Origin of the sequence: Arenimonas soli, from assembly GCF_014643775.1 — a bacterium.
Lineage (GTDB): Bacteria > Pseudomonadota > Gammaproteobacteria > Xanthomonadales > Xanthomonadaceae > Arenimonas > Arenimonas soli.
In genome coordinates this window covers 282,008-338,742 of sequence record NZ_BMKC01000001.1, presented here as the reverse complement: position 1 = coordinate 338,742, position 56,735 = coordinate 282,008, and the positions used below count along the sequence as shown (strand labels likewise).

The window sequence follows — 56,735 nt, the reverse complement described above, 5'->3', positions numbered from 1 at the left end:
TCGATGCCGGTCATGCGCATCCTGGCCGACACCACCAACCAGATCGCCGAAGGCGAGGTGCTGCAGCTGCTGCACGTGCACAACCCCGACACCGACGAAGCGGCCTACCTGCGGGTGATCGAACGCAAGACGGCCGTGCTGTTCGCGGCGGCCACGCGCCTGGGCGCCCTGCTGTCGGGCGCCGACGAGGCCACCCAGCAGGCCATGCACGCCTACGGCATGAACCTGGGCCTGGCCTTCCAGATCGCCGACGACGTGCTCGACTACACCGCCGACGCCGACGCCCTGGGCAAGAACCTGGGCGACGACCTGGCCGAGGGCAAGGCCACCCTGCCCCTGATCCACGCCATGGCCCATGCCGGCGACGAAGTGCGCGCCCGACTGCGGCAGGCCATCGAAACCGGCGACGCCGACGCCATGCCCGAGGTGCTGGCCGCCATCGGCCAGTCCGGCGGCATCGACTACAGCCGGGAGCGCGCGGCCCACTACGCCGACCGCGCCGAAGCTGCCCTGGACGCCCTGCCCGACTCCGAGTGGGCGCGGGCGCTGCGCGGGCTGGCCCGCTACGCCGTCGCCCGCGGGCACTGAATCAGTCGCCGAAGCGTTCGTCGAAGAAGGCTTCCATCATCCCGTAGGCGCGCTTCGCGGCACGGGCGTCGTACGTGCAGCCCGGGCTGTTGGCGTCGGCCTCGGCGAAACAGTGCACCGCGCCGCCGAAGTTCACGAACTGCCAGTCGACCTTCGCGGCCGTCATTTCGTCCTGGAAACCGGCGATCTGCGCCTGCGGCACGTAGGTGTCGGCGGCACCATTGAGCACCAGCACGCTGGCGCCGACCTCGCCCTGCTTCGCCGGCAGGGTTGTTTCCAGGTTGCCGTGGAAGCTGACCACGCCGGCCACGTCGGCACCGCTGCGCGCCAGCTCCAGCACGATGGCGCCGCCGAAACAGAAACCGATGCCGCCGACCTGCGTGGCATCCAGCGGCGCCCTGCCAGCCGAGTCGCGCAGCACGCCCAGCGCGGTTTTGATGCGCCCGCGCAGGGCCTCGCGGTCTGCATACACGGCGCCGGCGGCCTTGCCGGCCTCGTCGGCATTGGCCGGTCGAACGCCGCGGCCGTACATGTCCACCAGCAGGATGACGTAATCGTCGTCGGCCAGGGCCTTGGCCTTTTCGACCGCCACGTCGGTGACGCCCATCCAGTTGGGCACCATCAGCAGGCCCGCTCGCCGGCCGTCCTTGTCGGCGTCGTACACCAGGTAACCGTCGAAGGTGGTGCCGCCGTGTTCCCAGCTCACGGGCTCGGCGACGGCTTTGGCCTGGGCGGTGGCGGCGAGGGCTAACAGCAAGAGCGCGAGCAGGAAACGAGGCATGGCGGAGGGTCCTGGAAAACCGGGGGCAGAGTCGACTTTTCGCGATGCTGTGCCCGTTGCCGTTAAAGCCCGATGAAAAGTCGACTCTGGCCCCGGTTTTCAGGCGACGCCGAGGCCGGGGATGGTGTTGATCAGGTCGGGGTCGAAGCCGGCGGCCTTGGCGAAATGCCGGCCACGGTCGATGTAGTCGCGGTAGCGCGGGAAGCTTGCCGCGCCGGGCGACAGCAGCAGCACGCCGTCGTGACCCAGCGCCTGCAGGCCCAGTTTCACCGCCTCGCTGACCTCCTCGGCCTCGGCCAGGATGAAGCGCCCCCCCTGGGCCAGCGGCTTGAGCTTTTCGTGGATGCGCGGGCCGTTCTGGCCCATGGTCACCACGGCGGTCACCGGTTCGGCGGCAATGCGTTCGACGCACACGCCCCAGTCCAGGCCGCGGTCATAGCCGCCCACCAGCAGGGCGACCCGGCGACCGCGGTAGCAGTCGAGCGCGGCGATGGTGGACTGCGGCGTGGTCGAGATCGAATCGTTGACCGACTCGATGCCGTGGCGCAGGCCCAGCGACTGCAGGCGGTGCGGCAGCGCGCGGAAGCTGGCCGCGGAAGCCGCCAGCGCGACGGCATCCAGGCCCAGGGCTTCGACCGTGGCCAGCGCCGCGCACAGGTTGAGGCGGTTGTGGCGACCGGGCAGCGGCACGTGGCGGGCATCGAGCACCGGTTGTTCGCCGCGGTAGACCATGGCCTCGCGCAGGTGCCAGCCGTCGGCGTGGTTGAACCAGTGCACCTTGGTCGAGGGCGGCACGTCGAGCTCCACCAGGCGGGGATCTCCGGCGTTGAGGACCGCCATCCGGGGCGCCGCGCGGGTGACCAGGGCCAGCTTGTCGGCGTAATAACGCGCCTCGCTGCCGTGCCAGTCCAGGTGTTCCGGGAACAGGTTCAGCACCACCGCCACGTCCACGTCGCTGGCTTCGCCGGTCTGGTAGCTCGACAGTTCGATCGCCCAGTACGCCGGCGGCGGCTGCACGTCCAGCAGTTCAAGCAGCGGCAGGCCGATGTTGCCGGCCAGCGCGGTGCGCGCCCCGGAGGCGCGCAGCAGGTGGGCCAGCAGGGCCGTGGTGGTCGACTTGCCCTTGCTGCCGGTGACGCAGATGCGCTTGCCGGCGGCGGGCTCGGCGAACCACAGGCCGCTTGCGCCGATGAAACGCACGCCATTGAGCGCGGCGTCGGCGGCCGGCGAAGTGTAGGGGCTGATGCCCGGCGACTTAACCACCACCTCGTGTTCGGCCAGCATGTCGGCGTTGACGCTGGTTTCGATGCGCAGGGCCGGGTCCTGCATGTCGCGCAGGGGTTCGGCTTCGTCGTGCGAACAGAACACGGTTACCGGCTGGCTGGGCAGCCGCCAGCGCAGGGCCGCCAGCGCCGAACGGCCCTCGCGGCCATAGCCCCAGATCGCGACCCGTTTTCCTTCAAGCTCCGAAATTCGCACGCAGACGCTCCCACAAGGCGCCGGGGATGCCGTGATCATCCGAGGGTTCGAGCAGCGACGCCAGCCCCCGGTCGGCCGGGTCGAGCTGGGGGCGGATTTCGCGGGAATAGCGCTTCACCAGCGCATCCTCGCGCCAGGCCGCGCTGTTGGCCAGAAGTTCCATGGCCGCGCGTGATTCCCGGCCCTCGCCCACGCACTCGAAGGGCTTGTGGTCGCGGAACTCCATCAGCGCGTCGAAGCCCGGGGCCTGGTCGGCCTCGTCGAGCAGGTTGCGGCCGAAGATACCCATCAGCCGCGGCTTGGGCATGAACGGCGCCAGCGCCAGGAACACGAAGTGGCATTTCGGGCAGACCCCGCACCAGCGCTGCGCCGGGCGTTCACCCAACAGGTGGAAGTTGCGGTTGCAGCTGGAGAAGTACGCGTCGTAGTGGTCGATGCGCGCGAACTGGCGCGCCACCGCCAGCTCCGAGAACGGCCGAAGCAGCGAGTAATAGCGCAGGTCGGCGGCGACGTGGGAGCGCAGGTGGGCGGCGAAGTCGCGCTCGAACTCCCAGCCCTTGGACCACTGGTGGTTCACCTCGCCGGTGCCGGGGATGAGGCTGCCATAGCTGGCCGAGCGTTCATTGGAGAAGACGACCTGGTCGTGGCCGTGCAGCAGCGCGGCCAGGGCCAGGATGGCCGAGTTCACCGCCGTCACCGGGATGTGGCCGTTGAGCGCGCCGCGGCGGTTGAGGTCGAACAGCAGCGGCGACAGCGCCCGCCCGATGTTGAGCGTGGGCAGGCCGGTGCGCGCGGCGCAGGCGGCGATCAGCGGCGAGCCACCGACCCAGGTGACGGTTTGCGCGACGCCGGCGGCGCGCAGGGCTTCTATGCTGACCAGGGAGTCCTTGCCGCCGCCGATGGCGACCACGGCGTGTTCGGAAAGCCCCGCCGGCGGCGCCGGGGCGGCACTGCCCCGGGCCGGGAAAACGATCTTCCCGCGCAGCGACAGCCCGTTGCGGTAGGCGAACTCACCCAGCCCGTTTTCATAGACCGACGTCAGCAGTGCCGCCGTTCCGGCATCGATGTCGTAGGCCTCGATGCGGATTTCCGCCGGCACCGCCGCCTTGTAGTAACTCACGCCCGCCACGAGGTGCAGCAGCCGCAGCGCCCGCTGCACCGCGGCGGCGCGTTCGCCGTCCAGCGCGAACGGCGCACCCGGGAAACGCAGCACCTCGGTCATCACCGGGCCGTCGTCGAAGGCATAGTCCAGGCCCGCCTCGCCGGTGTCGGCATCGAAGCGGCAGTCCAGGAAGCGGAAGGCGCGCACCGCGCCCGGGTCGAAGTCAGTCATCGATCACGTCCTCCTGCGGCAAGGCACGCAGGTTGTAGCGGTTGGCCATCACCGCGCCGTAGGCGCCGGCGTGACCGACCAGCAGCACGTCACCTTCGGCGGTGGCTTCGGGCAGGCGCCGCTGCTTGCCGAGCACGTCGCTCGATTCGCAGACCGGGCCGACCACTTCGCAGGGCGGGCCCGGCGGCGCATCCGGCCGGCTCAGGTTGACGATTTCATGCCAGGCGCCGTAAAGCGCCGGCCGCATCAGGGCGTTCATGCCGCCGTCGGCGCCGACCCGGCGCTGGCCCTGCTTGTCCACCACCTGGGTGACCGACAGCAGCAGCACGCCGGCTTCGGCGACCAGGTAACGGCCCGGCTCCACCCACAGCGCGTAGTGCGGATAGGCCGCCTTGAGTTCGGCCAGGGCGGCGCCGTAGGCGACCAGGTCGAAGGGCGCGGCGTCGGGGTCGTAGGCCACGCCGAGGCCACCGCCGACGTCGATGAAGGACACCGTGCCGATGCCTTCGGCGATCGCCGCCAGGCTGGCGTACACGGTATGCCAGTGCCTGGCGTCGTGGATGCCGCTGCCGATGTGCGCGTGCAGGCCGGTGATGCGGGCACCGGTGGCGCGGGCGGCGGCCGCGAACTGCGGCACCGATTCCGCGGCCAGGCCGAACTTGGCGTCCTTGCCGCCGGTGCGCACCTTTTCGTGGTGGCCCTGGCCAAAGCCCGGGTCCACGCGCAGCACGATGTCACGCCCTTTGAACAGCTGCGGCCACTGCTGCAGCGGCACCAGCGAATCGAGCGTGACGAACACGCCGCGCGCCAGCGCCGCCTCGAACTCGCGCCGCGGCGCGAAGCTGGGCGTGAACAGCACGCGGTCCGGCGCCAGGGTCGGCAGCACGCCGAACAGGTGGTCGAGCTCGCCCTGGGAAACACACTCGAAGCCGAACCCCTCGGCTTCCAGCGTACGCAGGATATCGGGATGCGGATTGGCCTTGAGCGCGTAGAAGCGACGGTCGATCGCCGCCACGTCCATCAGTTCGCGGGCGCGTTCGCGCACCGTCGGCAGGTGGTAGGCGTAGCGCGGCGTGCCGGCCTTCGCTGCGTCCAGCAAGCGTGGCTGCAGGCGTTGCCACCAGGTCTGCGGGCGGCCTTGCGCGGGCTTGTCGAGGCTGCGCCAGCTGGGCCCGAACACGGCCGTCTCGGTCACCGGCATCGCGCCGCACTGGGCCAGCAGCGCGTGCAGGCGCGGCAGCATGTCCTCGTCCAGGTCTTCGTCCAGGACGAAGGTGAGGTTGAGGTCGTTCGATGACTGCGAAATAAGGTGCACGCGCTCGCGGCCGAACTCGGCCCAGACGTCGGACAGCTTGTGCAGCAGCGACCGCATGCCGCGCCCGACCAGGGTGACCGCGGCGCAGGGCGCGATCACCTTCACCCGGCAGACCTGGCCCAGGTCCGCGCACAGCGCGTCGAGCACGTTGGTGCTGACCAGGTTGTCGCTGGGGTCCAGCGACACGGTGACGTTGGCCTCGGACGAACCGATCAGGTCCACCGACAGCCCATGCGCCTTGAAGCGCTCGAACACGTCGGAAAGAAAGCCCACCTGCTGCCACATGCCGATGGTTTCCATCGACACCAGCACGATGCCGCGGCGCGAGCTGATCGCCTTGACGCCGGGCACGGTGGTGGCCGACGCATCGATGACGGTGCCGGGCATGTCCGGCCGGGTGGTGTCGCGGATCCACAGCGGCACGCGCGCCTCGCGGCAAGGGTGGATGCAGCGCGGGTGCAGTACCTTGGCGCCGGTGGTGGCGATTTCCTGGGCCTCGGCGTAGTCCAGGCGCGAAAGCAGGCGCGCCTCGGGCACCTGGCGCGGATTGGCGCTGAACATGCCGGGCACGTCGGTCCATATCTCGACGCGCCGGGCCTTGAGCAACGCGCCCAGGTAGGCCGCCGACGTGTCTGAGCCCCCGCGGCCCAGGATCGCCGTGCCGCCGTCTTCGGCGCGTGCGATGAAACCCTGGGCGATGCGCAGCGCCGGGCCGGCGGCGTCGAAGCGGGCGCGCAGGGCGGCGTCGCCTTCGAAGTCGCAGGACGCCGACAGCCGGCGCGCCCAGTCGTTCTGGTTGGGCAGCGCGCGCGCGGCCAGCCAGTCGCGCGAATCGGTCCAGCCCACGTCCAGGCCCTGCGAACGCAGGTAGGCCACGCCCAGCGTCGAAGACAGCAGTTCGCCCTGGCCCAGCACCTCGGCCTGCCAGGCCAGGTCGCCGCTGGCGCGGCGCGGGTCGGCGGCGAGCGCCTGCAGCGCGGCCAGGCGTTCGCCCAGCACGGCGTCGGGGTCCAGGCCCAGTTCGTCGCGGCAGAAGTCGCGGTGGCGCAAGGCCAGCGCATCGAAACGCGCGGCGGTGCCGGGTGCGTCGGCGTGGCCGTCGCAGATCGCCTGCAGTTCGTTGGTGACACCCGACAGGGCCGACACCACCACCAGCACCTTCGCGCCCTCTTCGGACGCGCGCCGTTTCATCAGCGCGCCAATGGTGTCCCAGCGATGGCGTCGGGACACCGAGGTGCCTCCGAACTTCAGGACGATCCAATCCGGTGCGACGGCACCGGCGGCGGGCGCGGCAGGAGTCATGGTCAGGGTTCTGGCTGGGGGACGCCGGTGCGCGGGGCACGGGCCCGCCGAGTGTAAACCAAGGGCGTGGAGGGGTGATTCACCGGCGGGCTGCTAATCTTCGCCACTCCCCGGGCAGGAAGCCCCCGAATGCTCTACCCGTTCGTACAACTCGACGTTTTCGCCGCCCGGCCGGGCGACGGCAATCCGCTGGCGGTGGTGTTCGACGCCGCTTCGCTGGACGAGGCCGCGATGCAGGCCATCGCCCGCTGGACCCGCCTGCCGGAAACCACCTTCGTGCTGCCGCCTTCGACGCCGGAAGCCAGCTACCGGCTGCGCATCTTCAGCCCGCGCCGGGAGGTGCCCTTCGCCGGCCACCCCAGCATCGGCAGCGCCCACGCCGTGCTTGACGCCGGCCTGGCGGCGCCGCGCGACGGCCTGCTGGTGCAGGAATGCGCCGTCGGCCTGCTGCCGATCCGGGTGCAGGGCGACGGCGGCGAACGCCGCCTGGCGGTGCGGGCGCCGCGCGCCCGGGTGCTCGAAACCGGCCAGGCCAACGACCCGCGCCTGGCGCCGGTGCTGGCCGGCCTGCCCCTGGGCGCGCTGCCGCCGGTGCTGATGGACGGCGGCCGTCGCTGGTGGCTGGCCGAACTGCGCGACGAAGCCTCGCTGCGCGCGCTGACGCCGCCCTGGGCGGAGATCGCCCTGCTGGCCGCGGACACCGAAGCCATGGGGCTGTGTGTCTATGCCCGCTGCACCGGCGGCGACCACGACCTGGCCGTGCGCGCCTTCGTCGGCCAGCCGGCGCAGGTGGAAGACGCCGCCTCCGGCGCCGCCAACGCCACCCTGGCGGCCTGGCTGCACCACGCCGGCGCCCTGCCCCACGCCAACGGCGACTACGTCGTCAGCCAGGGCCGCGAAGTCGGCCACGACGCCCGCCTTTACCTGCAGGTGGACGCCGAAGGCGAAGTCTGGTCGGGCGGGCAGGTGCAGACCGTCGTGCGCGGCACCCTCGACTGGTAGAAGGCGGTTTTCAGTCGGCGGTGTATACGGCCTGGCCGTCCACCCACGTTGAAACCACCTTCAGCGCCGGCAGGCGCGAGGCATCGACGGACAGCGGGTCGGCGTCGAGCACGACGAAGTCGGCGCTCAAACCCGGCGCCAGGCGCCCGATGTTTTCCTCGTCGAACGACGCGAACGCGGCGCCGGCGGTGAAACCCTGCAGCGCCTGGTCCGGTGAAAGCTTCTGGTCGGGCAGCCAGCCGCCCGGCGGCTTGCCGTCGCGGTCCTGGCGGGTCACGGCCGAATACAGGCCCAGGCGTGGGTCCACCGATTCCACCGGGAAATCCGAGCCCAGCGCCAGCGGCACGCCGAGCGCGCGCAGGCGCTGCCAGGCGTAGGCGCCGTACAGGCGTTCGCGGCCAACCCGGGCTTCGGCCCAGGGCATGTCGGACGTGGCGTGCGTGGGCTGCATCGAGGCGATGACCTTGAGGCTGGCGAAACGCGGCAGGTCGTCGCGGTGCACGACCTGGGCGTGTTCGATGCGCCAGCGGTGGTCGCCGTCCGCCTGGTCGCCCAGGACGGCGGCATAGGTGTCGAGCACGATTCGGTTGCCGCGGTCGCCGATGGCGTGGCTGGCCGGCTGGATGCCGCAACCTCGGGCCTTGGCCACGCCCGCCGCATACGCGGCCGGTTCGGTCACCAGCAGGCCACGGTGACCGGGTTCGTCGCTGTAATCCTCGATGAGCGCGGCGCCACGGCTGCCCAGCGCGCCGTCCACGTAGAACTTCACGCCGCGCATGGCCAGGCGGCCGGAAGCGTGTTCGTAGGCACCCATCGCGCACAGCGCGTCCAGGGCGGCGGCGTCGCCGTTGGCGTAGGCGCGGATGCGCAGCGGCAGCTTGCCGGCGTCGGCGAAACCGCGCATCAGCTGCAGGTCGGCCAGGGACACGCCCATGTCGTGCACGCCGGTCAGGCCGTTGGCCACGGCGGCGGCGAGCGCGCGCTCCAGCGCCTCGGCGCGCAGGGCGTCGTCGGGCTGCGACACCACGGCGTCCACGAGCGCGGCGGCGGTGTCGATGAACACGCCGGTGGCGCGTCCGGCGTCGTCGCGCAGGATACGGCCGCCGTCGGGCTGCCAGTCGCCGGCCAGGTCGCGTTCGACGGCGCGCAGCGCGGCGCTGTTGGCCCAGCCGGCGTGGCCGTCCACGCGTTCGAGCCAGACCGGGCGGTCCGGGAAAGCGGAGTCCAGGTCGGCGGCGGTGGGGAACTGCTTGCCCGGCCAGTCGTTCTGGTCCCAGCCGCGGCCCAGCAGCCAGGCGCCTTCGGGCAGCGTGGCCTCGAAGGCCTGCAGGCGCCGGATGACTTCGTCCTTGCTGGCCGCGTCCACCAGGTCGGCGCGAAGCAGGGCGAAGCCCAGGTTCATCAGGTGGGCATGGGCATCCACGAGGCCGGGCACGACGGTGGCGTCACCGGCGTCATGGCGGGTCGCATCCGGGTAGCGATCGTACAGCGCCCGTGCCGACCCGATCGCCAGCAGCCTGCCCTGCGCGTCCCAGGCCATGGCCTCGGCAACGGGCGCGCCTGCATCGCCGGTATGGATGCGCTTGGCGACAAGCAGGTGTTCGCCTTCGGCATGGGCCAGGCCACTGGCCGCAGCCAGGCTGATCAACAGGCAAATCCGGCGCATCGACACCTCCCAGGCAATCCCAAGAATGGGGTCAGAGAACATTAACGTTTCAAACGCTTTTTGAAACGTTAATGTTCTCTGACCCCATTGTCAGGTTTGTGAGCCAGGAGAAGCTGCGTTCGGCCAGGGCCGGCGCGTTGCGGCCCAGCAGGGGGTCGACGTGGCCGCCGGGCACGTGCCAGGCGGTGGCGTCCCAGGCTTTGGCCAGGTCCATCGAAATCTGCGCCGGCACGTCCTGGTCGGCTTCGGAAACGACCACCAGCACCGGAACCGGGGGCCTGGCCAGCGCGACGCCGGCCTGGGCCCGGTTGAGCACGGCGCCGGATTCATCGCGCCAGCGTCGGAAGGCGAACAGCGCCGCGGCGTCCTCCGCGCCCGGCAGGGCACGACGCGTGCCGGCCAGCGAAGCCGAACGGCCCCAGGGCACCACCGCCGGGCGGCACGGCGCATCGGGCAGGCCCCGTGGCGGCATCGGGTTGACCAGCACCAGCGCATCGGCCATGCCTGCGTTCATCGCCGCCAGCAGGCCGCCCAGGCTGGCCCCGACCAGTACCCGCGGCCGCGCGACGGCGTCCAGCCACGCCGCCACCTGGGCGGAATAGTCCGCCAGCGTCGTGGCCGCCAGGCCGGCCGGCGCGGCGCGCAGGTCGGGCGCGACCACCGACAGTCCGGCCGCTTCAAAAACACGTGCCCACGCGGTCCATTCCCAGCCGCCGGCACCGGCGCCGTGAACGAACACCGCGCTGCGGAAGGGTTCAGGCAAGCTTGGCGTCCATCGTGACCGGAATACCCAGCGCCTTGGAGATCACGCAGTTTTCCTTGGCGTTGTCGGCGAAGCCGGCGAACTCATCGGCCGACAGCCCGGGCACCTTCGCCGACACCGTCAGGTGCACGCCGGTGGCATGCGGGCCGGGCGTCATTTCCATCTGCACGTCGGCGCGGGTATCGATGCGTTCGGCGGTGTGGCCGGCGTTTTGCAGAATGAAGCTCAGCGCCATCGAGTAACAGCCGGCATGGGCGGCGGCCAGCAGTTCCTCGGGGTTGCTGCCCTTCTCGTCGCCGAAGCGGGTCTTGAACGAATAGCGGGTGCCGTCGAACAGGCCGCTCTGCGGCGTGCTCATGCGGCCCTGGCCGGTTTCGAGGTTGCCCTCCCAGTGGGCGGTGGCGTGGCGCTTGAATCCCATGGTGCTGCTCCTGTCGGCGGGCCGTGCTGCGGCCGGGGCCCTGCAGTCTACGCCGCCCCGGCGCCCGGCATTGGCCGGTCCGCGGCGTGGCCGGTACCATGGGCCGGACATGAAAATCCAGGTTCCCTTCGTCCAGCTGCCGGTCTCTTTCGACGCCGAAGCGCTGGCCCGTGAAATCGCCCAGGTCGATCAATCGCACTGGCGCCCGCATCCGAACAAACTGCCCGGCAACAGCGCCCTGACGCTGGTCGCCACCGGCGGCGACCCGGACAACGACGACCTGGCCGGCGACATGCGCCCGACCCCCGCGCTCGAGCGCCTGCCCCGGGTGAAGGAAGTGATGGCCGCGCTCGGCGCCACCTGGGGCCGTTCCCGCCTGATGCGGCTTTCCGGCCAGGCCGAAGTCACCGCCCACGTCGACACCAACTATTACTGGCGCGAACGCATGCGCGTGCACGTGCCAATCACCACCACCGCCGATGTGCGGTTCCAGGTCGGCGACGCGGAAACCAACATGAAGGCCGGCGAGTGCTGGATCTTCGACACCTGGTCGCGCCACCGCGTGATCAACGGCAACGACAGCACCCGCATCCACCTGGTCGCCGACACCGTCGGCGGCGCCGGCCTGTGGGACCTGATCTCGCGCGGCCGGCCCGCGGGCCGCAGCATCCCGGGCTGGCAGCCGCGCCCGGTGCCACTGGCCGGCACCGGCGAGGTCGCGATCGACTTCGAATCGGTCAACCTGCCCGTGGTGATGACCCCCTGGGAAATCCGCGAGCACTTCGTGTTCCTGCTCGGCGAAGCCGTGCCGCACCCGCGCCTGGCGGTCGTGCAGCAGGGCCTGCTGGATTTTTCCCGGCGCTGGCACGCGCTTTGGTCGGCCTTCGGCGAGGACAAGGCCGGCTGGCCGCGCTACCGCGAGCTGCTGGAACAGGGCCGTGCCGACGCCCTGGCCCGCGGCGCCGGCGAAGTGGGCCTGCGCAACGAAGTCGGACTGATGTACATGCTCGACATGTACGTCTTCGGCGTCGCCCTGGGCGACCAGGGCGCGCCCAACCAGGTGGCGCGCAAGGACGTGCACGGCGACGCGCCGGCGCTGCCCGGCGCGGCCGCGCCCACCACCGTGCGCCGGCAGGCCGGCGCCGCGCGTTTCGAACGACCGGTCTTCATCGTCAGCCCGCCGCGTTCGGGATCCACGCTGCTGTTCGAAACACTGGTCAAGGCGCCCGGCGTCTTCAGCATCGGCGACGAAAGCCACAGCCTGATCGAAGGCGTGCCCGGCCTGGCGCCCTCGCAGCGCGGCCATGATTCGAACCGGCTGCAGGCGCAGGACGCCACGCCGGAGGTGATTGCCCAGCTGCAGCAGCGTTTCTTCGACGCCCTGCGCGACCGCGACGGCCACGCCCCGGGCGATGCCGCGGTGCGCCTGCTCGAGAAAACCCCGAAAAACGCCCTGCGCATTCCGTTCCTGCGTGCGGTGTTCCCGGACGCCCGTTTCATCTACCTGCACCGCGATCCTCGCCAGGTGCTGGCCAGCATGATCGAAGGCTGGCAGTCCGGGCGCTTCGTCATGTACCCCAACCTGCCCGGCTGGCAGGGCCTGCCCTGGTCCTTCCTGCTGGTGCCCGGCTGGCGCGAGCTGTCCGGCCAGCCCCTGGCCGACATCGTCACCCGGCAGTGGGAAACCGCCACCCGGGTCCTGCTCGACGACCTGCAGGCGCTGGACGGCGCGCACTGGACCGGCGTCGACCACGACCGCTTCCTGGCCGACCCCCAGGGCACCGTCGAGCGCCTGGGCGCCTGGGCCGGCTGGGGCTGGGACCAGGACCTGGGCGGCGTGCTGCCGCTGTCGCGCTATACGCTCACCACCCCGGCGCCGGACAAGTGGCGCAAGCACGCCAGCGATATCGAACCGCGCCTGGCGGCCATCCAGGCCACCGTCGACCGGGCCGCGCGCGCCGCCGGTTGACCCGGGGCGGCCGGAGTGGAAGTCTAGTCGCCCCGGCCCCGGCCGGGCGTCCGCCATGACCGACGCGCGGTCGCGTTCGACGACCGATAAGGCAGCGCCATCGCGCCGCCGACCATGACGGCCCAACCACCCACGCACGGGAGGAACGGCCTCATGTCCTACAGCACTCAGCAGATCCGCAACGTGGCCCTGGCGGGCCACTCAGGCGCCGGCAAAACCACCCTCTTCGAAGCCCTGCTGTTTGCCGGCGGCGCGATTCCCGCGGCAGGCAGCCTCGAACGCGGCAGCACGGTGTCGGACTTCGACCCGATGGAAAAGGCCCGCGGTCATTCGCTCAACACCGCCATCGCCAGCACCGACCACGCCGGCATCCACGTCAATCTGATCGATACGCCCGGCTATCCCGATTTCCGCGGCCCGACCCTGTCGGCGTTTTCGGCGGTGGAAACCGTGGCCGTGGTGGTCAACGCCGCCACCGGCGTCGAATACGGCACGCGGCGCATGATGGAGTACGCCCGGGCGCGCAACCTGTGCCGGGTGCTGGTGGTCAACAAGATGGACGTCGACCCCGGCCACCTGCCGGTGCTGCTTGAAGAACTGCGCGAAGCCTTCGGCCCCGAATGCCTGCCGATCAACCTGCCGGCCGACAAGGGCACGCGCGTGGTCGACTGCTTCTTCAACCCCACCGGCGACTCCGACCTGGGCCCGGTGGCCGACGCGCACCAGCGCATCGTCGACCAGGTGGTCGAGATCAACGAACAGATCATGGAACGCTACCTGGAGGACGGCGAAGAAGGCCTGTCCGGCCAGGCCCTGCACGACGCCTTCGAACAATGCCTGCGCGAAGGCCACCTGGTGCCGGTGTGTTTTGTTTCCGCGCGCAACGGCGTCGGCGTGACGGAGTTGCTGGACCTGGCCGAAAAGCTGTTCCCGAACCCGATGGAGGGCAACCCGCCGCCCTTCGAGAAAAACGGCCAGCCCTTCGAAGCCGCGCCCGATGCCGACGCGCACGTGGTCGCCGATGTGTTCAAGATCGTCAACGACCCCTTCGTCGGCAAGCTCAGCGTGTTCCGCGTTTTCCAGGGCACGGTGCGCAAGGACAGCCAGCTGTTCATCGACGACGGCCGCAAGCCGTTCAAGGCCGGGCATCTTTTCAAGCTGCAGGGCAAGGACCACGTTGAAATCGACCAGGCCATACCCGGCGACATCGCCGCCGTGGCCAAGGTCGAGGACATCCACTTCGACGCCGTGCTGCACGACAGCCACGACGAGGACGACATCCGGCTCAGGCCGCTGGATTTCCCGAAACCCATGTTCGGCCTGGCGGTCGAGGCCAGCACCCGCGGCCAGGAACAGAAGCTCGCCACCGCCCTGCACAAGCTGGCCGAGGAAGACCCGGGTTTCCTGGTCGAACACGACGCCGAGCTCAATGAAACCGTGATCCGCGGGCTGGGCGAACTGCACCTGCGGGTGATGCTTGAACGCATCCGCGAACGCTATGGCGTCGCCGTCGCCACCCGGCCGCCTTCCATCGCCTACCGCGAAACCATCGGCGCGCCCGCCGAGGGCCACTACCGGCACAAGAAGCAGACCGGCGGCGCCGGGCAGTTCGGCGAGGTGTACCTGCGCATCGAACCGCTGGAACGCGGCCGCGGCTTCGAGTTCGTCGATGCCGTCAAGGGCGGCACCATCCCCGGGCAGTTCATCCCGGCGGTGGAGAAAGGCGTGCGCCAGGTGCTCGACGGCGGCGCCATCGCCGGCTACCAGCTGCAGGACGTGCGCGTGACGGTGTACGACGGCAAGTACCACAGCGTCGACTCCAAGGAAGTGGCCTTCGTGGCGGCGGGCAAACGCGCCTTCCTCGACGCCATCCTCAAGGCGCGGCCGCAGGTGCTCGAACCCATCGTCGACCTGGTGGTCAGCGTGCCCGAGGAACACATGGGCGACATCACCGGGCAACTGGCCGGCAAGCGCGCGCGTATCCACGGCACCGACGCCGGCCGCGGCGGCGAAATGCTGGTCAAGGCCCAGGTGCCGCTGTCGGAACTGACCGACTACGCCACCGAGCTCAAGGGCGCCACCGCCGGCCGTGGCCGCTACGAACTGGAGTTCAGCCACTACGAGCCGGTGCCCTTGGGCGTGCAGAGACAGCTGATGGAGGCCTACCGGCCTCGACACGACGACGACTGATGGCGGTTAGACTGCAGGCGCGAGCCCTTTGGTCGCGCCTTGCAGGTGTCGGATGAAACGTGTTGCTCCCCTCTTCGTCGCGCTGGTGCTGAGCGTCGTACTGGCCCTGGTCGCCTACCGCGTGGCGGTGCACTACGCCACGGTGCCCACGGCCGACAACCAGGCCCCGCCTGAGTCCGCGCCCGCGGACCGCCCCGAGCCCCTGCCGATGGACACCACGGCCATCGGGCCGGCGCCGCTGAGCCCGGAACAGGCCCGCGCCGCCGACGCCATCGAACGCGCGCGCCCGATCCAGGCCGCGGTCGACCAGTTCTATGCCGACCAGGGCACCTGGCCGCGCAACCTCGCGCAGCTGGGCCTGGGTTATCCGGATGACTATGAAGGCGGCCCGGTGGCCGCGATCAGCGTGCATCCCTTCGGCGAAGTCGCCGTCGCGATGAAGCCGCACGTGGCGCGCGGCGGCGTCATCCGCCTCAGCCCGACCGTGCAGCCCGACGGCCAGTTGGTGTGGAACTGCCGCGCCAGCAACTACGCCGCCGCGACCCGGCTGCCGAACTGCCGCTGAGCTATCGCGCCTATTCGTAGCTCAGCTCGGTGCTGCGGCCCCAGAACACGCGGTAGGCGAAGATCGTGTAGCCGATGATCATCGGCAGCGTCACCAGCGCGCCGACCAGGATGATCTTGAGCGAGCCCGGCGCGGCGGCGGCGTCCCAGAACTCGATCCGGTCGATCACCAGGTAGGGATAGACGCTGTAGGCCAGGCCGGAGAAGGCCAGCACGAACATGCCGATGGCCGCCGCGAACGGCACCCAGTCGCGGCCCTTGCCGCCGCGGCGGATGCGCCGCAGGTGGCTTTCGCACAGCGCGAACAGGCCGGCGGTGAGCAGCGGCACGGGCATCAGCAGGAAGAAGTTGGGCAGCGCGAACCACTTCTCGAAGATGCGCGGCGAAACGAAGGGCGTGGCCACCGACACCGCGGCGATGCCCAGGCCGGTCAGCCACAGCGCCCACCAGCCCCAGCCGGCCGCCTGCCGGACCAGCGGGCCTTCCATCTTCAGCAGCAGCCAGGTCGCGCCCAGCAGCGTGTAACCGGCGGCCAGGCACAGCCCGATGAAGATCGCGAACAGCGTCGGGCCGACGCCCGTTTCGAAGCCGACGACGTAGCGCCCGACCATGTAGCCCTGCGCCAGCGCCGCCGCCAGCGAGCCGACGCTGAAGGCGGCGTTCCACAGGACCCGGTGTTCGTCGTGTGCCTTGGCCCGGAAGTCGAAGGCGACGCCGCGCAGGATCAGGCCCAGCAGCATCACCAGCACCGGCAGGTACAGCGCGCCCAGGATCACCCCGTGCGCCACCGGGAAAGCCACCAGCAGCAGGCCGACGCCCAGCACCAGCCAGGTTTCGTTGGCGTCCCAGAACGGCCCGATGGACGCGACCATGCGGTCCTTGCCGGGATTGTCGGCGAAGGGCACCAGCATGCCCACGCCCAGGTCGTAGCCGTCGAGCACGACGTAAACAAGCATGGCCAGGGCCATCAGGCCCATGAAGATCAGCGGCAGCCAGGCGTCCATGGGACCTCCGGGTCAGGTTTCATCGGGTTCGCCGCGGGCGGCGGTGATCGGTGGGGCGACGGTCGCGCCGCCCTTGCTGGCCAGGTGGAACAGCACCGACACATAAGCCGCCAGCAGCACCAGGTAGATGATCAGGTAGGCGGTGAGGCTTACGCCCACGATCGGCGCAGGTGTGGCCGACACCGCGTCGGCGGTGCGCAGCACGCCGGTCACCAGCCAGGGCTGGCGGCCGATTTCGGTGACGTACCAGCCGGCCAGGGTCGCCACCCAGCCCGAGAAGCTCATGCCCACCAGCACCCGCGCCAGCCAGGGCGAAGGTTCGCCGCGGCGGCGCAGCTGCCAGGCCGACAGCCAGGACACCAGCAGCATCAGCACGCCGACGCCGACCATCACGCGGAAGCCCCAGAACACCGCCGGCACCGGCGGATGGTCTTCGAAGCTGTCCAGGCCCTTGAGCTCGCCGTCGAGCTCGTGGGTGAGGATCAGCGCGGCCAGGCCGGGGATGCCCAGGGCGTAGTCGTTGCGGCGCTCGGCTTCGTTGGGCCAGCCAAACAGCAGGGCCGGGGCGCCGCGCTGGTCCTCCCAGATGCCTTCCATGGCCGCCACCTTCGCCGGCTGGTGCTCGAGCGTGTTCAGCCCGTGCAGGTCGCCGGCGAAGATCTGCACCGGGATCAGCAGCGCCGCCATCAGCACGCCGGTGCGCAGCGTTGCGGCGACATCGGGCCCGCGGTCCCCGCGCAGCCAGCGGAAGGCCGACAGCCCCGCCACCAGGAAGGCCACCGTCAGCCCGGAAGCCAGCAGCATGTGCGCCAGCCGGTAGGGGAAGGACGGGTTGAAGACGATCGCCCACCAGTCCGTGGGGTGGGCCTGGCCGTTGATCATCTCGAAGCCCACCGGCGTTTGCATCCACGAATTGAGCGCCAGGATCCAGAACGCCGACAGCGTGGTGCCGGCCGCCACCAGCACGGTGGCCAGGGTGTGCACGCCTTCGCCCACGCGCTTGCGCCCGAACAGCATGATGCCCAGGAAGCCCGCTTCCAGGAAAAACGCGGTCAGCACTTCGTAGGCCAGCAGGGGGCCGGCGATGTTGCCCACCGTGTTCATGTAGCCCGGCCAGTTGGTGCCGAACTGGAAGCTCATGGTGACCCCGCTGACCACGCCCATGCCGAAGCTCAGCGCGAACACCTTCACCCAGAAGAAATAGGCCGACAGCCACTTTTCATCCCGGGTGCGCAGGTAGCGCAGCTTGAAGAACAGCAGCACCCAGGCCAGCGCGATCGTGATGGTCGGGAACAGGATGTGGAAACTGATGTTGGCCGCGAACTGCACCCGCGCCAGCATCAGGGCGTCCATGGCGCCGCCGGCGTCCATCAGCGGATCTCCGGCGTCGGGTCGGCGGGCGGCGTCTTGTCGGGGCCGCCGAGCAGGCGTTCCTTCATGTCCAGCAGCTTGGTCGCCGTGGTGCCCAGGGCCATCAGCTTCTCGAGCGTGGCCGGCGACAGCTTGCGCACTTCGGCGAACCAGTCGGTGAGCTGCTCGATCAGGTCGTGCATCTCGCGCATGCGCGCCTGGGCGTGGCGCTCTTCGGCCGAGTCCGGGGCTTCGAGCAACGCGTCGCGCAGCATCGACAGGGTCGGGTCCACTTCGCGCCGCTGGCGCTCTTCGGCCAGGGTCTTGAAGATGGCCCAGACGTCCTCGGGCGCGGCGTAGAAGTCGCGGCGGTCGCCCGGCTGGTGGCTCAGGCGCACCAGGCGCCAGGACGAGAGCTCCTTCAGGCCCATGCTGACGTTCGAGCGGCTGACGCCCAGCCGGTCGGTGATCTCGTCGGCGGTCAGCGGCCGGGCGGAGATGAACAGCAGGGCGTAGATCTGCCCCACGGTCCGGTTGATGCCCCAGCGGCTGCCCATTTCACCGAAATGCAGCACGAAGGCCTGGCTGAGCGGGGGAAGGTCCACGGCGATGCCTCAAGTTTCAGAAATTTCTGAAACATTAGACCCAGATCAAGGCGGCAAGACAAGCCATGTGGCAGGACCGTTCAGCCAACCATCACCGCCTGACACCCAGCCCCCTGATTTCGAGGTTGCTGCGGATGCCCTGCCCTTGCTTGCCTGCCGGTCGCCGAACGCCTTCGAGGAGGTAGCGTGCAGTCGCCCTGGCCGACCTTCGGAGACATGGATGTCGACGAAGAGCCTACAGGGACGTACTTGCGGCGTGTCGGCCAGGGCGACTGCACGCTGCCTCCACCCGCGAACCGATCACGAACCGAGGCGTTGCTTGCCCGCAGGGCAAGGCGGATCAGTTGGCGAAGCGGTAGCTCAGCTTGACCAGCAGCTGTTCGGCATCCCTGAGGCTGGTCGCGTCCCCCAGCAGCTCGGCCAGCGGCCGGCTGCCGTCTTCAAGCAGCGCCCCGCCTCGCCCGTAGACCACGTAGAGGTCGGACAGCGGCGCCAGCTCGTAGCGGTAGCGCACCTGGAAGCCCAGGTTGGCCAGGCTGAAGTCCGGGATCGGATCGCTGGTCGGCACCGGCCGGCCGCCGGGGCCCACCTGCCAGGCCTGGCGCAGGCGGGCGTCGAGCGCGATGGTTTCGAACTTCACCCGCAGTTCCTGGCGATGACCCAGCTGCCACTGCAGGTTCAGGGCCAGGCGCGCGGTGTCGGCGCGGAAGCTGCCCAGGCGGTCGCCGCCGCGCCACAGCAGCCAGTCCGGCGCGTGCTGGTAGGACAGCCGGCCCTGCAGGGACAGGCTGTCGCTCAGGTGCAGGGTCGGCTGGACGGCCAGTTCCAGCCCCAGGCCACTGGCGCCTTCCAGCCCCTCGCCCGCCGCGCGCGCCGATCCGTACAGGCTCCAGGCGCCCTGCCGGGGCCGCGATCGCTCCCAAAACAGGAACAGCTTTTCGGGCACGCGCAGCACGCCGTTGCCGCGCGTGATCAGGTCGTCGTGGCCACTGGACCAGGCCGCGGCTTCCCAGAATTCGGTGCCTCCGTCGCGGCGCTCGGCATAGCGGCTTATCGCCGCCGCTTCCGCGATCACCGTGCCCTGCCCGTTGCGGCGGTTCGACACGGCCCAGCGCGTCTCCCAGGACGCGTATTTCGAATCCTCGGGGAACCCGCTGCGCCGGCGCGCCAGTTCGTAGCGCACGTAGTTGAAGTCGTTGCGGTCGAGGAAGCCAATGTCGTTGAGCTGCAGCTCATCGCCCAGGTGCAGCAGGTACAGCTGCTGCCGCCAGCCGTCGCCCAGCGCGTGGTCGGCGCGAAGCTGCCAGCCGAAGTCACCGGTTTCTTCGCCGGCCTGCTGCACCGAAGAGGCCACTGCCTGGGTGCGCACCACCCAGGCCGGATCCGGCGTCCACAGGTGGTCTGCCGAATAGACCGTGGCCACCCGGTCGAGGAAGGGCCGGTCAACCCGGGTCAGCATCACGCCCAGGTCCTGGTCGCCGAAATCGCGGGTGGCGCGCAGCGCGTGGAAGTCGCGGCCGACCTCGTCGCCTTCGATCGCCGCCAGCAGGCCATAACGCACCTGGCCCAGGCTGCCGTTGAGTTTTACGGCCGCGGTGACGTCGCCAGCGCCGCTGCCGTCGTCGGCCGGGCCGCCGATGCGCCGCGTGTACAGCAGGCGGCTGTTGCCGGCGCCGAAGGGCACGTCGAACAGGCCCTGGTTTTCGGTGAAAAACGGCCGCTTGTCGCCGAAGAAGGTTTCCACCGCGCCGAAGTTCACCACCAGGTCGTCGCTTTCGACCTGGCCGAAGTCGGGGTTGAGGGTGGCCGAAAGCTGGAACTGGCCGTTGGGCTTCCAGAACAGGTCGGCGCCGGCGTCGAAGTCGCTGCCGCCGCCGACGGCGTCGTGCACGCCCACCACGTAGGGCGTCACCGCGATCAGCGACTGTTCGTAGTGCGGCACCCGGACCTTGTGGAATTCGGACAGGAAGGTCGGGTTCTGGAAGCTGATGTAGGGCCAGCCGTAGCGTTCGCCGGTGCTGCCGACCACGCGGTCGAGGTAGATGCCCAGGGTGCGCTCGCCGCCCTCGGGCCGGGCCATGGGCGCCACGTGCCAGGGCACCAGCATTTCGACCGACCAGCCCTGTTCGTCCTGTTGCACGGCGCGGTGCCAGTGGCCGTCCCAGTCGGTGTTGAAGTTGCGCTCGCTGGTGATCACTTCGTCGCTGATGCCGCCGGCCACCGTCACCATGAAGTCGTAGCCGGTGCGGCCATCGCCGTCAAAGTCCACCATCAGGTTCACCCGGTCCAGGGCCCCGCCCTGGTCGCGGCGCGTGCGCTGGGTGGTGCGCGGCACGCCCGGCGGTTGCTCGGCGCGAAAGGCGACGGCCAGGCCCTGGGGCGTGGCCAGCAGCCAGGCTTCGGTGCGCAGCGCGGGTTCGGCGCCGTCAATGGGCTGTACCCGAACGAACTCGGTGACATGGCGTGCCTGCGCCCATTCGGCCGCATCGATCCGGCCGTCAATGGTGACGGCGGCGGCAGGCAGGCTGGCGGCGGCCAGGGCCAGCGCGGGCAGGCAGCGAAACAAGGACATGGGTATTCCGTGGTGGAGGCGCCGCCGGAGCATGGGCGGCTGTAACCGGGGCCGGCAGGCCCATTGGTCATGGAAACGTTTTGGCGCCTTGCTGCATCAGGCCTTTTTCTTGCCCTTCTTCCCGGCCTTCTTCTTGCTGGTCTTGGGCTGCAGCATCGTGCCCGTGCATTTGGCCGAGCCGCAGCGGCAGGCCCAGATCGCCTTCTGTTTGGCGGTATGCGCCTCGGCCAGGGTGATCCCGTAGTTGTAGGTCAGCTCTTCGCCGGCAGCGATATCGCGCATGGCCTCGATGTAGATCCGGTCCTTGCGCTTCTTGCCGGTGTCGCTTTCTTCCCAGACCGCTTCGCAGTTCGGCTCGCAGCTGTGGTTGATCCAGCGCGCGTCGTTGCCGTCGACGTTGGCGTCGATGACGTACTTGTCGTTGAGCGTGAACAGGAAGGTGTGGCCGGTGTCGGGGTCGTCGGCGTAGACCTCGTCGGCTTCGTCGTGGGTCCGCAGCAGGCCCTTGTAGCGCACCACGCGCTCGCCCTTGGCGATCGGGTCGGTGGCGAAGACGCCGTTGCCATGGATGGCGGAGCGGCGGGCTTCGATCTTCTTGGGCATGCGGGGGTCCAACGGTCGTGGGGCCGGTATTGTCCCCGAAGCGCGGCCTGCTTCACACCCCGTTTATTGAGCCGGCCCGATCAAAAGAGTACAATTTCGGTCCTGATTCGAACGCCAGGCCGACGCCATGCTCCGCGTCACCAAGCTAACCGATTACGCCACCGTCATCCTGGTCGCCCTGGCCCGGGCGCCCGACCGCGTGCACAGCTCGGCCGAACTGGCCGAACTGGCCCGGCTCGAGGCACCCACGGTCGCCAAGGTGCTCAAACCCCTGGCCCACGCCGGGCTGGTGGAAAGCTTCCGCGGCGCCACCGGTGGCTACCGGCTGGCGCGGCCGGCCGCCGATATTCCGCTCATCGCCATCGTCGAGGCCATCGAAGGCCCGCTGGGCATGACCGAATGTTCGGGCGAGCACTCCAGCTGCGAACACGAACCCCACTGCGGCGTCCAGGTCCACTGGCGCCGGATCAACGACGTCATCGCCGAAGCGCTCGGCGGCATCACCCTGGCCCAGATGCTGCCGGCAGCGCCGGCGCGCCGGGCCATTCCCCTACGCCTGGCGCCGGCAGGAGGCTGACATGGCCATCGAAAACCAACAGATCCACGAACGGCTGGCGCGTCGCTACGACGCCGGCTTCATCACCGACATCGAATCGGACACCTTCCCGCCCGGCCTCAACGAGGACATCGTGCGCGCGCTGTCTGCCAAGAAGGAAGAACCCGAGTGGATGACCGAGTGGCGCCTGGCCGCCTACCGGCACTTCCTCACCATGCCGATGCCCGAGTGGGCCAAGCTCGAGATCGCCCCCATCGACCTGCAGTCGCTGAGCTACTTCAGCGCGCCCAAGGGCCCGCGCTACAAGTCGCTGTCGGAAGTGCCGCAGGAACTTCTCGACACCTACGACAAGCTGGGCGTGCCGCTGCATGAACGCGCCAAGCTGGCCGGCGTGGCGGTGGACGCGGTGTTCGACTCGGTGTCGGTCGGCACCACCTTCCGCAAGGAACTGGCCGAGAAGGGCGTGATCTTCTGCTCGATGTCCGAGGCCATCAAGGAACACCCCGAGCTGGTGCGCAAGTACCTGGGCACCGTGGTGCCCACCGGCGACAACTATTTCGCGGCGCTGAACTCCGCGGTGTTCTCGGACGGCAGCTTCGTCTACATCCCGAAGGGCGTGCGCTGCCCGATGGAGCTGAGCACCTACTTCCGCATCAACGCCGGCCACACCGGCCAGTTCGAGCGCACCCTGATCATCTGCGAGGACAAGGGCCACGTGTCCTACCTCGAAGGCTGCACGGCGCCCCAGCGCGACGAAAACCAGCTGCACGCGGCGGTGGTCGAGCTGGTGGCGCTCGAAGACGCCGAGATCAAGTACTCCACGGTGCAGAACTGGTATCCCGGCGACGAGAACGGCAAGGGCGGCATCTACAACTTCGTCACCAAGCGCGGTGAATGCCGCGGCGACCGCTCGAAGATTTCCTGGACCCAGGTCGAAACCGGTTCGGCGATCACCTGGAAGTACCCCAGCTGCGTCCTGAAGGGCGACGACTCGGTCGGCGAGTTCTATTCGGTGGCCCTTACCCACCATCGCCAGCAGGCCGACACCGGCACCAAGATGATCCACCTGGGCAGGAACACCAAGTCCAAGATCATCTCCAAGGGCATCAGCGCCGGCCGCGGCCAGAACACCTACCGCGGCCTGGTGAAGATCGAAAAAACCGCCGCCGACGCCCGCAACTACACCCAGTGCGACAGCCTGCTGATCGGCAAGAAGTGCGGCGCGCACACCTTCCCCTACATCGAGGTCAAGCACCCGACGGCCACGGTCGAACACGAGGCCACGACCTCGAAGATCAGCGAGGACCAGCTGTTCTACTGCCTCAGCCGCGGCATCGGCGAAGAAGACGCGGTGTCGATGATCGTCGATGGCTTCTGCCGGCAGGTGTTCCGTGAACTGCCGATGGAATTCGCGGTGGAAGCCAAGAAGCTGCTCGAGGTGTCGCTGGAAGGCGCCGTCGGATAACCAGGATTGGAATGAACATGCTCAAGATAAACAACCTGCACGTAAGCATCGGCGGCAAGGAGATCCTCAAGGGGCTCAGCCTCGATCTCGCCCCCGGCCAGGTCCACGCCATCATGGGACCCAACGGCGCCGGCAAGTCCACGCTGGGCAACGTGCTGGCCGGCCGCGAGGGATACGAGGTCACCGAAGGTTCGGTCGAACTCGAAGGCCGCGACCTGCTGGCGCTGGAGCCCGAGGAGCGCGCCGCCGCCGGCGTGTTCCTGGCCTTCCAGTACCCGGTCGAAATCCCCGGCGTGAACAACACCTACTTCCTGCGCACCGCGCTCAATGCCCAGCGCAAGGCGCGCGGCGAGGAGGAACTGGACTCCATGCAGTTCCTCAAGCGCGTGCGCGAGAAGCTTTCCGTGCTCGACCTCAAGGACGAACTGCTGCACCGCGGCGTCAACGAAGGTTTCAGCGGCGGCGAGAAGAAGCGCAACGAAATCTTCCAGCTGGCCCTGCTCGAGCCGAAGCTGGCGATCCTGGACGAAACCGACTCGGGCCTGGACATCGACGCACTCAAGGCCGTGGCCGACGGCGTCAACCTGATGCGCTCGCCGGACCGCGCCTTCCTGGTCATCACCCATTACCAGCGCCTGCTCGACTACATCAAGCCCGACGTCGTGCACGTGCTGGCCGAGGGCCGCATCGTCGAATCGGGCGGCCCCGAACTGGCGCTGGAACTCGAAGCCCACGGCTATTCCTGGGTCAGGGACCGGATCGCCCCGCAGGCACCGGCAGCGCCATGAGTGCCCTGGTCGACTCCTTCCGGCAGGGTTTCGAAACGCTGCCGCCGGCGCTGGTGGACGCCCAGGGCCTGGGCGATTCGCGCCGCGCGGCACTGGCCGCGGCGCTGGCCGACGGCCTGCCCGGCGCCCGCGTGGAGGCCTGGAAATACACCTCGCTGCGGGCGCTGGCCAACCGTGGCTTCGCCTCGGATGCGCAAACGAACGCACCGGATCCGGCGCTGCTGGCGGACATTCCCGCGCCGCGGCTGGTGTTCGTGAACGGCCGCTTCGACGCCGGCCTGAGCCAGCTCGACGCCCTGCCCGAGGGCGTCGAACTGCGCCCGCTGTCGCAGGCCCTGGCCGGCGACGACCCGCGCGCGGTGTCGGTGCTGGCGCGCCGCTACGTACGCGCCGACGAACCCTTCGCCCGTTTCAACGCCGCGCTGGCGACCGAAGGCGTGCTGCTGCGCGTGCAGGCCGGCGCCACCGTGGCGACGCCGCTGCACCTGGTCTTCGTCGGCGCCCCCGCCGGTGCCGACCAGGCCGCGCACCTGCGCCACCTGGTCGAACTGCGCAAGGGCGCCTCGCTCACCGTGGTCGAACACCACCTGGGTGCCGGCGCCCACCGCAACCTGGTCAACCACCTCATGCACGTGCACCTGGCCGGCGGCGCCCGCCTGCGCCATGCCCGCCTGCAGAACGACGACGGCGGCGCGACGCTGTTCGCCCGCACCGACGCCGTGCTGGCCTCGGACACGCTGTACCGCCGCGTGGACCTCGAACTTGGCGCCGGCCTGTCCCGCCACGAACTCAACGTCGACCTGCAGGGTGAAGGCGCGGCGCTGCACGCCGGCGGCGTGCTGCTGGCCGATGGCCGCCGCCACCTCGACACCCGCCTGGGCATCCGCCACCAGGCCCGCGACACCCGCTGCGAACTGCCCTGGCGTGGCCTGGCCGATGAGCGCGGCCGCGCCGTTTTCCACGGCGGCATCCAGATCCGCGCCGGCGCCGACGGCAGCGAAGCCGAATTGTCGAACAAGAACCTGCTGCTGTCCGACTCCGCCGAAATCGACAGCCAGCCGGTGCTGGTGATCCACGCCGACGAAGTCAAGGCGGCGCACGGCGCCACCGTCGGCCGCCTGGATGAAACCGCGCTGTTCTACCTGCGCAGCCGCGGCCTGCCCGCGGCGCAGGCACGGGTGCTGCTGATGCAGGCCTTCCTGCGCGAACCACTGGCGGTGCTCGACGACGCCGACCTGGCCCGGCTGCTGGGCGACACGGTCGCCGCGCGCCTGGGCACGCCCGGGAAGACGCCATGAAGGCGGCCAGTTCCCCGGACTGGTCGCGCCTGCGCGCCGACTTCCCGGTACTCAGCCGCGAAGTGCACGGCAAGCCGCTGGTGTACCTGGATTCGGCCAACACCTCGCAAAAGCCGCAGCAAGTGATCGCGGCGATGGACGATTTCTACCGCGAGCACAACGCCAACGTCTCGCGCGCCGTGCATGCGCTGGGCAGCGAGGCCACCGAGGCCTACGAAGGCGCACGCCGCCGCCTGGCCGCCTTCGTCAACGTGCCGGCCGACGAACTCATCCTCACTTCGGGCACCACCTTCGGCATCAACCTGGTGGCCTACAGCTGGGCGCTGCCGCGGCTAAAGACCGGCGACGTCATCCTGCTGACGCGCATGGAGCACCACGCCAACATCGTGCCCTGGCAGCTGGTCTGCGAACGCACCGGCGCCAGCCTGCGCGTGGTGGAACTGGCGCCCGACGGTTCGCTGGACATGGACGACCTGCGCGCCAAACTCACCGGCGAAGTGAAGCTGCTGGCCTTCACCCATGTGTCGAACGTGCTGGGCACGGTCAACCCGGTGGCGGAAATCTGCCGCCTGGCGCGCAAGCAAGGCGTGGTGACGCTGGTGGACGGCTCCCAGGCCCTGCCCCACCGCGCCGTCGACATCCCGCTGCTGGGCTGCGACTTCTACGCCTTCACCGGCCACAAGATGCTCGGCCCCACCGGCACCGGCGGGCTCTGGGCCCGTCGCCAGCACCTGCGCGAGATGCCGCCCTTCCTGGGCGGCGGCGAGATGATCAGGGAAGTGCGCTTCGAAGGCACCACCTTCAACGATCCACCGCACAAGTTCGAGGCCGGCACGCCCAACATCGCCGGCGTGGTCGGCCTGGGCGCGGCCGCCGACTACCTGTCGGCGATCGGCATGGCCGAGGTCGAGGCCCGCGAACGGGCCCTGCTGGCCGTCGCCACCCAGCGCCTGTCCGCGATCGAAGGCCTGCGAATCCTCGGCACCGCGCCGGGCAAGGCCGCGGTGATCAGTTTCCTGGTCGACGGCGCGCACGCCCACGACCTGGCCACCCTGCTCGACCTCGAGGGCATCGCCGTGCGCTCGGGGCACCACTGCGCGCACCCGCTGATGGCGCATTTCGGTGTTCCGGCCACCTGCCGCGCCTCGTTGGCTTTCTACAACACCGAAGCGGAAGTGGAAAAGCTCGCGCTTGGCATCGAAAAAGTCCGCAAACTCCTGCTTTGACCCCAATACCTGGATACCGCGCATGAGCTGGCTGCCTTCCCTGAGCTACCGCGCCGCGACGCCGGCCGACGTCGGATCGATCGTGGACCTGGTTGAATCGGCCTACCGCGGGCACGTCAGCCGCGCCGGCTGGACCACCGAGGCCGACCTGCTCGACGGCCGCCGCACCAATGCCGAAGACGTCCTGGGCCACATCCAGCGCCCGCAAAGCCAGGTCCTGCTTGCCTTCCGCGGCGGCCAGCTCAAGGCCTGCGCGCACGTGGCAGTGGAGGACGGCGCCGGCTACTTCGGCATGTTTTCGGTGATGCCCACCCTGCAGCGTGCGGGCCTGGGCAAGCAGATGATGGCCGAAGCCGAACGCATCGCCCGCGACGAGTACGGCGTGGCGGTGATGCGCATGACCGTGATCGATGTCCGCGAAGAGCTGATCGCCTGGTACGAACGCCGCGGTTACCAGCGCACGGGCATCAAGAAGCCCTTTCCTTATGGCGACGAGCGTTTCGGCGTTCCGCTGCGCGACGACCTGCGCTTCGAAGTGCTGGAGAAAGCGCTGTGACCGACTGGGTGCGGGTCTGCGCCACCTCCGAACTGCTGCCCGGCGAGTCGCAGGTGGCCTGGGACGGCGACACGGCGATCCTGGTGGTCAACCTCGACGGCGACCTGTACGCGGTCGAGGACAAGTGCACGCACGAGGACTTCGAGCTCAGCGCCGGCGCCATCGACGGCGGCGAGGTGGAATGCACCCTGCACGGGGCCCGCTTCGACCTGCGCACCGGCGAAGCCCTGTGCGCACCGGCCTATGCGCCGTTGCCGCGCTTCCCGGTGAAGGTGGAAGACGGCGCCGTCTGGACCCGCGACGACCGCTGATACCCGGCCTCTTGCAGAAGCGCCTGAAGGCGTTCCTAGGACGGATCCCTGGACTGGAGCCTGGCGAGCAACAGCTCGCCGCCGCCCTCCAGGATCAGCCGCGACGGACCGTCGGCGTCGGGCAGCAGCAGCACGCTGTCGGCCTGCTCCAGTCGCAGTGGCCGGGCCAGGTCCTTGAACCAGGCCTGGCCGCGGATCAGGTGCACCAGCCAAGTGGTGCCGGCTTCGGCGAAGAACACCATCGGGCCCACCAGTGGGCGGTGCAGGACCGTGGCGTCCACGGCGCCGCGCCGCCACATCAGGTTGAAGTCGTGGGTGGGCCCTGCGATGAGTTCGGCGCGCAGCGGGCGTTCGCCGGCGAATCGGATCCGGTCGTGCGGTGGCAGCAAGGTCACCGATTCGCCGTCGTCGAAATGAAGATGCATGCCCTCGCCCGCCATCAGCACCAGCTCGCGGTCGACGCCCGGGAACGCCGAAAACGGCGCGTCCTGGTCGATCTCGGCGATCGAGGCCCGCCAGGTCCAGTCGGCGCTGCCTTCGGGATGGCGGTGGATCTCGCGCGTCCAGCCGCACTCGTTGCGCCAGCGTTCCCGGCGGTATTCCTGGGCGGGCAGGTGCAGCAGCCGCATCAGGCGTCCTGCAGCGCCACCAGGGCGCGACTGGAACGGCCAAGCGATTCGGCCCAGGAAAACCCGACGATCTCGCGGCCGCTGCCGGCATCGCGGAAGACTTCGGCTTCGCCCTCCGGCAGCAGGTGCCGGTAGTCCACGGTCAGCTCCTCGCCCGCCGCGAGGTCGCGCGCGGCAAAGATGAATCCCAGGTGCCAGAGGCCATTGGGTTCGAAGCTGTGGTTGACGAAACATTCATCCGGCCAGTCCAGGCTGACCGTGCACTGGTCTTCGAACCAGCGCACGCTGGCCGCCATCGCCGCGTCGGCGTCGGGACGCGCGCGCACCTCGTCCCAGCGCTGCGTTCCCCGGATGTCGTCGGGCGCGATGATCACGCGCCCGCGCGCCACCGGCGCCTGCAGGAACAGGCCCTTGCCCGCACCCGGGATGGACGAGGCTTCGATACGGTACGGCGGCAGGATCATGCCGCGCAGTCTATCGCAGCGGCCTCAGGGGCCGGCGTGATCGAGCCAGGCCGTGTTCCAGTAGGCATAGTCACCCAGGCGCCGCACCAGGCCGGCACGCAGCGGCAGGCCGACCAGGTGCCGGGCGGCGTCCATGGCCGGCTCGTCCGGCGCCAGTACGCGGTCGGTGAAGCCCCTCCCCCAGAGCCAGCCGTTCACGCGGTACCGGTCGTCGACGGCACGTGAGCTCAGGGCCTTGAAGCGTCCGACCAGGGTCGACAGGCTGTCGCGTTCGCCCAGCGTCACCAGCCCCTGCCACTGGTCGGGCATCAGCACCCAGGCCAGCACCGCGCTGTCGCGCCAGGGCCATTGCGCGGTGTGTACCCGGCAAACCGCGCGCGCGGCTTCGTCGTCGCTGAAGACCGGTCGCCGGTAGAGCGTCGCCACCGACAGCAGATAGGTCTGCCCGGGCACCGACCGGCGCTCGAGGCGAACACGCCGGAAGCCGGCATCCGTCGGGTCACGCACCGGCATCGAATCCGGCATGGCCTGCTCCTTGGAAAAAGGGCCCGGCGCGGACCGGGCCAAGTCGGGGTCCACCCGGGGTGGGGCTTAGTCGGACGCGGTGGCCGCGGCCGGCGCGCGCGCCTTGCCGGCGCCGACCTCGATGCGGTCGCGGTTGGCTTCGACCAGGGCCAGGCCGATGCCCTTGACCTCCACCAGTTCGTCGGCGCTGCGGAAGGCGCCGTGTTTGGTGCGGTGGCTGACGATGGCCTCGGCCTTGCTGGGGCCGACGCCGTCGAGCACGCGACCCAGGGTCTGGGCGTCGGCGCTGTTGATGTCCACCTTCTCGGCGGCCAGGGCGCCGCCGGACAGGAAGGCGCACAGCAGCAGCGGGGAGAGCAGGGAAACAGTCTTGTTCATGGCGGTTCCTCGGGTTTGGGATCTCGCCGCGCCGGGCTGGCGTCGGCAGGGAAAGTTTCCCCGCCGGTCGGCACCGGCCCCATCGCCAATCGACCCTGCGAAGCCTCGGAACCGGGCGCCCCGCGCCGTCGGCGCCTTCCTACCCTCACGGCGGCGATGGCCCGGAAGCGCTAAAATCAGCGCATAACCGCAGCAAGGACCCCCATGGACACCGCCAAGACCGAACGTTTCGTCGCCGACGCCTGGGACGGCGACATCGTCCCGCAGCTGGTCGAATACATCCGCATCCCCAACAAGTCGCCGATGTTCGACGCGCAGTGGCGCGAGAACGGCTACATGGACGATGCCGTCAAGCTGCTCGCCGGCTGGGCGAAGGCGCAGCCCATCAAGGGCATGAACGTCGAAGTGGTGGAGCTCGAAGGCCGCACGCCGCTGATCTACATCGAAGTCCCCGGCCAGGGCGACGACTGCGTGCTGCTCTATGGCCACCTGGACAAACAGCCGGAAATGACCGGCTGGGCCGACGACCTGGGCCCCTGGAAGCCCGTGATCAAGGGCGACAAGCTCTACGGCCGCGGCGGCGCCGACGACGGCTACGCGCTCTATGGGTCGCTCACCGCGATCCGGGTGCTGCAGGAACAGGGCCTGCCGCACGCGCGCTGCGTCATCCTCATCGAGGCCTGCGAAGAGTCGGGCAGCTACGACCTGCCCCACTACGTCGACCACCTGGCCGAGCGCATCGGCAAGCCTTCGCTGGTGGTGTGCCTGGATTCGGGCTGCGCCAACTACGACCAGCTCTGGTGCACCACCTCGCTGCGCGGCCTGGCCGGCGGCAACCTGAAGGTCAGCGTTCTCAGCGAAGGCGTGCACAGCGGTGATGCCAGCGGCATCGTGCCTTCGAGCTTCCGCATCCTGCGCCAGCTGCTGTCGCGGCTGGAGGACGAAGCCACCGGCAAGATCGTGGTCGACGACCTGTACGTGGACATCCCCGACGAACGCCTGCAGCAGGCCCGCCGTGCGTCCGAAGTGCTGGGCACGGAAATCTGGGACAAGTTCCCCTTCCTGCCGGGCATGACGCCGATGGACCCCGACCTCACCGAACTGGTGCTCAACCGCACCTGGCGCCCGGCGCTGTCGGTCACCGGCGTGGACGGCATGCCGCCGCTGTCTAGCGCCGGCAACGTGCTGCGCCCGCACACCGCCATCAAGCTGAGCCTGCGCCTGCCGCCGACCCTGGAACCCAAGCGCGCCGGCGACGTGCTCAAGCGCCTGTTCGAAGCCAACCCGCCGCACGGCTGCAAGGTCGAGGTGGAACTGGAAAAAGCCAGCACCGGCTGGAACGCCCCGGCCCTGGCGCCCTGGCTGGAACACGCCATCGACCACGCCAGCCAGGAGTATTTCGGCGCCCCGGCCATGTACATGGGCGAAGGCGGCACCATTCCCTTCATGGGCATGCTGGGCGAAAAATTCCCGGGCGCGCAGTTCATGATCACCGGCGTGCTGGGCCCGCATTCGAACGCGCACGGGCCCAACGAATTCCTGCACATCCCCACCGGCAAGCGCGTCACCTCGGCCGTGGCCAAGGTGATCGCCGAACATTACGTGGCCAGCGAGAAGGGCCTGACCCGCGGCGTCGCGGCCCAGGCCGGCAACGCCCAGTTCGGCGACCACGGCTGCTGCTGACGCCCGCCGTGGGCCCGCTGGCGGCCGCTCAGGCCGCCGGCGGCGCGTGCCACCAGCCGGTGATCGCCAGCCGCGGCTCCTGCGCCCAGGGCGCGACGACGCCGACGAAGTGTTTGGCCGGCACCTTGAACAGGCTCAGCGAATTGAAGCGCGGCAGCATCGCCTCGCGATGGCCGCCGTCTTCGTCGACGAAGTGCAGCAGGCCGCCCCAATCCACTTCCCAGTTGCGCGACAGGTTAAGCACGTAGGCGTAGCGCCGCGCCTCGTCGTCGTGGCGGTCGTCGTGCACGCGCAGGAACTGCCCGGGCAGGTAACGCGTGGCCTGCGCGCCCACCATGGCCAGCGAGCTATCGCCGGTGAGTTCGCGGATGAAGCCCAGGTACTCGGGGCTGTTGAAGAAGGCCAGCACCGCGTGCAGCACCAGCTGCGGGTCGCGGCCCTCGCGCATGGCCTCGACCATCAGGTAGCGGTCGTAGACGAAATGGAAACCGGCGGCGGCCCGGCGATAGGCCTCGGGCATGCGCTGCCGGGCAACGTCGCCGGTCCAGGGCGGGCTGTCGGGCAGGCCACGTTCGGCCGTGGTCCAGGGCACTTCGCGGCGCAGGCAGTCGGCCAGGCGATCGGCGGCATCGGCCTGCAGGAAACCGGGGATCTGCACGCGGCCGTTCTGCGCCAGGCGCTGGCGGTAAGGCGCGATGTCGAGTTCATTGCTGATCATGGGCGTCGCGGGTGCGGGGACATCCGCCCATTCTACTGCCGCGGCCCCGCCGGCCGGGCGGTTAGACTTGTGGCCCCGAAGCCACCCGCGTCCGCATGAACCCGCCCGCCCCCGCCACCGCAGCCGGACACAAGCAGCAGGCCCAGGCCGCGCTGCAGGCCGGCAACACCGGCCTGGCCCTGCAGCACATGCAGCGGGCCTGCGAGCTGGCGCCGGACTCGGTGGCGCCGCGCTTCGAACTGGGCTGCCTGCTGGCCCACCTGGGCCGGCCCGACGACGCCATGAATCACTTCCGCGCCTGCGTCGCGCTGCAGCCGGGCTTCGCCGAAGGCTGGCACTTCATCGGGCTGACCCTGGCCCGCCAGGGCCACCTGCACGACGCCCTGGCGCCGCTGCGGCGGGCGCATGCACTCGAGCCCGGCAACGTGCGCGTGCTCGAACGCCTGGCGCAGGCGGAATTCGAAGTCGGTGACGCCGCCGACGCCCTGCCCCTGTGGCGCGCCCTGGCCAGCCTGCGGCCCGGCGATGAAAGCGTCGAACTCAAGCTGGGCGAAACCCTGAGCCGGCTCGGCGATGCCGATGCTGCGAGCGCCCTTTACGAACAGGCGCTGCAGCGCGACCCCGGTTCGGCGAACCTGTGGATGGCGCGGGCCCAGGCCGAAGAAATCACCGGGCGACGCGACCAGGCCGAAGCCGCCTACGAAGAGGCCCTGTCGCTGCGCCCGGGCTGGGCCTTTCCCCTGGCTGGCCTGCTGGGCCTGCGCCGGGGCCAGGCGGCGGACGCCCGGGTCGCGCAGGCCCAGGCCCTGCTGGACGACCCCGCCCGCGGCGACGACGAACGCGCCTTGGTCGGCTACGAGTTGGGCAAAGTCTTCGACGGCCGCGGCGACTACCCGCGCGCCATGCAGACCTGGCACGCAGCCAATGCCGCGCGCCGGCGCGACCAGGGCGAACCCGATGCCGGCGACCTGGCCAGTCGCGTCGAATCCAGCCTGGCGGTCTTCAACCGCGACCTGTTCGAACGCGCCGCCGGCCTGGGCAGCACCGACGAGCGGCCGGTCTTCATCGTCGGCATGCCGCGCAGCGGCACCACCCTGCTCGAGCAGATGCTGGCCGCCCACCCGCAGGTGCACGGCGCCGGCGAACTGCCCGACATCTCCCTGATCGCCCGCGACCTGCCTTCGCGCCGGGGCCGGCCGCAGCAGTGGCCGCACATCCTGGAAGACATCGCGCTCGAACCCCTGCCCGCCGCCGCCAAGCGTTACCTGGCGGCCGCCCTGCGCCAGGCGCCCGCCGGCACGGCGCGGGTGGTCGACAAATACCCGATGAACTACTACCTGCTTGGCCTGGTCGCGCTGATGTTCCCGAAGGCGCGCGTGCTGTGGTGCCGGCGCGATCCACGCGACGTGGCCATTTCGATCTACGGGGAAAACTTCGCACTGGCCGAGCGGCTGGCCACGCGCCTGGACGGCATCGGCCACCTGGTCCGCCTGCAGTCCCGGATGATGCGCCACTGGCAGGCGGTGCTGCCGCTGCCGATCCTGGAAGTGCGCTACGAGGACGTAGCCGCCGACACCGAAGCCCAGGCCCGGCGCGCCCTGGATTTCCTGGGCCTGGACTGGGACCCGGCCTGCCTGGACTTCCACCGCAGCGAACGTGGCGTGCAGACGCCCAGCCGCTGGCAGGTGCGCCAGCCGGTGCACACGCGGTCGATCGGTCGCTGGCGGCACTACGAAGACGACCTGGCGCCGCTGCTGGCTGTCCTGGGCGACGAGCCCGCCGAGGCCTGAGCGCGCCTCAGGCCGGGTCCAGGCGCAGCCCCCAACCCAGCAGGCCCTCGGCCTGCGACACCAGGCCAACCCGAACCCGGCCGGCAGGGCGCGCGGCCTGCAGCGCCGAGACCAGGGCCGCAGACTGCTCGTCGTCCAGCGCATGTTCGATCAGTTCGCCGGTCCGCAAGCCGGCGCCGACCAGGCCCTCGCGGTAGGTCGCCAGGGTGGCCAGGGCCGGTGCCGGGTCGGGACCGGTCCCGGCAAGCAGGCGGTTCACCCAGGCCCGCGCCTCGACCAGCAAATCAGGCGCGTCCGAGCCGGCGATGGCGGCGGCAAGCGCCTGGATCGCGGCGTTGTAGTCCGTGCGGGCCCGCAGTGCATCGGGTTCGCCGCTGGGGTCTTGCCCCGCCCGCGCCCGGGCGACCCAGGGCAGCACCGCCGCGGTGGCCGACAGCAACCCGTCGGGCGCCAGCAGCAGCGCCTGGTTCTGCAGTTCGCTGCGACCCACCCGCACCAGCACCGAACCGGCATGGTGCATCACCAGCGCCAGCCGGCCACCCGGCCGGAGCACGCGCAGGGCCTCGGCAAGCGCGGCCTCGCGGTGCGCGTATTCAAATCCGTACTGGCTGGTTACCAGGTCGAAGCTGGCATCGGGGAATGGCAGGTGTTCCATGGCCACGCCGGAATGGAAGCGCAGGCCCGCGTGCTGCCCGGGATCGAGCCAGGCCGGTGCCAGCCGGGCCAGGTCCACGGCGTCCACTTCCAGGCCGGGGCGGCCCGCGCGGTGTTCCCACAGCAGCCTCGGCAGGGCGCCATTGCCGGTTGCCAGGTCCAGGGCCCGGACGGGGCCGTCGGGCAGGTCGGTGAAGACGCCGCGCCAGAAGGCCCCGATGGCACCGCTGTAGTTGCCGTCGAAGCTGCCAACGCACGAATGCAAGCCGCCGGTGGCCCAGTAGGCGCTCCAGGCGGCACGCCGGGCGGAGGCGTCGGCTGCGGTGTCGTGGGTCGGTTCCATGCCGCCATTGTCCGGGGCGACCCCGCAAAAAAGAAGGGCCCCGTTGCCGGGGCCCTTCGAATCAACCGATTAAACCCAAATCAGAAGGTCTGGGTGTAACGGAAGTAGGTGGTGCGGCCGTAGGCGTCGTACAGGAAGAAGTTGAACGGACGACCCTGGTAGGCCTTCAGCGGCGGGTAACGATCGCCGACGTTGGTGGCACCGATGGAGATGGTGCCGTTCCACGGGGCATTCCAGGACAGCTGCACGTCATTGGTGGCGTAGCCGCCAATGGTGGAGGCAACGGTGGTGTTGTTGGTCTGGCCATCGATGTAGTTGATGTTCCAGGCCGCGTTGAAGTCACCGAAGGTCCACATGTTCTGCAGGGTGGCGCGCATGTCCGGGGTGCCGAAGCGGCCCGCGAACTCGGTCACCGAACCACGCTCGTCATCGACCTCGTAGCTTTCGATGTACGACACGGTCAGGCGGTTGCGCATTTCGCCCCAGCCGCCCATGTCGAAGTTCGTGTTCATGCGGAAGTCAACACCGGAGGTGGTGACCGTACCCTGGTTGGCATAGCCGCCGACGATGTTGTCAATGGCGCCGTTCGGACGACGGGTGATGCTCAGGCCCGGCGGGATCGGACCGAAGGTGGCCGGATCCAGGTCGGAGTTGATGACGTCCTGGGCACCGATCTGCGAGATCGAGTTCTCGACTTCGATGTCGTAGTAGTCAACCGAGAAGTCCAGCCATTCCAGCGGGTCCCAAACCAGACCAACGCTGTACTGGGTCGAGTTTTCCGACGCCAGGTCCGGGTTCGCCTGGAAGAAGGTGTCGACCTGCAGCTGGCAGTTGGTCGGCTGGCCGAGCGCGGCGCAGGACGCCGGATCGTTCACCGGTTCCGCCGAGAAGGTGGTCTTCTGGGTCAGGATGTCCAGGCCCGGGGCGCGGAAGCCCTGGCCGTAGGAACCACGGAAGGTGAGGGTCTCAAGCGGCTGCCAGCGCATGGCGATCTTCGGCGAGAAGTCGCTGCCGTAGTCGCTGTAGCTGTCCCAACGGCCGGCCAGGGTGATGTCGAAGGTGCTGGTGAACGGCAGCAGCCACTCGAAGTACGCAGCCTTGGCGTCACGCGAACCCGCCGACGAGTTGCCGGCCGAACCGATGATGGCCGGGCCGCCGGACTGGCTGGTGGCTTCCGACAGGGAATCGTACTGGTCGGAGAAGGTGTCTTCGCGGTACTCGGCGCCGAACACGGCGTTCGAGGTACCACCGCCCATCTCGAACAGGTCGAAGCTGACCAGGCCGTAGATTTCGTCGGTCTGCCAACGCGACTCGCGGTTGATGGTGGCCTGGATGCCAGCCAGCACCGACGGGTCGGCGCCATACGGGTTGGCCAGGTCATAGGCACCGCTGTTGGCGGCGGCGGCGGCGAGGTCGGTCACGATGTAGCCACGACCCAGTTCGATGAACTTGTAGTCGGTGCGGCGCATGCCGAAGTCCAGGCCGACGGTGTCGGTCAGCTGGCCCTGGAAACCAACCAGGTAGTCGGCATTGGTGGCGTCCGTGAAGTTGTCACGGTTGCCGGCCGCGGCGAAGCGGTGGAAGTAGTACGTCGGCAGGCCGTCGGTGGTACCCGGGGCGCAACCGCCCTGGCCGCAGGCAACGCCGCTGTTGATGTCGGACGGGGTGCCGTCTTCGACCACCAGCACGCCCGGACCCGGGGCGTAGCGACCGAAGGTCTCGACCTTGGTCACGTTGGCCGCGCCGTAGACGTTCCAGTTGTCGTTGATCTGGTGATCAGCGCGCAGGAAGACGGACTTGTTGCCGACCTTGGCTTCGTTCGCGGCAACCGAGTTGAAGTTGAACGAGCACAGGCCGTTGCCCAGGAAGTAGAACGCACCCTGGTCGCAGCTGAAGCCCGGAACGGCTTCGATCGACTGGTTGTCCCAGTTGTAGTAGTTGTTGCCGAAGGTCGAGACGCCCAGCGTCTGGCCACCGATCTGGTCGCGGGTGAAGACCATGCCGCGCTTGGAGCCGGAGGCGCCACCGATCACGCGGGTGCGGTCGGAGGACGCGCCGAACACGACGGACATGTCTTCCAGGTCGCCGCCGGTGACTTCGGTCGAACCGATGCCGTAGCGGAGCTCGGCGCCGTTGAAGTCCTTGCGGGTGATGATGTTGACCACGCCACCGATCGCGTCGGAACCGTACACGGCGGAGGCGCCGTCGGACAGGATTTCGATGCGCTCAACGGCAGCCAGCGGGATGGCGTTGAGGTCGGAACCCGAGGAGGCAGCCATCGGGCTGGTCGGGGCGCGACGGCCGTCGATCAGGACGAGGGTACGACCCGAGCCCAGGCCACGCAGGTCGATGGAAGCCAGCGACTGGGCGGACGAACCGGACTGCGGACGGAAGTTGCCGAACGACGCGAAGGTCGAGTCGCGCAGCACGTCGGCGACGGAGACGTCACCCGAGGCATCGATGGCAGCGCGGTCGATCACGACGACCGGAACGGCGCCCTCGATCTCGGCACGCTTCAGGCGGGAGCCAGTGACCTCGATGGTTTCGAGGGTGGCGGCGTCCTCTTCGGAGTTCTGCGCGAAGGCGGGAACCGCCGCGAAGGTCGAAGCGGCGCCGGCGAGGAGCGCGAAACGGATCGCGCCGGACAGCTGATTGAAATTAGACATTTACTCTCTCTCCAACGTCAGAGTGATGGTGACTCTAGAGTTCGGGACTCAAAAAGCCTAAAGACGACTTTCGTCATTGAAGGACGCCTTGGCTGTCGGAGCATAACGCAATCTTTACGGTCCGCAAACCGGGTTAAGGCCCCGTATAGGCAAAACCGTGCGCCAGTTGGCGAAAAGCCCGGGGCAGCATGCCGCCCCGGGCCTTTTTTATCTTTTTAATTCAATTAGTTATCGTCAAGAGAGATCCGCACGTCACCCGAGAAAGTCACCAGCCGGACCTCTCCCTCCCCGGCACCCAGGCGGGCGTCGAGGGTCTTGCCGGGGCCGTATTTCTCGGTCTTGACGTCCCCCACGGGGCTGGAAACGCCCCCGCTGAAGGTTTCCACCGACAGCCGGGCCGACGTGTCCGCCGGCAGCCGCAGGCGCACGCCGCCGCTGACCGTGTCGGCGCTGATGCGCCCCGACGGGGCCAGCCCGGTCCGCAGCTCCAGGTCGCCCGACACGCTATCCATGACCACGCGACGCAGGCTTTCGAACGCGAGCTCGGCGTCGCCGGAAACGGTGTCCACGCCCAGCTCGCCGCCGCCCCGGCCCGACAGCCGGATGTCGCCGCTGACGGTGTCCACGGAAATGTCGTCGCTGTCGAGTTCGGCCTGGAGGTCGCCGCTGACCAGGTCGAAGCGCGCCTCCCCGCTGCGGCTGTCGCGCACCCGCACGCCGCCGCTGACGCTGTCCACCACCAGGCGACGCCCCGCATGCCCCCGCACGTCCACCTGGGCGCTGACCACGTCGATGTCGAGCGAGGCGCCGGCGGGCATGCGTACTTCGATCCGGCTGGGTTCGGACCGGTTGCCGCCGCCGAACCAGCCGCCGCCGCTGTTGGGGTACTTCACCTTGATCGATAGGCTGTCGCCGCCGGGCCCGATCTCGAGCTTTTCGACGCCGTCGCCCAGGCTGCCGGTGACGTGCACTTCGGGCCGGTCCCAGGTTTGCACCAGCACCTGGCCCTTGATGTTTTCGATGCGCAGGCTGCCGTCGGCGGCCAGCGGCCGGGTCTGGTCGATGGGTGTGGCCGCAAGGGCCGGCAGGGCCCAGAGCAGGGAGACCGCGAGGCAGGTCAGTCGGGTGAACATGGCGTACTCCTTATCTATATGTGTCCGGATGGCTCAGCCCAGCGCGGCGCGCTGGGTCAGGGCCAGGCGGCGGGAATAGGTGCGCTTGAGCTGGTCGAGCAGGCGGGCGGAGCCGGGCTGCTCGGCCATGGCGTCGCGGATCTGGCCGGCACTGGCGTCCAGCGTGGCCAGGACCGGCGCCAGGTCGTCGGGCAGCGGCGCGGCCTGCAACTCCAGCAAGGCGGCTTCGTATTCACGGGTCAGGGCCCGGGCTTCGCGCTGCACCAGCTCGGCGGCCGGGTCCCCGGCGGGCGCGGCCACCGGCCCCAGCACCACGGCCAGGCCGACCGCCAGGCACAGGCAGGCGGCCAGGGCGAGTCCGGCCAGCCAGGGCCGGCGGCGTTTGGCCGCCGGTGGCTGCAGGCGGGCGGCGATGCCCGGCCACAGGTCGTGGGCCGGGTCGGCCTCCCGGGGCAACTGGCGCAGCTGCCAGCGAAGTTCGTGGTCAGTCATCGTGTCCTCCCAGGCGCGTGCGCAGCAGCTGGCGCGCGCGATGCAATTGGGCCTTGGAACTGCCGACGGCCATGCCCAGCTCGTCGGCGATTTCTTCGTGTTTCCAGCCTTCGACGTCGTACAGCACCAGCACGGCGCGTGCCCGCGGCGGCAGGGTCGCGACGGCTCGTTCCAGGTCCAGGCCAAGCGCCGTGCGCTGGCCGGCGCTGTCGGCGGTGCCCTGCCATTCCAGCGCGGAGTCGTCCGTTTCCCGGTCCTCGCCGCCGCGGCGGCTGCGCAGTTCCATCAGCGCGGTGTTCACCGCCAGCCGGTGCAGCCAGGTGCCGAAGGCACTTTCGAACCGAAAACCCGGCAGGGCCTGCCAGGCTTTCACGAAGGCTTCCTGCAGCAGGTCCTCGGCGCGGGCTTCATGCCCGGACAGCCGGCGCAGCAGCGCGAATATCCGCCGGTGGTGCCGGCGGTAGAGCTGTTCGAAGGCGGCCATGTCGCCGGCGCCGGCGGCCCGGACCAGGGCATGGTCCGCGTCGCGCTCTGGCACGCTTGCGGCGTCGGCGGCTTCAATGGTCACGGCGTGGCTGAGCATACCCACTGGGATGCCCCGCGGCGCCGCGGGGTTTAAGGCGCCGGAAAAAACAGGGCCGGCACATGGCCGGCCCCGCGTCCTGCCACCGGCCGGCCTGGATCAGGCCAGCTGCGCGGCGATCTTGGCGCGTTCGGCCTTCAGGGCCGCCGGCGTGCGGTCGCCGTATTCGTCCAGGTATTCGGCGATCGACGCCATTTCGGCCTTCCAGCCGGCGCGGTCGATCGACAGCAGCTGTTCGAGCGCGGCGGCGTCGAGCTCGAGGCCGTCGGTGTTGATGTCCGACGGCAGCGGCAGGTTGCCGACCGGGGTTTCCACGGCGTTCGCCTGCCCAGTGACACGCTTGAGCATCCATTCGAGCACGCGCATGTTGTCGCCGAAGCCCGGCCACATGAACTTGCCGTCGGCGTCCTTGCGGAACCAGTTGACCTGGAAGATCTTCGGCAGCTTCGCGCCTTCCTTGTCGAAGGACAGCCAATGCGCGAAGTAGTCGCCGAAGTTGTAGCCGGCGAAGGGCTTCATCGCCATGGAGTCGCGGCGCACCACGCCGACCGCGCCGGTGGCCGCGGCGGTGGTTTCCGAAGCCATCGAGGCGCCGACCAGCACGCCGTGGGTCCAGTCGCGGGCCTCGAGCACCAGCGGCACCAGCGACGCCCTGCGGCCGCCGAACACGATGGCGCTGATCGGCACGCCCTGCGGCGCCTCGGCCTGGTCGGTGTAGCTCGGGCACTGCTTCGCACTGACGGTGAAGCGCGCATTCGGATGCGCCGCCGGCGACACCGACTTGTCGTAGGGACGCCCCTGCCAGTCCTTGGCCGGCTCGCCGGTGGTCATGCCTTCCCACCAGGGCTGGTTGTCGGCGGTGACGCCGACATTGGTGAAGATGGCGTCGCGGTTGAGCATGGCCATGGCATTGGCGTTGGTCTTTTCGCTGGTGCCGGGCGCCACGCCGAAATAACCGGCCTCGGGATTGATCGCGTACAGGCGGCCGTCTTCGCCCGGGCGCATCCAGCAGATGTCGTCGCCAACCGTCCAGACCTTCCAGCCGTCGCGGCGGTAACCTTCCGGCGGGATGAGCATGGCCAGGTTGGTCTTGCCGCAGGCCGACGGGAACGCGGCGGCGACGTAGTGGGTTTCACCCTGCGGGTTCTCGATGCCGACGATCAGCATGTGCTCGGCCAGCCAGCCTTCCTGGCGCGCCTGGTAGCTGGCGATGCGCAGGGCGTGGCATTTCTTGCCCAGCAGCGCGTTGCCGCCGTAACCCGAGCCGTAGCTCTGGATGGCCAGCTCTTCCGGGAAGTGCATGATGAAGCGGCGGTTCGGGTCGAGTTCGCCGATCGAGTGCAGGCCCTTCACGAACGAACCCTCGCGTTCGATGCGCGCCAGCGCCGGGGCGCCCATGCGGGTCATCAGGCGCATGTTCGCCACCACGTAGGGACTGTCGGTGATCTCGACGCCGCAGCGCGACAGCGGCGAGTCGATCGGACCCATGCAGTACGGAATGACATACATGGTGCGGCCGCGCATGCAGCCCTTGTACAGGGCGTCCATTTCGGCGTGGGCCTCGTCGGGCGCCATCCAGTTGTTGTTCGGACCGGCGTCGGCGGGATTGTGGGTGCAGACGAAGGTCAGGTGTTCGACCCGCGCCACGTCCGACGGGCTGGAGCGATGCAGGTAACAGTTCGGATGGCTCTGTTCGTTTAGCTTGACCAGGTCGCCGGTGGACAGCATCAGCTCGACCAGCCTGGCGTTTTCGGCGTCGGAGCCGTCGCACCAGTGCACGGCGTCGGCTTGGGTGAGCTGGGCGACCGAATCGACCCATTGGTTGAGGCTGGCGAGCTTGCTGGTCATGTGCGGGAGGGCTCCAGTCGGGGCCAAAAAGGAAAGGAAGGGAAAGGCGGGGAAGCTAGTCGGGGATCAGCGTCGTCATGACGTGGCCGACGTAGGCTTCGAATTCGTCGTGGTGCAACCGCGGCTGGCCCAGCTGCAGCGACAGCTGCAGGAAGCCCACGTAGGCGGCGTAGGTGAGCCGCGCCCTGTTCTGCGCGTCCAGGCGCGGCATGCCGGCCTGGCGGAAGCTGGCGGCAAGATAATCCAGGCGGCGCTGCGAAACGCGGCTGAGCACCGGCTGCACGACCGGATGGTCGAGCGCCTTGAGCAGTTCGCTGTAGATGATGTGCGGCTTGAGTTCGTGCGCCACCAGCTGGAACAGCGCCTTGAGGCGCGCGCGCGGCTCGGGCACGGCTTCGAGCTGGCCGAACACGGTTTCCTGCTCCATCACCTCCCAACGCTCGAGCGCGGCGACCAGCAGCGCTTCGCGCGAGGGGAAGTGCCAGTAGAAGCTGCCCTTGGTGACGCCCAGGCGGCGTGCGAGCGGTTCGACGGCAACGGCCGACAGCCCTTGCTCGGCGATGACGTCGAGCGCGGCCAGGGCCCAGTCGTCGGCGCTGAGACGGGCTGGGCGATCGATTTTGGAGGCAGGCGTTACCATACGGTCGGCAAGTTTACGGGATGGAGCGATCATGCACCATACGGACTGGTATTGACAGGCGAACAAATCGCAACCCATACTCGGCCGTATGGTTTACTCCACCCCCGCCGTCACGATGCCCGGCACGCGCCCGCTTTCCCTCACGGGCAGCGGTGACGTGCGCCTGCAAGCCAGCGCGGCGGACGGCATTTCCCCCGGACTGCTGCTGGCCCATGGGTTCGGCCAGACCCGCCAGGCCTGGCTGGGCACCCAGCGCCGGCTGGCCGAATCGGGCCGGGCGAGCCTGGCCTGGGACCTGCGCGGCCACGGCCAGTCCGGGCGCAACCCCGCCGACCTGCCCTATCGCGGCGAACAGTTCGTCGATGACGTCGTGCTCGCCGCCGGCGCACTGGGTTCGGCCCCCGTGCTTGTCGGCGCCTCGATGGGCGGCCTGACCGGCCTGATGGCCCAGGCCCGCGACCGCGTGTTCTCGGCGCTGGTGCTGGTGGACATCACGCCGCGCTGGGAAGCCTCGGGCGTCGAACGCATCCTGGGCTTCATGACCGCCCACCCGGAAGGTTTCGACTCCTTCGAACACGCCGCCGACCAGATCGCCGCCTACCTGCCGCACCGCCGCCAACGCAAATCGCCGGCGCAGCTGGCCCACCTGCTCAAGCTGCGCGAAGATGGCCGCCTGGGCTGGCACTGGGACCCGCGCCTGCTGGCCGAATTCATTCCTTCCACCGGCGACCTGCAGGGCGCCATCGAAGACGCCTGCCGCGGCCTGGACGTGCCGGTGCTGCTGGTCAGCGGTGGCCGCAGCGACCTGGTAAGCGACCAGACCGTCGGCCATTTCCTGGAACTGGCGCCGCACGCGCATCATGTCCGCCTGCCCGATGCCACCCACATGGTGGCTGGTGACGACAACGACGCCTTCACCGATACCCTGCTTGAGTTCCTGAGCACCCTGGCCGCCCCCCACGCGGCCACCCACGGAGAATCTTCATGAGCATCCTCGCGCCCTTCCTCGCCCTGTTGCTGGCGATCCTGGTCGTCGCCTACCACCGGCTCAGCCTGGCGGTCTTCACCGCGGTATCGGCCACGCTGCTGGTGGCCGTCGGCCTGGCCGGCGCCAACCTCACCGCGACGGTGGTCGCCGCCGTGCTGCTGGCCTTGGGCACGCTGCCGCTGCTCATCACCCCGGTGCGGCAGAAGCTGATCACCACGCCGCTGCTGAAGTTCTATACGAAGATCCTGCCGCCGCTGTCGGACACCGAACGCACGGCGCTTGAAGCCGGCACCGTCGGTTTCGAAGGCGAGCTGTTTTCCGGCATGCCCAAGTGGGACCAGCTGCTGGCCCAGCCCAAGCCGGTGCTCACCGCCGAAGAGCAGGCCTTCCTGGATGGCCCGGTGGAAGACGTCTGCCGCATGACCAACGACTGGGAGATCACCCACGTCCACGCCGACCTTACCCCGGAAATCTGGGAGTTCCTGAAGAAGAACAAGTTCTTCGGCATGATCATCCCGAAGGAATACGGCGGCCTGGGCTTCAGCGCGCTGGCCCACCACAAGGTGATCCAGAAGCTGGCCTCGGTCTCGGCCACGCTCAGCTCCACCGTCGGCGTGCCCAATTCGCTGGGCCCGGCCGAACTGCTGCTGCACTACGGCACCAAGGAGCAAAAGGACCACTACCTGCCGCGCCTTGCCGACGGCCGTGAAGTGCCGTGTTTCGCGCTCACCGGTCCCTTTGCTGGCTCGGACGCGACGTCGCTGCCCGACTTCGGCATCGTCTGCGAAGGCGAGTGGAACGGCGCCAAGGTCCTGGGCGTCAAGCTCACCTTCGACAAGCGCTACATCACGCTGGCGCCGGTGGCGTCCGTCATCGGCCTGGCCTTCCGCCTGCACGACCCGGACAAGCTGCTGGGCGAAGAATCCGACCGCGGCATCACCCTGGCCCTGGTGCCGCGCGACACCCCGGGACTGGAAGTCGGCCGCCGCCACTTCCCGCTCAACTGCGCCTTCCAGAACGGCCCGGTGCGCGGCAACGAGATCTTCCTGCCGCTCAGCCAGCTGATCGGCGGCGAAGACTACATCGGCGCCGGCTGGCGCATGCTGGTCGAGTGCCTCAGCGTCGGCCGCGCGATCACCCTGCCGTCCACCTCGTCGGGTGCATCCAAGCTGGCCGCCGTGGTCACCGGCGCCTATGCCCGCGTGCGCAAGCAGTTCGGCCTGTCCATCGGCCGCTTCGAAGGCGTCGAGGAAGCCCTGGCGCGCCTGGCCGGCCACGCCTATGCCTGCGCCGCGCTGTCGCAGTCCACCGCCGCCGCCGTCGACCGCGGCGAGAAGCCGGCCGTGCCGTCGGCGATCGCCAAGTACCACACCACCGAACTGGCCCGCGAATGCGCCACCGACGCCATGGACATCCACGGCGGCAAGGGCGTGATCCTGGGCCCGATGAACTACCTGGGCCGCGGCTGGCAGGCGGCGCCGATCTCGATCACCGTCGAGGGCGCCAACATCATGACCCGCTCGCTGATGATCTTCGGCCAGGGCGCCATCCGCTGCCATCCCTGGGTGCTCAAGGAAATGCAGGCGGCGATGCTGCCCGACCGCGAGCAGGCCGTGCGCGAGTTCGACGCCAACCTGTTCGGCCACATCGGCTTCGCGATTTCCAACGCGGTGCGCAGCTGGGTGCTTGGCCTGGTCGGTTCGAGCATCAGCAAGGCGCCGGGCGATGCCTACACGCGGCGCTATTACCGCAAGCTCAACCGCTACTCGGCCAACCTGGCCCTGGTGGCCGACACGTCCATGCTGCTGCTGGGCGGCAAGCTCAAGTTCAAGGAAAAGCTGTCGGGCCGGCTGGGCGATGTGCTGAGCCAGCTCTACATTTCCAGCGCGATGCTCAAGCGCTACGAGGACGAAGGCCGCCCGGCCGCCGAACAGCCGCTGCTGGCCTGGGCCTTCCACGATTCGGCGCACAAGATCGAACTGGCCCTGTCGGGCGCGCTGCGCAACTTCCCGATCCGTCCTGTGGGCTGGCTGCTTTGGCTGCTGGTCTTCCCCTGGGGCCGCCGCGCCCAGGCCCCGAGCGACCGCCTGGGCCACCGCGCCGCGGCGCTGCTGATGTCGCCCTGCGATGCCCGCGACCGCCTGGCCGAGGGCACCTTCCTGACGCCCTGCGCGAACAACCCGGCAGGCCGGATCAACAGCTACCTGCCCAAGGTGATCCTGGCCGAGCCGGTGGAGCGCAAGTTCCTCAAGGCGCTCAAGACCAGCGACATCGAGGCCCTGGACTTCGCCTCGCAGCTGGCCGAGGGCGTGGCCGAGGGCTGGATAACGGCCGAAGAGCGGACCCAGCTCGAGGAGCTGCGGGTGATGACGCTCGACGCGATCATGGTGGATGACTTCGATCCGTTCGAACTCGAAGCCGCGTCGCTGCACATGGACAAGCCCAAGGCGGGCGAAAAGTCCCGCGCCGCCTGACGACACCCCCGGGGGCGCCGACCGGCGCCCCCGGATTCCACCCGCCCCCGGAACCCGCCATGGCCGAAACGCCGCTGCTTCGCCTGTACAAGAAGTTCACCCGCTGGCCGGCGGGCCACTGGCTCTTCAGCCGGGCGGTGTGTTTGAAGGCGCCGTACTTCGGCAGCGTGTCGCCACGTTTCACGCTGCTGGAAAACGGGCGCTGCGAAGCCACCATCCCGCACAAGCGGCGGCTGCAGAACCACATCGGCACGGTGCACGCGATCGCGCTGTGCAACCTGGCCGAGCTGGTGGGCGGGGTGATGACCGACGCCTCGCTGCCCAAGGGCATGCGCTGGATCCCGAAGGGCATGACGGTGCAATACCTCAAGCGCGCGGTGGGCACGCAGCGCGGCGTGGCGACGCCCGGCATCCCACTGGTGACGTCGGACACGGGCTACGACTTCCCGGTCAACGTGGACGTCTTCGACCCGGCCGGCGAAAAGGTCTTCAACGCCACCATCACCATGTGGGTCAGCCCCAGCCGCTGATGCTATTGGCCTTGGCCTTCGGCCAAGCAACGCGTCGCCCCCGGTTGTTTCGCGAGTGGAGGCAGCGTGCATCTGCCCTGGCCGACACGCCGTGAACCCATCCATGGGGGCTTCTCGTCGACATCCATGTCTCCGAGAGTCGGCCAGGGCAGATGCACGCTACCTCCTGGAATGAATGTCGGGGCCGACAGGAGATCAAGAGCGCCATGCGCACTCGCGCGGCAAGCTCAGGCCATCGCCCCGATTTGCCGAGGAACCGCTTTCCGATTGGCCACCGCGTGGTGTTGAGGAGGTGTCGCGCGTTCGCCCCGGCCGACCATCGGAGACATGGATGTCGACGATGAGCCTACAGGGACGTACTTGCGGCGTGTCGGCCGGGGCGAATGCGCGGCGCCTCCACTCGCGGCAGCTTCGGTAGCGGCGCTTTTCTTGGCCGAAGGTCAAGGCAAAGGATTCGCGCCTGAAGGCGCCCCTACACGCGGGGACTCAGAGGTAATGGACGGCGATGGCGGCGAGGATGGCTGGCAGGGCCTGTACGTAGAGGATGCTGCGCTTGACGGTGGCGGCGCCGAACAGGCCGGCGATGACCACGCAGATCAGGAAGAACAGCGTGATGCCGCGATCGTCCAGCCACAGCCCCCACAGCAGGCCGGCCGCCAGGAAGCCGTTGTACAGCCCCTGGTTCATCGCCAGCTTCGCCGAGTCCCGGGCCACCTGCGGGTCCAGCCCGAACACTCTGCGCCCCAGCGGCCGCGTCCAGAACACCATCTCCAGCACCATGAACCCCAGGTGCAGCACCGCCACCAGGGCGGTAAGCATGATCGCGACGATGGACATCGTGGCCTCCTTCAGTCGGCCAGCTGCGCGGCGTGGTGCCGCAGGTGGTCCTGGATGAAACTGGCGATGAAATAGTAACCGTGGTCGTAGCCTGCGTGGCGGCGCAGGGTCAGCGACTGCCCGGCTTCCGCGCAGGCCGCCTCGAAACGCTCCGGCTGCAGCTGGGTTTCCAGGAATTTGTCGGCCAGGCCCTGGTCCACCAGGATCGGCCGCCCGAACGGCCGCCGGCGCACCAGCGCGCAGGCGTCGTGTTCCGCCCAGACCGCGTGGTGATCGCCCAGGTAGCGGCCAAAGGCCTTCCGGCCCCAGGGCACCTCGCAGGGCGCCACGATCGGCGCGAACGCCGACACGCTGCGGTATTGCTGCGGATGCTTGATCGCCAGCGTCAGCGCCCCGTGCCCGCCCATCGAATGCCCGGTGATGCCCGTGCGGCCCGGATCGGCCGGGAAATGCTCGCGCACCACCGCCGGCAGCTCGTGCACCACGTGGCTTTCCATCCGGAAGCGCGACGACCAGGGCGCCTGCGTGGCGTCGAGGTAAAACCCCGCGCCCTCGCCGAATTCCCAGTCGCCGGTGGCGCCGTCGAAGCCGGTTTCGCGCGGGCTGGTGTCGGGCATCACCAGCATCAGGCCCAGTTCGGCCGCCACCCGCTGCGCGCCCGCCTTCATCGCCGCGGTTTCTTCGGTGCAGGTCAGGCCGGCCAGGAAGTACAGCACCGGCACCCGGCCCGCGCGGGCCTGTGGCGGCTGGTACACCGCGAAACGCATCGACCCGCCGCAGGCCGCCGAGTCCATGCGGTAGAACCCCTGCAGCCCACCGAAGCAGGCGTGTTCGGACAGCCGCTCGAGCGTCATCAGTAGACCACCACGCTGCGGATCGATTCGCCGCGGTGCATCAGGTCGAAGGCGTCGTTGATCTTCTCCAGCGGCATTGTGTGGGTGATCAGCGAATCGATGTCGATCTTGCCGTCCATGTACCAGTCCACGATCTTCGGTACGTCGGTGCGGCCACGGGCGCCGCCGAAGGCGCTGCCGCGCCAGTTGCGGCCGGTGACCAGCTGGAAGGGCCGCGTGCTGATCTCGGCCCCTGCCGGCGCGACGCCGATGATCACGCTGGTGCCCCAGCCCTTGTGCGCGCATTCGAGCGCCTGGCGCATCACCTGGGTGTTGCCGATGCATTCAAAGGTGTAGTCGGCGCCGCCCTTGGTCAGCGACACCAGGTAGGGCACCAGGTCGCCCTCGACCTCCTTCGGGTTGACGAAGTGGGTCATGCCGAACTTGCGCGCCATGGCCTCGCGGCCCGGGTTGAGGTCGACGCCGATGATCATGTCGGCGCCGGCCAGGCGCGCGCCCTGGATCACGTTCAGCCCGATGCCGCCCAGCCCGAACACCACGACCTTCGACCCCACTTCCACCTTGGCGGTGAAGATGACCGCGCCGATGCCGGTGGTGACGCCGCAGCCGATGTAGCAGACCTTGTCGAAGGGTGCGTCCTCGCGGATCTTGGCCAGCGCGATTTCCGGCACCACGGTGTACTGGGCGAACGTGGACGTGCCCATGTAGTGCAGCACCGGCTTGCCGTCCAGGCTGAAACGGCTGGAGCCATCGGGCATCAGGCCCTGGCCCTGGGTCGAGCGGATCGCCTGGCACAGGTTGGTCTTGGGGTTGAGGCAGTACTCGCACTGCCGGCACTCGGGCGTGTACAGCGGGATGACATGGTCGCCCTTCTTGAGCGTCGTCACTCCCGCGCCGACGTCCACCACGATGCCGGCGCCTTCGTGGCCCAGGATGGCCGGGAACATGCCCTCCGGGTCGGCGCCCGACAGGGTGAACTCGTCGGTGTGGCAGACGCCGGTGGCCTTGAGCTCGACCAGCACCTCGCCGGCGCGGGGACCTTCCAGGTCGACGGTTTCGATGCTCAGCGGTGCACCGGCCTTGTGCGCGACGGCGGCTTTCACTTTCATGGGGCGACTCCCTGGCAGATGTCGCCAAGGGTAACGCCGCAGCCGCCTGCGCGTGTTTCGGCGGCGCGAAGGCGGGTGTTAACCCTTGGGCTGGGCGGGCAAGCGGGCCTGTTCGCGCACCAGGCGCCAGGCGCCGTAGAGGAAGCCACCCGCCACCAGCACGCCGGCACCGAACACCACGCTCGAGCCAAAGGCCGACAGCGGCTTGTACAGCCAGGCGAAGGACAGGTCGCCGCCGCGGTAGACCACGGTGTCGATGGCGGCCTTGGCCTTGTAGCGGGCCTCGCGATCCACGCGGGTGTAGATGGTTTCGCGGGCCGGCTTGGCCAGGGCGAACTCCGAGGCGCGCGTGCCCACCTGCACCACCGCCACCAGCATCGGCAGCGGCGAGGCCCACAGCACGCAGAAGCCGGCCAGGATCAGCAGGGCCGGCCCGACCAGCAGCGGCGCCACGCCCCAGCGCGTGAGCACCGCGCGGGTGACGAACACCTGCAGCAGCAGCACCAGCCAGTTGATCGACTTGTCGATCATCGAGAAGAAGGCCGTGGCCTCTTCCGCGGCCGCCGGGTTGCCCAGGGTCATGGCCCGCACGATGGCGTTTTGTTCGTTGTAGAGCAGGGTGCCGACGCCGACGCCGAAGAACATCAGCACCGCGAAGGCCCGCAGCAGGGGGTCGGTGGCGATGCGGCGCAGGCCCTCGAGGATGCCGCCGCCCATGGCCTCGTCGCCGCTGCGCAGGCCCGCGGCCTGTTCGCGCGCCCGCGCCCAGGGCGCCAGGCGCAGGATGCAGACCAGGCACAGGGCCAGGAAGCCGGCGGACACCAGCAGCAGGTTGCCCACGCCCAGCAGGCCGACCAGCCGGGTGGTGATCTCGGGCCCGAGCAGCCCGCCCACGGTGCCGCCCGCGGCGATGAAGCCGTACAGGCGCTTGGCCTGCGGGTCGGTGTAGATGTCGGCCATGAAGCTCCAGAACACCGACACCGCGAACAGGTTGAACACCGCCACCCAGACGAAGAACAGCCCGCCGCGCCCCGGCAAACCCGCCTCGAACGCAAAGCGGAAGCCCAGCAGGCAGGCGATGAAGGCCAGGTACACCACCGGCAGGAACAGGCGCCGTGGATAACGCGACACCAGCGCACCATAGATCGGCTGCAGCACCACCATGGCCAGGAAGGTGCCGGTGAACAGCACCTGCAGCTGGTAGTCACCGAGGGCGATGCCGCGCGCCGCGAACCAGTCGACCATCGCCACCGGGAACACCGCCGACGGGTCGTTGGCCGCAGCCATGGCGTCGCGCACCGGCCGCAGCACGTAATAGCCGGTGAGCAGGAAGAAGAAATAAAGGAACGACCACAGCAAGGCCGGGAATTCCCGCAGCGCGCCGCGCAGGTGGTGAAAGCGGCCGGCGGTGGGCGGGGCCTGGGGCATCGTGCTTCCGGTCGGGGACGCCGCACGATAGCCAACCCGGGCCGGCCCCGCCACCCGCCCGCATAGTGACGCTGTGCACGGTTCGTGATTCCGGACAGCCGCACCGAGTGTTTGCTCTAGAGCTGGGGCCTAGCCTCGGGAAGTCATGAGAAAGAAGCATTAGGCGTGTACGACTACATCATCGTGGGTGCGGGGTCCGCGGGCTGCGTCCTGGCCAACCGGCTCAGCGAAGACCCAGACTGCCGCGTGCTGCTGCTCGAGGCCGGCCCGCGCGACTGGCATCCCTTCATCCACATGCCCGCGGGCCTGGCCAAGCTGGTCGGCAAGAAGGGCGTGAACTGGGACTACACCACCGCGCCCCAGGACCACCTGGGCGGACGCGGCCTGTGGTGGCCGCGCGGCAAGGTGCTGGGGGGTTCGAGTTCGATCAACGCCATGTGCTACATCCGCGGCCATGCCGCCGACTACGACGAGTGGGCGGCGATGGGCGCCGACGGCTGGCACTGGGACAACGCCCTGCCCTACTTCCGGCGCAGCGAAGGCAATGAGCGCGGCGCCAGCGAACTGCACGGCGGCGACGGCCCGCTGGGCGTGTCCGACCCGCGCCACCGCAATCCCCTTTCCGAAGCCTTCCTGCAGGCCGCCGGCCAGGCCGGGCATGCGCTCACCGAAGACTTCAACGGCCCGCGCCAGGATGGCTTCGGCTGGTACCAGACCACCACCCGCGACGGCGCGCGCAGCTCCAGCGCGGCCGCCTTCCTCAAGCCGGTGCGCCAGCGCCCGAACCTGAAGGTGGTCACCGGGGCCACGGCCAGCCGGGTCAGCTTCGACGCGGGCCGCGCCACCGGCGTGGTGTACACGGTCGGTCGCCGCAGCTACTGCGAAGGCGCCACGCGCGAAGTCATCCTCAGCGGCGGCGCCATCAATTCACCGCAGCTGCTCATGCTGTCGGGCATCGGCCCGGCCGACGAACTGCGGCGCCTGGGCATCGACGTGCTGGCCGACCTGCCGGGCGTGGGCGCCAACCTGCACGACCACCTGGACATCTGCTCGCTGCAGCGCTGCACCCAGGGCCTGAGCTACGACGGCCTGAGCGACGCCGCCGTGGCCTTCCAGTACTACCTGATGGGCCACAAGGGACCGGGCGCCAGCAACATCGCCGAAACCGGCGGTTTCCTGCGCAGCCACCTGGCCGAGGACGCACGCCCGGACATGCAGTTCCACTTCGTGCCGGCGCAGCTGGACGACCATGGCCGCAATCGCCTGCCCGGCAACGGCTACACCCTGCACGCCTGCGGCCTGCGGCCGCGCAGCCGGGGACGCATCCGGCTGGCCAGCGCGTCGGCCGGCGACAAGCCGCTGATCGACGCCGCCTACCTCAGCGACGCCGAAGGTTTCGACCTGAAGGTGATGGTGGAGGCGGTGCGGCTGTCGCGCGAGATCCTGGCGCAGCCCGCCTTCGCGCCCTTCCGCGGCGAAGAAGTCCTGCCCGGTGCCGGCGTCCGCGACGAAGCCGGCATCGTGGAGTTCATCCGCCGCAAGGCCGAGTCCATCTACCACCCGGTCGGCACCTGCCGCATGGGCCGGGCCAGCGACCCGGCGACGGTGGTCGACCCGCAGCTTCGCGTGAAAGGCGTGGACGGCCTGCGGGTGGTGGACGCCTCGGTGATGCCGCGCCTGGTCGGCGGCAACACCAACGCCCCGACCATGATGATCGCCGAACGCGCCGCCGACCTGATCCGCGGCCTGGCCGCCTGACCGAAGCCGCCGGTTGCGCGCTCAGCGCACCTGTTCGAGCATCGGCGGCAGCGGGCAGTGCAGCGAGGCGCAGACCACGCGCAGCAGTTCGGCCTCGGCCACACTCATGCGGCCATCGTGGCTGATCGCGGCCACCAGGCCTTCGAGCAGCAGCTCCTTGCCGATCAGGTCCACTTCGTCGAGCACCGGCCAGACTTCGTCCATGGCCCGCTGCGGATCCGCCGGCGGCCGGTAGGGCGCGTCCAGCCGCGGAAACACCCGCTGCAGCCCGGCCAGGTAGGCACGCATGGCCGACGCGGTGTCGGCGTGCCCGGCCTGCGCCAGCACCGCCAGCAGGGTGATCGCCTGTGGCGCACAGCGTGAAAGCTGGCGATGGCCGGGCACCCAGGCGCGGGACGGGTCCAGCGCGTCGCGCACCTGCACGCGCAACAGCCGGCCCAGGCAATATTCGAACAGGCTGATGCGGCCATCGGCATGGCTGAGCGCAAAGCAGCTGTCCATGAATTTTTCCAGCTCGGGCCGCGGCCGCCTGCGCAGCGCCGGCATGGCCATGGCGGCCAACGGCAAGTGCAGGATGCGCGGCAGCTCCTGCAGCCGGTCGGCGTAGTCCAGCGCCTGGCGGGCCAGGCGTTCGTCGTGGCGCGCGGCCAGCTCGAACTGCTGGGCTTCGCGCATCGGTCCGGCTTCCGCCATCAGCAGCCCCAGCAGCAGCGGCACGGATTCCTCGCGTTCGTGTGCGGCCTGGCGCAGCACGTCCGGCAGCGCATCGACCAGGGCACCGGCGCGCACGTAGTCGTCGGACCGCGGGGCGCCGACCTGGGCGACCACGGCCGGCGGGGCGATCAGCAGCTCCGACTGGTCGCCGGGCAGCGCCGGCGAGGCCGAGGCCAGGCCCAGGGCCAGGTCTTCGTCCAGCCCCGACGGTGGGTGCATCTGCCAGCGCGCCGCCAGGTCGGCGACCGCCGTTGCCTTGAAGGACGGCTCCAGGGCCTGGATGCGCGCGACGAGCGGCGGATGCGTGGCGAACATCGAGGAAAAACCGACGCCGTCGCCGAACAGCATGTGCGATATTTCCTCGGTGTCGCCGCTTTCGAGCTTCGAACCGGAGGGCAGGCCGGCGATCTTCTTGAGCGCACCGGAAAGACCCGTGGTCTGGCGGGTGAACTGCACCGCCGAGGCGTCGGCCAGGTACTCGCGCTGGCGGCTGACGCCGGCCTTGATCAGCCGGCCGAAGAACAGGCCGATGTAGCCCACCACCATCAGCACCAGGGCCGCCACCAGCAGCGGCAGGCCGTCCTTGCTGCGACCGCCGCGCCCGTAGAGCAGGATCTTCCGGCCCACCACCGCCAGCACCAGGATGCCGAACAGCACGCCCATCAGCCGGATGTTCAGGCGCATGTCGCCGTTGAGCACGTGGCTGAACTCGTGGGCGATGACCCCCTGCAGCTCGTCGCGATTGAGCTTGTCGAGCGCGCCGCGGGTGACCGCGATGGCGGCGTCGCTGGGCGCGTAGCCGGCGGCGAAGGCGTTGATGCCGGCCTCGTGCTCGAGCACGAAGATCTCGGGCACCGGCACGCCGGAGGCGATCGCCACCTCTTCGACCACGTTGCGCAGCCGCCGGTAGTGGAAGTCGTGGGTGTCCTCGGGCACCGGCGTGCCGCCCAGTTGCAGCGCCACCGCCGAGCCCCCCTGGCGCAGGCTCGCCATGCGGAACAGGGACCCGGCGCCGATGATGCCCAAGGTCAGCAGGGTCGCCAGCACCATGCCGCCGGCCGTCGCACCGGGGTCGGACGCCGTGCCCATGCCACCGAAGAACAGCAGGAACAGGACGTCGACCGCCACCACGATGGCGAGCACCGCGAGTACGAACAGCACGACCAGCCGCCGCGACCGGCGCCGGGCCAGGTCCTGGCGGGCGAAGAAGTTCAAGCCTAGAAGCTGACCTTGGGCGCCTCGCGCTTCTCGGGCTCGGTGATCTCGAGCAGGGCGGCGTGGGCGAAGTTGAACATGCCGGCGATGATGTTCGAGGGGAACACCTCGCGCTTGTTGTTGTAGGCCATCACGCTGTCGTTGTAGGCCTGGCGCGCGAAGGCGATGCGGTTTTCCGTGGAGGTGAGCTCCTCGGTCAGCTGCATCATGTTCTGGTTGGCCTTCAGGTCCGGGTAGGCCTCGGCCACCATCATCAGGCGCGACAGCGCACCAGCCAGGCCGGTTTCGGCGCTGCCCAGCTGGGCCATGGCGGCGTCGTCGCCGGGCTTGGCCTTGGCGGCGGCCAGGCCGCTGACCGCGGCGGCGCGGGCCTGGATGACCGCTTCCAGGGTTTCCCGTTCATGCTTCAGATAGCCTTTGGCCACCTCGACGAGGTTCGGGATCAGGTCGTAACGCCGCGTCAGCTGCACGTCGATCTGGGCGAAAGCGTTCTTGAAGGCATTGCGGGCCGTCACAAGGCCGTTGTAGATACCCACGCCCCAGAACAGCATCACCGCCGCCAGCACCACCAGCACGATCAGGCTCGTCATTTTTCCAACCTCCCCCAGATGGGGACCCCAGTGCGGCAGCCGCGATAGACTTGGGTCCGTTCGCCAAGCATACGTCGGTCATGCCAAGCAAGAAAGACAGTCCCCGGTTCCGCCCCGCCCACCTGCTCGCCCTGCCGCTGCTCGCCTTCGCCGGCCTTGCCTGGTCCGCCCCGTCCCGGGCCGCCACGCACTTCGACGACGAGGCCCGGGAAATCGAGGCCCTGGCCGAGCAGATGATGGCGCGCGCGCGCATCCCGGGCATGGCCATGGCGATCGTCGCCGACGGCGAGGTGGTGTCGCTGCGAGGCTACGGCGTGGTCGACAGCAAGCTGCAGGAGCCGGTGACGCCCGACACTTCGTTCCGGGTCGCCTCGCTGTCCAAGGCCTTCGCCGGCACCCTCAGCGCCATGCTGGTGCGCGAGGGCGCGATGGACTGGGACAGCCCCATCGTCAACCAGTTGCCCACCTTCACCCTGCGCGACGGCCAGGCGGCCCAGCAGATCACCGTGCGCCAGGTGCTCAGCCACCAGGTCGGCCTGGCCTACAACACCTACGACCGCGACCTCGAGGCGAACGAACCCTACCCGCTGCTGGCCGCGAAGCTGGCCGAGGCGCCGCTGACCTGCAGCCCCGGCGAGTGTTACGCCTACCAGAACATCGCCTTCAGCCTGGTCGGCGACATGGTCTTCGCCACCACCGGCGACTTCTACGCCGCCCAGGTCGAGAAACGCATCTTCCAGCCGCTGGGCATGTACGGCGCCACCTTCGGCCGCAGCGGCCTGGAGGCCAGCCCGAGCTGGGCGCGTCCGCACGTGCGCAGCGGCGGCACCTGGGTGCCGGTGCGTCCGAAGGAAACCTACTACCGCATCCCGCCGGCGGCCGGCGTCAACGCCTCGGCGCGCGACATGGCGCAGTGGCTGATCGGGCAGATGGGCCACCGGCCCGACGTGCTGCCGGACGAACTGCTCGAGGAAATCCGGACCCCGCAGGTGGAAACGCCGGGCGAGATCCGCGGCAGCGGCTGGCGGCGCGACCGCCTGCGCGAGGCGCACTACGCCCTGGGCTGGCGCATCTACGACTACGCCGGCCACACCCTGGTCTACCACGCAGGCGCGGTGCAGGGTTACCGGGCGATCACCGGCTTCGTGCCCGACCGCGACATCGGCGTGGTGATCCTGTGGAACAGCGAAAGCGCCATGCCTTCGGCGCTCTTCCCCAGCACCATCGACCGCGCCCTGGGCCTGCCGGCGCACGACTGGATGGCGCCGCCGGCGCGGCGCCGGCGCTAGGCCAAAGCCCACAAAAGCGAACGCCGGCGTAAGCCGGCGTCTGCGTGCCTTTGGAAAGTCTCCCTCCCCGCCTGGGCAACACGGGGAGAGAGCCCAGCTTTACCGCATTTGGATGCTCTTCGCGCCTTACAGCGCGGGGGCAACCGGGGCGGCCGGCATCGGAGCCGGCTTCTTGGCGGCGGGCTTGCGCGCCGCCTTCTTCTTGGCAGCCGGCTTGCGCGCGGCTTTCTTCTTGGCCGCCGGCTTCTTGGCAGCCTTCTTCTTGGCCGCCGGCTTCTTGGCAGCCTTCTTGGCGGTCTTCTTCTTGGCAGCCTTCTTGGCCGCCGGCTTCCTGGTGGCCTTCTTGGCTACCTTCTTCTTGGCGGCCTTCTTGGCAACCTTCTTCTTGGCGACCTTCTTCTTGGCAGCCTTCTTGGCCGGCTTGCGCGCGGTCTTCTTGGCAGCCTTCTTGGCTACCTTCTTCTTGGCAGCCTTCTTGGCGACCTTCTTCTTCGCGGCCTTCTTGGCCGGCTTGCGCGCAGTCTTCTTCGCAGCCTTCTTGGCCGGCTTCTTGGTGGCCTTCTTGGCGACCTTCTTCACCGACTTCTTCACGGCCTTGGCGGCCTTTTTCACGGTCTTCTTAGCTTTCGCGGCCTTCTTGGCCGGTTTTTTCGCAGCTTTCTTCGTAGCCATGGTCAACTCCTCGTCAGTTGGCTT

Annotated in this window: 49 protein-coding genes and 1 pseudogene (1 of these 50 cut by a window edge); 19 read left to right on the top strand and 31 right to left on the bottom strand. The window is 69.4% G+C overall.

The window, feature by feature from the left end; all coding sequences use genetic code 11:
* Nucleotides 1–588: the 3' portion of a polyprenyl synthetase family protein gene (locus IEX13_RS01525; RefSeq protein ID WP_188660407.1), read on the top strand. The gene continues 411 nt to the left of window position 1, outside the view; the window shows 588 of its 999 coding nt (coding positions 412–999); its start codon lies off the left edge, out of view; its stop codon occupies nt 586–588.
* Between the two features lies 1 nt (nt 589).
* Here IEX13_RS01525 and IEX13_RS01520 read toward each other — a convergent pair whose 3' ends face one another.
* From IEX13_RS01520 to IEX13_RS01505, 4 genes are all read right to left on the bottom strand, one after another.
* Nucleotides 590–1,369: a dienelactone hydrolase family protein gene (locus IEX13_RS01520; RefSeq protein WP_188660405.1), complete on the bottom strand. Its 780-nt coding sequence runs from the start codon at nt 1,367–1,369 to the stop codon at nt 590–592.
* Between the two features lie 99 nt (nt 1,370–1,468).
* Nucleotides 1,469–2,848, bottom strand: coding sequence for a UDP-N-acetylmuramoyl-L-alanine--D-glutamate ligase (gene murD, locus IEX13_RS01515; RefSeq protein WP_188660402.1), 1,380 nt, complete (start codon nt 2,846–2,848; stop codon nt 1,469–1,471).
* A complete protein-coding gene (murL, locus tag IEX13_RS01510; protein WP_188660399.1) occupies nt 2,829–4,181 on the bottom strand; it encodes a UDP-N-acetyl-alpha-D-muramoyl-L-alanyl-L-glutamate epimerase in 1,353 nt (450 codons plus the stop codon). The genes murD and murL overlap by 20 nt, the downstream gene beginning before the upstream one ends.
* Complete coding sequence (locus IEX13_RS01505; protein ID WP_188660396.1) at nt 4,174–6,798, bottom strand: bifunctional aspartate kinase/diaminopimelate decarboxylase; 2,625 nt, start codon at nt 6,796–6,798, stop codon at nt 4,174–4,176. The genes murL and IEX13_RS01505 overlap by 8 nt, the downstream gene beginning before the upstream one ends.
* Nucleotides 6,799–6,927: 129 nt before the next feature.
* Here IEX13_RS01505 and IEX13_RS01500 point away from each other — a divergent pair, with 129 nt between their 5' ends.
* Nucleotides 6,928–7,800 (top strand): PhzF family phenazine biosynthesis protein, encoded by an 873-nt coding sequence (locus tag IEX13_RS01500; protein ID WP_188660393.1) that lies wholly within the window; start codon nt 6,928–6,930, stop codon nt 7,798–7,800.
* Nucleotides 7,801–7,810: 10 nt separating this feature from the next.
* Here IEX13_RS01500 and IEX13_RS01495 read toward each other — a convergent pair whose 3' ends face one another.
* From IEX13_RS01495 to IEX13_RS01485, 3 genes are read right to left on the bottom strand one after another with little or no spacing between them, the layout of a single operon-like run.
* Nucleotides 7,811–9,466, bottom strand: a complete 1,656-nt coding sequence (locus IEX13_RS01495; RefSeq protein WP_188660390.1) for an amidohydrolase — start codon at nt 9,464–9,466, stop codon at nt 7,811–7,813.
* A 49-nt stretch (nt 9,467–9,515) separates the two neighbouring features.
* Complete coding sequence (locus tag IEX13_RS01490; protein WP_188660388.1) at nt 9,516–10,229, bottom strand: alpha/beta hydrolase family protein; 714 nt, start codon at nt 10,227–10,229, stop codon at nt 9,516–9,518.
* Nucleotides 10,222–10,650 carry an OsmC family protein gene (locus tag IEX13_RS01485; RefSeq protein WP_188660386.1) on the bottom strand — a complete coding sequence of 143 codons (429 nt, stop codon included), beginning with the start codon at nt 10,648–10,650 and terminating at the stop codon, nt 10,222–10,224. Before IEX13_RS01485 ends, IEX13_RS01490 begins: the two co-directional genes overlap by 8 nt.
* Nucleotides 10,651–10,759: 109 nt before the next feature.
* Between IEX13_RS01485 and IEX13_RS01480 the strand changes: the two genes are divergently transcribed.
* From IEX13_RS01480 to IEX13_RS01470, 3 genes are all read left to right on the top strand, one after another.
* Complete coding sequence (locus IEX13_RS01480; protein ID WP_188660383.1) at nt 10,760–12,619, top strand: sulfotransferase; 1,860 nt, start codon at nt 10,760–10,762, stop codon at nt 12,617–12,619.
* A 153-nt stretch (nt 12,620–12,772) separates the two neighbouring features.
* A complete protein-coding gene (fusA, locus tag IEX13_RS01475; protein WP_188660382.1) occupies nt 12,773–14,809 on the top strand; it encodes an elongation factor G in 2,037 nt (678 codons plus the stop codon).
* 52 nt (nt 14,810–14,861) lie between these two features.
* Nucleotides 14,862–15,374, top strand: coding sequence for a pilin (locus IEX13_RS01470; RefSeq protein WP_188660380.1), 513 nt, complete (start codon nt 14,862–14,864; stop codon nt 15,372–15,374).
* Between the two features lie 10 nt (nt 15,375–15,384).
* Here IEX13_RS01470 and IEX13_RS01465 read toward each other — a convergent pair whose 3' ends face one another.
* From IEX13_RS01465 to IEX13_RS01445, 5 genes are all read right to left on the bottom strand, one after another.
* Nucleotides 15,385–16,377 carry a cytochrome d ubiquinol oxidase subunit II gene (locus tag IEX13_RS01465; RefSeq protein ID WP_188660378.1) on the bottom strand — a complete coding sequence of 331 codons (993 nt, stop codon included), beginning with the start codon at nt 16,375–16,377 and terminating at the stop codon, nt 15,385–15,387.
* 12 nt (nt 16,378–16,389) lie between these two features.
* Nucleotides 16,390–17,730, bottom strand: coding sequence for a cytochrome ubiquinol oxidase subunit I (locus IEX13_RS01460; protein ID WP_425489070.1), 1,341 nt, complete (start codon nt 17,728–17,730; stop codon nt 16,390–16,392).
* A 17-nt stretch (nt 17,731–17,747) separates the two neighbouring features.
* Nucleotides 17,748–18,332, bottom strand: a complete 585-nt coding sequence (locus IEX13_RS01455; RefSeq protein WP_188660374.1) for a GbsR/MarR family transcriptional regulator — start codon at nt 18,330–18,332, stop codon at nt 17,748–17,750.
* Nucleotides 18,333–18,672: 340 nt separating this feature from the next.
* Nucleotides 18,673–20,904 carry a carbohydrate binding family 9 domain-containing protein gene (locus IEX13_RS01450; protein WP_188660371.1) on the bottom strand — a complete coding sequence of 744 codons (2,232 nt, stop codon included), beginning with the start codon at nt 20,902–20,904 and terminating at the stop codon, nt 18,673–18,675.
* A 96-nt stretch (nt 20,905–21,000) separates the two neighbouring features.
* Nucleotides 21,001–21,507, bottom strand: a complete 507-nt coding sequence (locus IEX13_RS01445) for an SET domain-containing protein (RefSeq protein ID WP_188660368.1) — start codon at nt 21,505–21,507, stop codon at nt 21,001–21,003.
* Nucleotides 21,508–21,634: 127 nt separating this feature from the next.
* Here IEX13_RS01445 and IEX13_RS01440 point away from each other — a divergent pair, with 127 nt between their 5' ends.
* From IEX13_RS01440 to IEX13_RS01410, 7 genes are read left to right on the top strand one after another with little or no spacing between them, the layout of a single operon-like run.
* Nucleotides 21,635–22,084 (top strand): SUF system Fe-S cluster assembly regulator, encoded by a 450-nt coding sequence (locus IEX13_RS01440; RefSeq protein WP_188660365.1) that lies wholly within the window; start codon nt 21,635–21,637, stop codon nt 22,082–22,084.
* Between the two features lies 1 nt (nt 22,085).
* Nucleotides 22,086–23,528 carry a Fe-S cluster assembly protein SufB gene (sufB, locus tag IEX13_RS01435; RefSeq protein ID WP_188660362.1) on the top strand — a complete coding sequence of 481 codons (1,443 nt, stop codon included), beginning with the start codon at nt 22,086–22,088 and terminating at the stop codon, nt 23,526–23,528.
* A 17-nt stretch (nt 23,529–23,545) separates the two neighbouring features.
* Nucleotides 23,546–24,316 carry a Fe-S cluster assembly ATPase SufC gene (gene sufC, locus IEX13_RS01430; protein WP_188660359.1) on the top strand — a complete coding sequence of 257 codons (771 nt, stop codon included), beginning with the start codon at nt 23,546–23,548 and terminating at the stop codon, nt 24,314–24,316.
* Nucleotides 24,313–25,614: a Fe-S cluster assembly protein SufD gene (sufD, locus tag IEX13_RS01425; protein WP_188660356.1), complete on the top strand. Its 1,302-nt coding sequence runs from the start codon at nt 24,313–24,315 to the stop codon at nt 25,612–25,614. The genes sufC and sufD overlap by 4 nt, the downstream gene beginning before the upstream one ends.
* Entirely contained in the window at nt 25,611–26,840 is a 1,230-nt protein-coding gene (locus tag IEX13_RS01420; protein WP_188660353.1) for a cysteine desulfurase, read from the top strand. Before sufD ends, IEX13_RS01420 begins: the two co-directional genes overlap by 4 nt.
* 31 nt (nt 26,841–26,871) lie before the next feature.
* Nucleotides 26,872–27,396 (top strand): GNAT family N-acetyltransferase, encoded by a 525-nt coding sequence (locus tag IEX13_RS01415; protein WP_188662945.1) that lies wholly within the window; start codon nt 26,872–26,874, stop codon nt 27,394–27,396.
* Entirely contained in the window at nt 27,393–27,707 is a 315-nt protein-coding gene (locus IEX13_RS01410; protein WP_188660350.1) for a Rieske (2Fe-2S) protein, read from the top strand. Before IEX13_RS01415 ends, IEX13_RS01410 begins: the two co-directional genes overlap by 4 nt.
* 35 nt (nt 27,708–27,742) lie before the next feature.
* Here IEX13_RS01410 and IEX13_RS01405 read toward each other — a convergent pair whose 3' ends face one another.
* From IEX13_RS01405 to IEX13_RS01390, 4 genes are all read right to left on the bottom strand, one after another.
* Nucleotides 27,743–28,336: a HutD/Ves family protein gene (locus IEX13_RS01405; protein ID WP_188660347.1), complete on the bottom strand. Its 594-nt coding sequence runs from the start codon at nt 28,334–28,336 to the stop codon at nt 27,743–27,745.
* Nucleotides 28,336–28,800, bottom strand: a complete 465-nt coding sequence (locus IEX13_RS01400) for an SET domain-containing protein-lysine N-methyltransferase (RefSeq protein WP_188660344.1) — start codon at nt 28,798–28,800, stop codon at nt 28,336–28,338. Before IEX13_RS01400 ends, IEX13_RS01405 begins: the two co-directional genes overlap by 1 nt.
* A 24-nt stretch (nt 28,801–28,824) precedes the next feature.
* Entirely contained in the window at nt 28,825–29,325 is a 501-nt protein-coding gene (locus IEX13_RS01395; protein WP_188660341.1) for an REP-associated tyrosine transposase, read from the bottom strand.
* Nucleotides 29,326–29,391: 66 nt separating this feature from the next.
* Nucleotides 29,392–29,703, bottom strand: a complete 312-nt coding sequence (locus IEX13_RS01390) for a ComEA family DNA-binding protein (protein ID WP_188660338.1) — start codon at nt 29,701–29,703, stop codon at nt 29,392–29,394.
* A gap of 204 nt (nt 29,704–29,907) precedes the next feature.
* On the opposite strand from IEX13_RS01390, the gene IEX13_RS01385 reads away from it, so the two are divergent.
* On the top strand, nt 29,908–31,386 hold the full coding sequence (locus IEX13_RS01385; protein ID WP_188660336.1) for a M20 family metallopeptidase: 1,479 nt from the start codon (nt 29,908–29,910) through the stop codon (nt 31,384–31,386).
* Nucleotides 31,387–31,414: 28 nt separating this feature from the next.
* Here IEX13_RS01385 and IEX13_RS01380 read toward each other — a convergent pair whose 3' ends face one another.
* Complete coding sequence (locus IEX13_RS01380; protein ID WP_188660333.1) at nt 31,415–32,104, bottom strand: 2OG-Fe(II) oxygenase; 690 nt, start codon at nt 32,102–32,104, stop codon at nt 31,415–31,417.
* A gap of 95 nt (nt 32,105–32,199) precedes the next feature.
* Between IEX13_RS01380 and IEX13_RS01375 the strand changes: the two genes are divergently transcribed.
* A complete protein-coding gene (locus IEX13_RS01375) occupies nt 32,200–33,894 on the top strand; it encodes a tetratricopeptide repeat-containing sulfotransferase family protein (protein WP_188660330.1) in 1,695 nt (564 codons plus the stop codon).
* A gap of 7 nt (nt 33,895–33,901) precedes the next feature.
* On the opposite strand, the gene IEX13_RS01370 is transcribed toward IEX13_RS01375, so the two are convergent.
* The 7 genes from IEX13_RS01370 to IEX13_RS01340 form a co-directional block, all read right to left on the bottom strand.
* Nucleotides 33,902–34,891 carry a class I SAM-dependent methyltransferase gene (locus IEX13_RS01370; protein WP_188660327.1) on the bottom strand — a complete coding sequence of 330 codons (990 nt, stop codon included), beginning with the start codon at nt 34,889–34,891 and terminating at the stop codon, nt 33,902–33,904.
* Between the two features lie 80 nt (nt 34,892–34,971).
* Nucleotides 34,972–37,557 carry a TonB-dependent receptor plug domain-containing protein gene (locus IEX13_RS01365; protein WP_188660324.1) on the bottom strand — a complete coding sequence of 862 codons (2,586 nt, stop codon included), beginning with the start codon at nt 37,555–37,557 and terminating at the stop codon, nt 34,972–34,974.
* Nucleotides 37,558–37,781: 224 nt separating this feature from the next.
* Complete coding sequence (locus IEX13_RS01360; RefSeq protein ID WP_188660321.1) at nt 37,782–38,690, bottom strand: DUF4097 family beta strand repeat-containing protein; 909 nt, start codon at nt 38,688–38,690, stop codon at nt 37,782–37,784.
* A 33-nt stretch (nt 38,691–38,723) separates the two neighbouring features.
* Nucleotides 38,724–39,182: a hypothetical protein gene (locus tag IEX13_RS01355; RefSeq protein ID WP_188660318.1), complete on the bottom strand. Its 459-nt coding sequence runs from the start codon at nt 39,180–39,182 to the stop codon at nt 38,724–38,726.
* Nucleotides 39,175–39,765, bottom strand: a complete 591-nt coding sequence (locus tag IEX13_RS01350; RefSeq protein ID WP_188660315.1) for an RNA polymerase sigma factor — start codon at nt 39,763–39,765, stop codon at nt 39,175–39,177. Before IEX13_RS01350 ends, IEX13_RS01355 begins: the two co-directional genes overlap by 8 nt.
* Nucleotides 39,766–39,864: 99 nt before the next feature.
* Nucleotides 39,865–41,613, bottom strand: a complete 1,749-nt coding sequence (locus IEX13_RS01345; protein WP_188660313.1) for a phosphoenolpyruvate carboxykinase (GTP) — start codon at nt 41,611–41,613, stop codon at nt 39,865–39,867.
* Between the two features lie 55 nt (nt 41,614–41,668).
* Nucleotides 41,669–42,253 (bottom strand): TetR/AcrR family transcriptional regulator, encoded by a 585-nt coding sequence (locus IEX13_RS01340; protein WP_188660310.1) that lies wholly within the window; start codon nt 42,251–42,253, stop codon nt 41,669–41,671.
* 88 nt (nt 42,254–42,341) lie between these two features.
* Between IEX13_RS01340 and IEX13_RS01335 the strand changes: the two genes are divergently transcribed.
* From IEX13_RS01335 to IEX13_RS01325, 3 genes are read left to right on the top strand one after another with little or no spacing between them, the layout of a single operon-like run.
* The gene (locus tag IEX13_RS01335) at nt 42,342–43,241 is read left to right on the top strand and encodes an alpha/beta fold hydrolase (protein ID WP_229668414.1); all 900 of its coding nucleotides are present in this window, start codon (nt 42,342–42,344) and stop codon (nt 43,239–43,241) included.
* On the top strand, nt 43,238–45,715 hold the full coding sequence (locus IEX13_RS01330) for an acyl-CoA dehydrogenase (RefSeq protein ID WP_188660308.1): 2,478 nt from the start codon (nt 43,238–43,240) through the stop codon (nt 45,713–45,715). The genes IEX13_RS01335 and IEX13_RS01330 overlap by 4 nt, the downstream gene beginning before the upstream one ends.
* Nucleotides 45,716–45,774: 59 nt before the next feature.
* Complete coding sequence (locus IEX13_RS01325) at nt 45,775–46,245, top strand: hotdog fold domain-containing protein (RefSeq protein WP_188660305.1); 471 nt, start codon at nt 45,775–45,777, stop codon at nt 46,243–46,245.
* Nucleotides 46,246–46,731: 486 nt separating this feature from the next.
* Here the strand turns inward: IEX13_RS01325 and IEX13_RS01320 are convergent, their stop codons facing one another.
* From IEX13_RS01320 to IEX13_RS01305, 4 genes are all read right to left on the bottom strand, one after another.
* Nucleotides 46,732–47,082, bottom strand: coding sequence for a DUF1304 domain-containing protein (locus IEX13_RS01320; RefSeq protein ID WP_229668413.1), 351 nt, complete (start codon nt 47,080–47,082; stop codon nt 46,732–46,734).
* An 11-nt stretch (nt 47,083–47,093) separates the two neighbouring features.
* Nucleotides 47,094–47,936, bottom strand: a complete 843-nt coding sequence (fghA, locus tag IEX13_RS01315; protein WP_188660302.1) for an S-formylglutathione hydrolase — start codon at nt 47,934–47,936, stop codon at nt 47,094–47,096.
* On the bottom strand, nt 47,936–49,045 hold the full coding sequence (locus IEX13_RS01310; protein ID WP_188660299.1) for an S-(hydroxymethyl)glutathione dehydrogenase/class III alcohol dehydrogenase: 1,110 nt from the start codon (nt 49,043–49,045) through the stop codon (nt 47,936–47,938). The genes fghA and IEX13_RS01310 overlap by 1 nt, the downstream gene beginning before the upstream one ends.
* A 78-nt stretch (nt 49,046–49,123) precedes the next feature.
* Nucleotides 49,124–50,473, bottom strand: coding sequence for an NTP/NDP exchange transporter (locus tag IEX13_RS01305; protein ID WP_188660295.1), 1,350 nt, complete (start codon nt 50,471–50,473; stop codon nt 49,124–49,126).
* Between the two features lie 165 nt (nt 50,474–50,638).
* Here IEX13_RS01305 and IEX13_RS01300 point away from each other — a divergent pair, with 165 nt between their 5' ends.
* Complete coding sequence (locus tag IEX13_RS01300) at nt 50,639–52,231, top strand: GMC family oxidoreductase (RefSeq protein ID WP_188660292.1); 1,593 nt, start codon at nt 50,639–50,641, stop codon at nt 52,229–52,231.
* 21 nt (nt 52,232–52,252) lie between these two features.
* Here the strand turns inward: IEX13_RS01300 and IEX13_RS01295 are convergent, their stop codons facing one another.
* Nucleotides 52,253–54,160: a M48 family metallopeptidase gene (locus IEX13_RS01295; protein WP_188660289.1), complete on the bottom strand. Its 1,908-nt coding sequence runs from the start codon at nt 54,158–54,160 to the stop codon at nt 52,253–52,255.
* A gap of 2 nt (nt 54,161–54,162) precedes the next feature.
* The gene (locus IEX13_RS01290; RefSeq protein WP_188660286.1) at nt 54,163–54,750 is read right to left on the bottom strand and encodes a LemA family protein; all 588 of its coding nucleotides are present in this window, start codon (nt 54,748–54,750) and stop codon (nt 54,163–54,165) included.
* An 80-nt stretch (nt 54,751–54,830) separates the two neighbouring features.
* Between IEX13_RS01290 and IEX13_RS01285 the strand changes: the two genes are divergently transcribed.
* On the top strand, nt 54,831–56,039 hold the full coding sequence (locus IEX13_RS01285; protein WP_188660283.1) for a serine hydrolase domain-containing protein: 1,209 nt from the start codon (nt 54,831–54,833) through the stop codon (nt 56,037–56,039).
* A 225-nt stretch (nt 56,040–56,264) separates the two neighbouring features.
* Here IEX13_RS01285 and IEX13_RS14380 read toward each other — a convergent pair.
* Nucleotides 56,265–56,348 (bottom strand): annotated as a pseudogene (locus IEX13_RS14380) (histone-like protein 2); the annotation flags it as partial.
* Nucleotides 56,349–56,735: the final 387 nt, after the last annotated feature.

Coding starts and splice junctions, on each gene's coding strand:
- IEX13_RS01340 (WP_188660310.1), bottom strand. CDS start 42,253: ATGGTAACGCCTGCCTCCAAAATCGATCGCCCAGCCCGTCTCAGCGCC.
- IEX13_RS01420 (WP_188660353.1), top strand. CDS start 25,611: ATGAAGGCGGCCAGTTCCCCGGACTGGTCGCGCCTGCGCGCCGACTTC.
- IEX13_RS01520 (WP_188660405.1), bottom strand. CDS start 1,369: ATGCCTCGTTTCCTGCTCGCGCTCTTGCTGTTAGCCCTCGCCGCCACC.
- IEX13_RS01285 (WP_188660283.1), top strand. CDS start 54,831: ATGCCAAGCAAGAAAGACAGTCCCCGGTTCCGCCCCGCCCACCTGCTC.
- IEX13_RS01355 (WP_188660318.1), bottom strand. CDS start 39,182: ATGACTGACCACGAACTTCGCTGGCAGCTGCGCCAGTTGCCCCGGGAG.
- IEX13_RS01500 (WP_188660393.1), top strand. CDS start 6,928: ATGCTCTACCCGTTCGTACAACTCGACGTTTTCGCCGCCCGGCCGGGC.
- IEX13_RS01290 (WP_188660286.1), bottom strand. CDS start 54,750: ATGACGAGCCTGATCGTGCTGGTGGTGCTGGCGGCGGTGATGCTGTTC.
- IEX13_RS01360 (WP_188660321.1), bottom strand. CDS start 38,690: ATGTTCACCCGACTGACCTGCCTCGCGGTCTCCCTGCTCTGGGCCCTG.
- IEX13_RS01305 (WP_188660295.1), bottom strand. CDS start 50,473: ATGCCCCAGGCCCCGCCCACCGCCGGCCGCTTTCACCACCTGCGCGGC.
- IEX13_RS01450 (WP_188660371.1), bottom strand. CDS start 20,904: ATGTCCTTGTTTCGCTGCCTGCCCGCGCTGGCCCTGGCCGCCGCCAGC.
- fusA (WP_188660382.1), top strand. CDS start 12,773: ATGTCCTACAGCACTCAGCAGATCCGCAACGTGGCCCTGGCGGGCCAC.
- IEX13_RS01375 (WP_188660330.1), top strand. CDS start 32,200: ATGAACCCGCCCGCCCCCGCCACCGCAGCCGGACACAAGCAGCAGGCC.
- IEX13_RS01405 (WP_188660347.1), bottom strand. CDS start 28,336: ATGCGGCTGCTGCACCTGCCCGCCCAGGAATACCGCCGGGAACGCTGG.
- IEX13_RS01350 (WP_188660315.1), bottom strand. CDS start 39,765: ATGCTCAGCCACGCCGTGACCATTGAAGCCGCCGACGCCGCAAGCGTG.
- IEX13_RS01395 (WP_188660341.1), bottom strand. CDS start 29,325: ATGCCGGATTCGATGCCGGTGCGTGACCCGACGGATGCCGGCTTCCGG.
- IEX13_RS01495 (WP_188660390.1), bottom strand. CDS start 9,466: ATGCGCCGGATTTGCCTGTTGATCAGCCTGGCTGCGGCCAGTGGCCTG.
- IEX13_RS01390 (WP_188660338.1), bottom strand. CDS start 29,703: ATGAACAAGACTGTTTCCCTGCTCTCCCCGCTGCTGCTGTGCGCCTTC.
- IEX13_RS01400 (WP_188660344.1), bottom strand. CDS start 28,800: ATGATCCTGCCGCCGTACCGTATCGAAGCCTCGTCCATCCCGGGTGCG.
- IEX13_RS01380 (WP_188660333.1), bottom strand. CDS start 32,104: ATGATCAGCAATGAACTCGACATCGCGCCTTACCGCCAGCGCCTGGCG.
- IEX13_RS01370 (WP_188660327.1), bottom strand. CDS start 34,891: ATGGAACCGACCCACGACACCGCAGCCGACGCCTCCGCCCGGCGTGCC.
- murL (WP_188660399.1), bottom strand. CDS start 4,181: ATGACTGACTTCGACCCGGGCGCGGTGCGCGCCTTCCGCTTCCTGGAC.
- IEX13_RS01385 (WP_188660336.1), top strand. CDS start 29,908: ATGGACACCGCCAAGACCGAACGTTTCGTCGCCGACGCCTGGGACGGC.
- IEX13_RS01365 (WP_188660324.1), bottom strand. CDS start 37,557: ATGTCTAATTTCAATCAGCTGTCCGGCGCGATCCGTTTCGCGCTCCTC.
- IEX13_RS01480 (WP_188660383.1), top strand. CDS start 10,760: ATGAAAATCCAGGTTCCCTTCGTCCAGCTGCCGGTCTCTTTCGACGCC.
- IEX13_RS01325 (WP_188660305.1), top strand. CDS start 45,775: ATGGCCGAAACGCCGCTGCTTCGCCTGTACAAGAAGTTCACCCGCTGG.
- sufC (WP_188660359.1), top strand. CDS start 23,546: ATGCTCAAGATAAACAACCTGCACGTAAGCATCGGCGGCAAGGAGATC.
- IEX13_RS01330 (WP_188660308.1), top strand. CDS start 43,238: ATGAGCATCCTCGCGCCCTTCCTCGCCCTGTTGCTGGCGATCCTGGTC.
- IEX13_RS01485 (WP_188660386.1), bottom strand. CDS start 10,650: ATGGGATTCAAGCGCCACGCCACCGCCCACTGGGAGGGCAACCTCGAA.
- IEX13_RS01505 (WP_188660396.1), bottom strand. CDS start 6,798: ATGACTCCTGCCGCGCCCGCCGCCGGTGCCGTCGCACCGGATTGGATC.
- IEX13_RS01320 (WP_229668413.1), bottom strand. CDS start 47,082: ATGTCCATCGTCGCGATCATGCTTACCGCCCTGGTGGCGGTGCTGCAC.
- sufD (WP_188660356.1), top strand. CDS start 24,313: ATGAGTGCCCTGGTCGACTCCTTCCGGCAGGGTTTCGAAACGCTGCCG.
- IEX13_RS01440 (WP_188660365.1), top strand. CDS start 21,635: ATGCTCCGCGTCACCAAGCTAACCGATTACGCCACCGTCATCCTGGTC.
- IEX13_RS01310 (WP_188660299.1), bottom strand. CDS start 49,045: ATGAAAGTGAAAGCCGCCGTCGCGCACAAGGCCGGTGCACCGCTGAGC.
- IEX13_RS01470 (WP_188660380.1), top strand. CDS start 14,862: ATGAAACGTGTTGCTCCCCTCTTCGTCGCGCTGGTGCTGAGCGTCGTA.
- IEX13_RS01345 (WP_188660313.1), bottom strand. CDS start 41,613: ATGACCAGCAAGCTCGCCAGCCTCAACCAATGGGTCGATTCGGTCGCC.
- IEX13_RS01460 (WP_425489070.1), bottom strand. CDS start 17,730: ATGGACGCCCTGATGCTGGCGCGGGTGCAGTTCGCGGCCAACATCAGT.
- fghA (WP_188660302.1), bottom strand. CDS start 47,936: ATGACGCTCGAGCGGCTGTCCGAACACGCCTGCTTCGGTGGGCTGCAG.
- IEX13_RS01445 (WP_188660368.1), bottom strand. CDS start 21,507: ATGCCCAAGAAGATCGAAGCCCGCCGCTCCGCCATCCATGGCAACGGC.
- sufB (WP_188660362.1), top strand. CDS start 22,086: ATGGCCATCGAAAACCAACAGATCCACGAACGGCTGGCGCGTCGCTAC.
- IEX13_RS01335 (WP_229668414.1), top strand. CDS start 42,342: ATGGTTTACTCCACCCCCGCCGTCACGATGCCCGGCACGCGCCCGCTT.
- IEX13_RS01465 (WP_188660378.1), bottom strand. CDS start 16,377: ATGGACGCCTGGCTGCCGCTGATCTTCATGGGCCTGATGGCCCTGGCC.